Annotated in this window: 50 protein-coding genes and 5 tRNA genes (1 of these 55 running past the window's edge); 24 read left to right on the plus strand and 31 right to left on the minus strand. The window is 72.6% G+C overall.

What is annotated here, in order from left to right:
* The 9 genes from ACFVNO_RS24870 to ACFVNO_RS24910 form a co-directional block, all read right to left on the minus strand.
* Positions 1-2,107 (minus strand): heavy metal translocating P-type ATPase (locus tag ACFVNO_RS24870; protein ID WP_378896051.1); only part of this gene is annotated, 2,107 nt, incomplete at its 3' end.
* A 103-nt stretch (positions 2,108-2,210) separates the two neighbouring features.
* A complete protein-coding gene (locus ACFVNO_RS24875) occupies positions 2,211-2,414 on the minus strand; it encodes a heavy-metal-associated domain-containing protein (protein WP_378896053.1) in 204 nt (67 codons plus the stop codon).
* Positions 2,415-2,602: 188 nt separating this feature from the next.
* Entirely contained in the window at positions 2,603-3,202 is a 600-nt protein-coding gene (locus ACFVNO_RS24880) for a GNAT family N-acetyltransferase (RefSeq protein ID WP_378896055.1), read from the minus strand.
* Positions 3,203-3,366: 164 nt separating this feature from the next.
* Positions 3,367-3,648 (minus strand): GNAT family N-acetyltransferase, encoded by a 282-nt coding sequence (locus ACFVNO_RS24885; RefSeq protein WP_220563598.1) that lies wholly within the window; start codon positions 3,646-3,648, stop codon positions 3,367-3,369.
* Between the two features lie 123 nt (positions 3,649-3,771).
* Positions 3,772-4,719, minus strand: coding sequence for a DUF5996 family protein (locus ACFVNO_RS24890; RefSeq protein WP_355267371.1), 948 nt, complete (start codon positions 4,717-4,719; stop codon positions 3,772-3,774).
* A 49-nt stretch (positions 4,720-4,768) separates the two neighbouring features.
* A complete protein-coding gene (gene narI, locus ACFVNO_RS24895; protein WP_355267368.1) occupies positions 4,769-5,521 on the minus strand; it encodes a respiratory nitrate reductase subunit gamma in 753 nt (250 codons plus the stop codon).
* Positions 5,518-6,321 (minus strand): nitrate reductase molybdenum cofactor assembly chaperone, encoded by an 804-nt coding sequence (gene narJ / locus ACFVNO_RS24900; protein WP_378896058.1) that lies wholly within the window; start codon positions 6,319-6,321, stop codon positions 5,518-5,520. The genes narI and narJ overlap by 4 nt, the downstream gene beginning before the upstream one ends.
* 10 nt (positions 6,322-6,331) lie before the next feature.
* Positions 6,332-8,017 (minus strand): nitrate reductase subunit beta, encoded by a 1,686-nt coding sequence (narH, locus tag ACFVNO_RS24905; protein ID WP_355267388.1) that lies wholly within the window; start codon positions 8,015-8,017, stop codon positions 6,332-6,334.
* A 56-nt stretch (positions 8,018-8,073) separates the two neighbouring features.
* Positions 8,074-11,751 carry a nitrate reductase subunit alpha gene (locus ACFVNO_RS24910; RefSeq protein ID WP_378896060.1) on the minus strand — a complete coding sequence of 1,226 codons (3,678 nt, stop codon included), beginning with the start codon at positions 11,749-11,751 and terminating at the stop codon, positions 8,074-8,076.
* 165 nt (positions 11,752-11,916) lie between these two features.
* Here ACFVNO_RS24910 and ACFVNO_RS24915 point away from each other — a divergent pair, with 165 nt between their 5' ends.
* Positions 11,917-13,113, plus strand: coding sequence for an MFS transporter (locus ACFVNO_RS24915; RefSeq protein WP_355267359.1), 1,197 nt, complete (start codon positions 11,917-11,919; stop codon positions 13,111-13,113).
* Positions 13,114-13,120: 7 nt separating this feature from the next.
* Here the strand turns inward: ACFVNO_RS24915 and ACFVNO_RS24920 are convergent, their stop codons facing one another.
* Together ACFVNO_RS24920 and ACFVNO_RS24925 are read right to left on the minus strand one after the other, a co-directional pair.
* A complete protein-coding gene (locus ACFVNO_RS24920; protein WP_220563604.1) occupies positions 13,121-13,843 on the minus strand; it encodes an rRNA methyltransferase in 723 nt (240 codons plus the stop codon).
* Positions 13,844-13,903: 60 nt separating this feature from the next.
* A tRNA-Asp gene (locus ACFVNO_RS24925) sits at positions 13,904-13,978 on the minus strand.
* Between the two features lie 66 nt (positions 13,979-14,044).
* Here ACFVNO_RS24925 and ACFVNO_RS24930 point away from each other — a divergent pair.
* Complete coding sequence (locus ACFVNO_RS24930) at positions 14,045-14,497, plus strand: RNA-binding S4 domain-containing protein (protein WP_378896063.1); 453 nt, start codon at positions 14,045-14,047, stop codon at positions 14,495-14,497.
* Positions 14,498-14,602: 105 nt separating this feature from the next.
* Here ACFVNO_RS24930 and ACFVNO_RS24935 read toward each other — a convergent pair whose 3' ends face one another.
* The 4 genes from ACFVNO_RS24935 to ACFVNO_RS24950 form a co-directional block, all read right to left on the minus strand.
* Positions 14,603-15,400: an alpha/beta fold hydrolase gene (locus ACFVNO_RS24935; RefSeq protein WP_370634609.1), complete on the minus strand. Its 798-nt coding sequence runs from the start codon at positions 15,398-15,400 to the stop codon at positions 14,603-14,605.
* Positions 15,401-15,443: 43 nt separating this feature from the next.
* Positions 15,444-16,241 carry a nucleotidyltransferase domain-containing protein gene (locus tag ACFVNO_RS24940; protein WP_378896065.1) on the minus strand — a complete coding sequence of 266 codons (798 nt, stop codon included), beginning with the start codon at positions 16,239-16,241 and terminating at the stop codon, positions 15,444-15,446.
* Between the two features lie 65 nt (positions 16,242-16,306).
* Positions 16,307-16,933 (minus strand): DJ-1/PfpI family protein, encoded by a 627-nt coding sequence (locus ACFVNO_RS24945; RefSeq protein WP_355267348.1) that lies wholly within the window; start codon positions 16,931-16,933, stop codon positions 16,307-16,309.
* Positions 16,934-17,156: 223 nt separating this feature from the next.
* Positions 17,157-18,857 (minus strand): helix-turn-helix domain-containing protein, encoded by a 1,701-nt coding sequence (locus tag ACFVNO_RS24950; protein WP_355267345.1) that lies wholly within the window; start codon positions 18,855-18,857, stop codon positions 17,157-17,159.
* A 163-nt stretch (positions 18,858-19,020) separates the two neighbouring features.
* Here ACFVNO_RS24950 and ACFVNO_RS24955 point away from each other — a divergent pair, with 163 nt between their 5' ends.
* Positions 19,021-20,130, plus strand: coding sequence for an alcohol dehydrogenase catalytic domain-containing protein (locus ACFVNO_RS24955; RefSeq protein WP_355267342.1), 1,110 nt, complete (start codon positions 19,021-19,023; stop codon positions 20,128-20,130).
* Positions 20,131-20,203: 73 nt separating this feature from the next.
* A complete protein-coding gene (locus tag ACFVNO_RS24960) occupies positions 20,204-21,631 on the plus strand; it encodes a hypothetical protein (protein ID WP_378896068.1) in 1,428 nt (475 codons plus the stop codon).
* A gap of 83 nt (positions 21,632-21,714) precedes the next feature.
* Here the strand turns inward: ACFVNO_RS24960 and ACFVNO_RS24965 are convergent, their stop codons facing one another.
* Positions 21,715-22,722 (minus strand): DUF418 domain-containing protein, encoded by a 1,008-nt coding sequence (locus tag ACFVNO_RS24965; RefSeq protein ID WP_378896070.1) that lies wholly within the window; start codon positions 22,720-22,722, stop codon positions 21,715-21,717.
* A gap of 120 nt (positions 22,723-22,842) precedes the next feature.
* Here ACFVNO_RS24965 and ACFVNO_RS24970 point away from each other — a divergent pair, with 120 nt between their 5' ends.
* Both ACFVNO_RS24970 and ACFVNO_RS24975 read left to right on the plus strand, forming a co-directional pair.
* Entirely contained in the window at positions 22,843-24,003 is a 1,161-nt protein-coding gene (locus tag ACFVNO_RS24970; protein ID WP_378896072.1) for a sensor histidine kinase, read from the plus strand.
* Entirely contained in the window at positions 24,000-24,644 is a 645-nt protein-coding gene (locus tag ACFVNO_RS24975) for a response regulator transcription factor (protein ID WP_355267330.1), read from the plus strand. The genes ACFVNO_RS24970 and ACFVNO_RS24975 overlap by 4 nt, the downstream gene beginning before the upstream one ends.
* An 18-nt stretch (positions 24,645-24,662) precedes the next feature.
* Here the strand turns inward: ACFVNO_RS24975 and ACFVNO_RS24980 are convergent, their stop codons facing one another.
* The 3 genes from ACFVNO_RS24980 to ACFVNO_RS24990 all read right to left on the minus strand — a co-directional run bounded on the left by ACFVNO_RS24980 (position 24,663) and on the right by ACFVNO_RS24990 (position 26,568).
* On the minus strand, positions 24,663-25,418 hold the full coding sequence (locus tag ACFVNO_RS24980) for a glycosyltransferase family 2 protein (protein WP_378896075.1): 756 nt from the start codon (positions 25,416-25,418) through the stop codon (positions 24,663-24,665).
* 3 nt (positions 25,419-25,421) lie between these two features.
* Entirely contained in the window at positions 25,422-26,216 is a 795-nt protein-coding gene (locus ACFVNO_RS24985) for a GntR family transcriptional regulator (protein ID WP_378896077.1), read from the minus strand.
* Positions 26,217-26,499: 283 nt separating this feature from the next.
* A tRNA-OTHER gene (locus ACFVNO_RS24990) sits at positions 26,500-26,568 on the minus strand.
* 525 nt (positions 26,569-27,093) lie between these two features.
* Between ACFVNO_RS24990 and ACFVNO_RS24995 the strand changes: the two genes are divergently transcribed.
* The gene (locus ACFVNO_RS24995; protein ID WP_378896079.1) at positions 27,094-28,749 is read left to right on the plus strand and encodes a pentapeptide repeat-containing protein; all 1,656 of its coding nucleotides are present in this window, start codon (positions 27,094-27,096) and stop codon (positions 28,747-28,749) included.
* A 13-nt stretch (positions 28,750-28,762) separates the two neighbouring features.
* Here ACFVNO_RS24995 and ACFVNO_RS25000 read toward each other — a convergent pair whose 3' ends face one another.
* On the minus strand, positions 28,763-29,179 hold the full coding sequence (locus tag ACFVNO_RS25000; protein WP_378896081.1) for an ATP-binding protein: 417 nt from the start codon (positions 29,177-29,179) through the stop codon (positions 28,763-28,765).
* Between the two features lie 155 nt (positions 29,180-29,334).
* Between ACFVNO_RS25000 and ACFVNO_RS25005 the strand changes: the two genes are divergently transcribed.
* From ACFVNO_RS25005 to ACFVNO_RS25040, 8 genes are all read left to right on the plus strand, one after another.
* Positions 29,335-29,643, plus strand: coding sequence for a putative quinol monooxygenase (locus tag ACFVNO_RS25005; RefSeq protein ID WP_378896083.1), 309 nt, complete (start codon positions 29,335-29,337; stop codon positions 29,641-29,643).
* Positions 29,640-30,848 (plus strand): helix-turn-helix domain-containing protein, encoded by a 1,209-nt coding sequence (locus ACFVNO_RS25010; protein WP_378801193.1) that lies wholly within the window; start codon positions 29,640-29,642, stop codon positions 30,846-30,848. Before ACFVNO_RS25005 ends, ACFVNO_RS25010 begins: the two co-directional genes overlap by 4 nt.
* A gap of 141 nt (positions 30,849-30,989) precedes the next feature.
* Positions 30,990-31,397 carry a plasmid replication, integration and excision activator gene (locus ACFVNO_RS25015; protein ID WP_378801192.1) on the plus strand — a complete coding sequence of 136 codons (408 nt, stop codon included), beginning with the start codon at positions 30,990-30,992 and terminating at the stop codon, positions 31,395-31,397.
* 102 nt (positions 31,398-31,499) lie between these two features.
* Positions 31,500-31,751 carry a hypothetical protein gene (locus tag ACFVNO_RS25020; RefSeq protein ID WP_378801191.1) on the plus strand — a complete coding sequence of 84 codons (252 nt, stop codon included), beginning with the start codon at positions 31,500-31,502 and terminating at the stop codon, positions 31,749-31,751.
* Positions 31,751-33,184, plus strand: a complete 1,434-nt coding sequence (locus ACFVNO_RS25025) for an FtsK/SpoIIIE domain-containing protein (RefSeq protein WP_378896085.1) — start codon at positions 31,751-31,753, stop codon at positions 33,182-33,184. The genes ACFVNO_RS25020 and ACFVNO_RS25025 overlap by 1 nt, the downstream gene beginning before the upstream one ends.
* A gap of 214 nt (positions 33,185-33,398) precedes the next feature.
* Entirely contained in the window at positions 33,399-35,084 is a 1,686-nt protein-coding gene (locus tag ACFVNO_RS25030) for a replication initiator (RefSeq protein ID WP_378896087.1), read from the plus strand.
* A 2-nt stretch (positions 35,085-35,086) separates the two neighbouring features.
* A complete protein-coding gene (locus ACFVNO_RS25035) occupies positions 35,087-35,263 on the plus strand; it encodes a helix-turn-helix domain-containing protein (RefSeq protein ID WP_083926642.1) in 177 nt (58 codons plus the stop codon).
* Positions 35,260-36,507 carry a tyrosine-type recombinase/integrase gene (locus ACFVNO_RS25040; RefSeq protein ID WP_378896089.1) on the plus strand — a complete coding sequence of 416 codons (1,248 nt, stop codon included), beginning with the start codon at positions 35,260-35,262 and terminating at the stop codon, positions 36,505-36,507. Before ACFVNO_RS25035 ends, ACFVNO_RS25040 begins: the two co-directional genes overlap by 4 nt.
* Positions 36,508-36,583: 76 nt before the next feature.
* Here ACFVNO_RS25040 and ACFVNO_RS25045 read toward each other — a convergent pair.
* From ACFVNO_RS25045 to ACFVNO_RS25060, 4 genes are all read right to left on the minus strand, one after another.
* Positions 36,584-36,657 (minus strand) — tRNA-Phe (locus tag ACFVNO_RS25045).
* Positions 36,658-36,681: 24 nt separating this feature from the next.
* Positions 36,682-36,756 (minus strand) — tRNA-Asp (locus tag ACFVNO_RS25050).
* 84 nt (positions 36,757-36,840) lie between these two features.
* Positions 36,841-36,913 (minus strand) — tRNA-Glu (locus ACFVNO_RS25055).
* Positions 36,914-37,019: 106 nt separating this feature from the next.
* Positions 37,020-38,552: a metallophosphoesterase gene (locus tag ACFVNO_RS25060; protein ID WP_378896226.1), complete on the minus strand. Its 1,533-nt coding sequence runs from the start codon at positions 38,550-38,552 to the stop codon at positions 37,020-37,022.
* Positions 38,553-38,667: 115 nt separating this feature from the next.
* On the opposite strand from ACFVNO_RS25060, the gene ACFVNO_RS25065 reads away from it, so the two are divergent.
* Both ACFVNO_RS25065 and ACFVNO_RS25070 read left to right on the plus strand, forming a co-directional pair.
* Complete coding sequence (locus tag ACFVNO_RS25065; protein ID WP_220563625.1) at positions 38,668-39,018, plus strand: metallopeptidase family protein; 351 nt, start codon at positions 38,668-38,670, stop codon at positions 39,016-39,018.
* A 343-nt stretch (positions 39,019-39,361) separates the two neighbouring features.
* Entirely contained in the window at positions 39,362-40,672 is a 1,311-nt protein-coding gene (locus ACFVNO_RS25070) for an MFS transporter (protein ID WP_355267319.1), read from the plus strand.
* 205 nt (positions 40,673-40,877) lie between these two features.
* Here the strand turns inward: ACFVNO_RS25070 and ACFVNO_RS25075 are convergent, their stop codons facing one another.
* The 3 genes from ACFVNO_RS25075 to ACFVNO_RS25085 form a co-directional block, all read right to left on the minus strand.
* Positions 40,878-41,138 carry a PspC domain-containing protein gene (locus tag ACFVNO_RS25075; RefSeq protein WP_220563627.1) on the minus strand — a complete coding sequence of 87 codons (261 nt, stop codon included), beginning with the start codon at positions 41,136-41,138 and terminating at the stop codon, positions 40,878-40,880.
* Between the two features lie 216 nt (positions 41,139-41,354).
* Positions 41,355-41,957 carry a TetR/AcrR family transcriptional regulator gene (locus ACFVNO_RS25080; RefSeq protein WP_355267382.1) on the minus strand — a complete coding sequence of 201 codons (603 nt, stop codon included), beginning with the start codon at positions 41,955-41,957 and terminating at the stop codon, positions 41,355-41,357.
* A gap of 91 nt (positions 41,958-42,048) precedes the next feature.
* Positions 42,049-42,435: a PPOX class F420-dependent oxidoreductase gene (locus ACFVNO_RS25085; protein WP_355267316.1), complete on the minus strand. Its 387-nt coding sequence runs from the start codon at positions 42,433-42,435 to the stop codon at positions 42,049-42,051.
* 285 nt (positions 42,436-42,720) lie between these two features.
* Between ACFVNO_RS25085 and ACFVNO_RS25090 the strand changes: the two genes are divergently transcribed.
* Positions 42,721-44,124, plus strand: coding sequence for an alpha/beta hydrolase family protein (locus ACFVNO_RS25090; RefSeq protein WP_378896094.1), 1,404 nt, complete (start codon positions 42,721-42,723; stop codon positions 44,122-44,124).
* Here the strand turns inward: ACFVNO_RS25090 and ACFVNO_RS25095 are convergent.
* Positions 44,108-45,007, minus strand: coding sequence for a LysR family transcriptional regulator (locus tag ACFVNO_RS25095; protein WP_378896096.1), 900 nt, complete (start codon positions 45,005-45,007; stop codon positions 44,108-44,110). The genes ACFVNO_RS25090 and ACFVNO_RS25095 overlap by 17 nt on opposite strands.
* 68 nt (positions 45,008-45,075) lie before the next feature.
* On the opposite strand from ACFVNO_RS25095, the gene ACFVNO_RS25100 reads away from it, so the two are divergent.
* The 5 genes from ACFVNO_RS25100 (at position 45,076) to ACFVNO_RS25120 (ending at position 49,631) form a co-directional block, all read left to right on the plus strand.
* Positions 45,076-45,966, plus strand: coding sequence for an EamA family transporter (locus tag ACFVNO_RS25100; protein WP_355267307.1), 891 nt, complete (start codon positions 45,076-45,078; stop codon positions 45,964-45,966).
* A gap of 98 nt (positions 45,967-46,064) precedes the next feature.
* Positions 46,065-46,334 (plus strand): metal-sensitive transcriptional regulator, encoded by a 270-nt coding sequence (locus ACFVNO_RS25105; RefSeq protein ID WP_220563631.1) that lies wholly within the window; start codon positions 46,065-46,067, stop codon positions 46,332-46,334.
* Positions 46,335-46,594: 260 nt separating this feature from the next.
* The gene (locus ACFVNO_RS25110; protein ID WP_355267304.1) at positions 46,595-47,167 is read left to right on the plus strand and encodes a rhodanese-like domain-containing protein; all 573 of its coding nucleotides are present in this window, start codon (positions 46,595-46,597) and stop codon (positions 47,165-47,167) included.
* A gap of 111 nt (positions 47,168-47,278) precedes the next feature.
* Positions 47,279-48,694 (plus strand): MBL fold metallo-hydrolase, encoded by a 1,416-nt coding sequence (locus tag ACFVNO_RS25115; RefSeq protein ID WP_355267301.1) that lies wholly within the window; start codon positions 47,279-47,281, stop codon positions 48,692-48,694.
* A gap of 67 nt (positions 48,695-48,761) precedes the next feature.
* On the plus strand, positions 48,762-49,631 hold the full coding sequence (locus tag ACFVNO_RS25120; RefSeq protein WP_355267298.1) for a sulfite exporter TauE/SafE family protein: 870 nt from the start codon (positions 48,762-48,764) through the stop codon (positions 49,629-49,631).
* 76 nt (positions 49,632-49,707) lie between these two features.
* Here ACFVNO_RS25120 and ACFVNO_RS25125 read toward each other — a convergent pair whose 3' ends face one another.
* From ACFVNO_RS25125 to ACFVNO_RS25135, 3 genes are all read right to left on the minus strand, one after another.
* Complete coding sequence (locus ACFVNO_RS25125; protein ID WP_355267295.1) at positions 49,708-51,069, minus strand: GntP family permease; 1,362 nt, start codon at positions 51,067-51,069, stop codon at positions 49,708-49,710.
* Positions 51,066-52,277, minus strand: coding sequence for a glycerate kinase (locus ACFVNO_RS25130; RefSeq protein WP_378896100.1), 1,212 nt, complete (start codon positions 52,275-52,277; stop codon positions 51,066-51,068). Before ACFVNO_RS25130 ends, ACFVNO_RS25125 begins: the two co-directional genes overlap by 4 nt.
* A 70-nt stretch (positions 52,278-52,347) precedes the next feature.
* Positions 52,348-53,436, minus strand: coding sequence for a sugar diacid recognition domain-containing protein (locus ACFVNO_RS25135; RefSeq protein WP_355267290.1), 1,089 nt, complete (start codon positions 53,434-53,436; stop codon positions 52,348-52,350).
* A 67-nt stretch (positions 53,437-53,503) separates the two neighbouring features.
* On the opposite strand from ACFVNO_RS25135, the gene ACFVNO_RS25140 reads away from it, so the two are divergent.
* Positions 53,504-54,359: the 5' portion of a 1-aminocyclopropane-1-carboxylate deaminase/D-cysteine desulfhydrase gene (locus tag ACFVNO_RS25140; protein ID WP_378896102.1), read on the plus strand. It continues 74 nt past the right edge of the window; only the first 856 of its 930 coding nucleotides appear in the window; the start codon lies at positions 53,504-53,506; the stop codon falls past the right edge of the window.

The following is a 54,359-nucleotide window of genomic DNA, read 5'->3' on the forward strand; positions in this document are numbered from 1 at the left end:
CGTTGTAGGCGAAGGCCCAGAAGAGGTTGCCCTTGATGGTGTTGAGGGTGCGGCGGGAGAGGCGGATGGCGTCGGCGGCGGCTCGCAGGTCGCCGCGCACGAGGGTGAGGTCGGATGCCTCGATGGCGACGTCGGTGCCGGTGCCCATGGCCAGGCCCAGGTCGGCGCGGGCCAGGGCGGCGGCGTCGTTGACGCCGTCGCCGACCATGGCCACGGTGCGTCCCTCGGCCTGGAGGCGTTCGACCACCGCGACCTTGTCCCGGGGCATGACCTCGGCGATGACCTCCTCGATGCCCACCTCGTCGGCCACCGTCCGGGCCACGGCCTCGTTGTCACCGGTCAACAGGATCGGGGTCAGACCCAGGGCGCGGAACTGCTCGACGGCCTGGGCGCTGGTGGGCTTGACGGTGTCGGAGACCACGAGAACACCCCGGGCGGCGCCGTCCCAGCCGACGGCGACGGCGGTGCGGCCCTGGTTCCGGGCCTCCTTCACCGCCTGGACGAGGTCCTCGCCCAGCGGCTGTGACCGCTCCCCGAGCAGCGCGGGACGGCCCACCAGGACGGTGCGGCCGTCGACGACGCCCTGCACGCCCAGGCCCTCGACGTTGGCGAAGTCCTCGGGGACCGGCAGGGTACCGCGGGCGGCGGCCGCGGTGGCGACGGCTTTGGCGATGGGGTGCTCGGAGGCGTTCTCCAGCGCCCCGGCCAGCCGCAGCACCTCGTCTCCGTCCTCGCCCTCGGCGGCGACGACCTCCACCAGCGCCATGGTGCCGGTGGTGACGGTGCCGGTCTTGTCCAACACGACCGTGTCGATGCCGCGGGTGGTCTCCAGGACCTCCGGGCCCTTGATGAGGATGCCCATCCGGGCGCCGCGTCCGGTGCCGACCATGAGGGCCATCGGCGTGGCCAGGCCCAGGGCGCAGGGGCAGGCGATGATGAGCACCGCGACCGCCGCGGTGAAGGCGGCGGTGGCGGGTTCTCCGACACCGATCCAGAAGCCGAGGGTGGCGACGGCGATCATGATGGCGACGGGGACGAAGACCCCCGAGACCCGGTCGGCGAGGCGCTGGACCTCGGCCTTGCCGTTCTGCGCGTCCTCGACCAGGCGGGCCATCTGCGCGAGCCGTGTGTCGGATCCGACACGGGAGGCGCGCACGACCAGGCGTCCGCCGGCGTTGACGGTGGCACCCACCACGGCGTCGCCGGGGCCGACCTCGACCGGCACGGACTCGCCGGTGAGCATGCTCATGTCGACGGCGGAGGTGCCCTCCTCCACGGTCCCGTCGGTGGCGACCTTCTCACCGGGCCGCACCACGAACCGGTCGCCCACCACGAGCCGGTCCACGGGCACGGCGACCTCGCGGTCACCGCGCAGGACGGCCGCCTCCTTGGCTCCCAGCTCCATGAGGGCGCGCAGGGCGGCGCCGGCCCGGCGCTTGGACCGGGCCTCGAAGTACTTGCCCAGGAGGATGAAGGAGGTGACCCCGGCGGCGACCTCCAGGTAGATGTTGGCGGAGCCGTCGGTGCGGGCGATGGTGAGCTCGAACGGGTGCGTCATGCCCGGCTCGCCCGCGGAGCCGAGGAACAGCGCGTACAGGGACCACAGGAACGCGGCGGAGACACCCAGCGAGACCAGGGTGTCCATGGTGGCGGTGCCGAGCCTGAGGTTCTTCCAGGCGGCGACGTGGAAGGGCAGCGCGCCCCACACGACGACCGGGGCGGCCAGCGCGAGCGAGGCCCACTGCCAGTAGGTGAACTGGAGCGCGGGGACCATCGCCATCGCGATGACCGGCACCGACAGCAGGAGGGAGACGGCGGCCCGGTCGCGCAGCGGCCGGGCCGGGTCGTCCGGCTCGGAGCCGGGCTCCGGCCCGGTCCGGGGAGGGCGGGGCACCTCGGCGGTGTACCCGGCCTTCTCGACCTGGGCGATCAGCTCCTCCACCGCCAGGGGCTCGCCGTCGAAGGAGACCCTGGCCTTCTCGGTGGCGAAGTTGACGGTGGCGGTGACGCCGTCCAGCCTGTTGAGGCGCTTCTCGACACGGTTGGCGCAGGCGGCACAGGTCATGCCGCCGATCGCCAGCTCGACCGGTGCGACCGGTGCGCTCATCCGTCCTGTCCCCCTCCTTCGGCGGGATACGGGTCCGGCCCGCGGGCCGGCTCCGGCCACGAGGCCGCGGGCGCCGCGCCCCGGCTCCGTGGCCGTCCGCGTCTCAGTCGCGCACCTCGTCGATGGCGGCGCGCACGGCGGCGTCGTCCACGGCGCCCTCGCCGGTGACGGTCACCTTCTTGGAGCCCAGGTCCACCTGGACGTCGGTGACGCCGGCGACCGTGCCGACCTCCTGGGTGATGGAGTTGACACAGTGGCCGCAGCTCATGCCGTCGACGGTGTAAACAGCGGTGGTCGTGGTGGCCATTTCGCCTCCTGTAGTGACGTGCGACTGTCCCAGCACGACCGACTATACCCCTAGGGGGTATGAATTCGTCAAGCGGAACCGCCCGCGATGAACGTGTCCCTCCGCACATTACCCCAGGGGGGTACCGGGTGGGCAAAGGAAGGGGGCCTCGGGCACGGCCCGGGCCCCCGTGCGAGCACCCCCGGGGGCTACTCCTGCTTCAGCTCCAGCCGGGCGATGATCCGTTCACTGGTGTGGTGGTCCGCCAGCGTGAAACCGGCCCGCCGGAACATCTCCACCGTTCCGGCGTACACCTCGGCGCTGGGCGCCCGGCCGCCGGCCGTGTCCACCGGGTAGGCCTCCAGCACCCGCGCCCCCTGCGCCCGGGCGTACTCGATCGCCCCGTCCAGCAGGCGGCCGCCCATCCCGCGGCGGCGGCGCCGCGGCGGCAGCCAGAAGCACACCAGGGACCACACCCCGGGCTCGCCCGGGTCGGCGGGGCGCAGCGTCCGGGACCGGGACAGCCGGATGTAGTCGCCGCGGGGCGCCACCGACACCCAGCCGCAGGGGCCCTCCTCGTCGTAGGCCAGCAGGCCCGGGATCCGGCCGTCGAGCGTGAGCCTGCGCAGCTCCTCCTTGTTGTCCGCACCCCGCCTGGACCGCTCGCACGTGGTGCTCTCCGTGTAGTCCTTGGCCCGCCTGCGGAAGAAGGTGCACCAGCAGTGCCCGTAGGCTCCGGTCGGCCCGAACAGGTTCTCCAGGTCGTCCCACCGCTCGGCGGTGGCGGGCTCGATGGAGACGATGGACATGGGGGGCTCCCTCTCGAACACAATGACCGCCACTGTGACCCAGAACACTAGCGGTCATTCGCCGTGACCGAAAGAACACGGATGCAATCACATGGACGGAAAATCACGAAAGCGCCCGCGCGTCCCCCTCATCCCGGTATCCCCTGCCGGGTGGGCGTTCCCGTTCACTGCACGAGGTCGGCGTACTCCTCGTTCTTGGCGATGTACGCCTGCGCGTAGGGGCAGACCGGCATGACCTTCAGCCCCTTGGCCCGCACGTCGTCCAGCGACCGGCGCATGAGCTCGGCCGCCACCCCGCGCCCCTGGTGGACGGGGTCCACCTCCACGTGGGGAAGCGCCAGCACCCCGTCCTCCAGGCGGTGGTAGGCCGAGAAGCCGACCACCTTCCCATCGACGCTGACCTCGTACCGCGAACGGTCCGGCACGTCGACGACCGTCAGGTCCATGGCTCTCCCTCGTCCGTGCGCGCCCGGTGCGCACACCTCACGAATGCCACTTTCCCACTCGGACCCCCCGCCCACACCCCGCCCCTCCTGCGGGCACGCCCCGGCGCCGGGCCCCGGACCCGCTCAGTCCCCGGTGCGCCCGCCCGCGTAGGGGTCGGTGATCCCCTGCGGGCACGCCAGCCCCGCGACGTCCCACCCGGCCAGGGTGGCCCCCGCCAGGTACGCGCTCTCCAGGAACTCGAGCACCGACCCGACCGGGTCCGCCTCCTTGCGCGCGTCCGCGTACCGGTACAGCGCCAGGTGCCCCGACCCGCTCTCCACCCACTCGGCGGCGGCCGGCCGCAGGCGCTGCTCCGTCAGCCCCTCCGGCTCCGGCGCGGTGTAGGAGTAGAAGCACGGCTCGGGGGTCTTGTCGTCGCCGAACCAGAAACCGGAGCTCACCACCTCCCGCGAGTACGCCTCGCGCACCAGGCCCCCGGCCTCCCGGGGCTGGCGCACCGGCTCCGGCGAGAACCGGGTGACCGCGATGTCGAAGGTGTGCCAGAAGTGGTGCACCGGGCTGGTCTTGCCGGAGAACCCGGAGGCGAACTCCTCCAGCACCAGGTTCACCCGGCTCAGCACCTGCCAGTACTTCAGCGCCTTGTCCGGGTCGTAGGCGGCGTGTTCGGTGTCCTGCGAGAACGGCCGCCCGTGGTCCGGCAGGTCGAACGGCGTGGCGTGGGGGATGCTCCCGTCGACCCCCAGCGAGTCCAGCGCCGACTGCAGCGCCAGGTAGAACGTCGCCACGCTCTGCCCCTGGAGCGGGAACGACGCCTCCTTCCCGTCCACCGTCGCGGCGACCAGCCGGTGCCGCACGAAGTCGAAGTCCACCGTGAAGACCGGGTTGCCGTCGGACAGCCCCATCGGCCGCGTCGTGACCCCGCTCCCCGTCAGGTGGAACGGCACGTTCCACCAGTGGTTGCGCCGCGGGCTGTGGTGCAGCCGCACCTTGCCGACGATCTGCTCGAACCGGTGGATGGTCTGCTTGGTGTCGTCCCACTCCTGGAGCGGGAACGCCGGAAAGATCTCCATGCTCGGCCTCCTCCTCGAAAGCCCGCGGGGCCGTGCTCCGGCCCCGCGGTCACCAGCCGCGGCGGCCGGCGCGCTCGGCCTGCCCGGCCCCGCCCGCGTGCACGTCCCGGGTGCGGTACAGCACGTACGGCCGGAAGAGGTATCCCACCGGCGCGCTGAACATGTGCACCAGGCGCGTGAACGGCAGCAGCGCGAACAGCGCCAGCCCCATCAGCGCGTGCACCCGGTACGGGAGCTCCGCCGCGGCCATGGCCGCGATGTCCGGGCTGAGGATCCAGATGGACCGGAACCACGGCGACACCGTCTCCCGGTAGTCCTGCGAGTGCCCGCCCGCGACCTCCACCCCGGCGAAGTACACCGTCATGCCCAGCCCGGTGAGGATCGCCAGCACCAGCACCAGGTACATGACCTTGTCGTTGGCGGTGGTGGCGCTGAACACCGGCCCGGTGGTGCGGCGGCGCCACACCAGCAGCGCCACCCCGGCGAGCGTGCACACCCCGGCGACCAGCCCCAGGGACAGCGCGGTCACGTGGTACAGGGTGTCGGAGACCCCCAGCGCACGCGTCCAGGACTCCGGGACGAGCAGGCCGACCACGTGGCCGACGATCACCACCAGCAGGCCGAAGTGGAACAGCGGGCTGCCGATGCGCAGCAGCCGCGACTCGTACAGCTCCGAGGACCGCGTGGTCCACCCGAACCGGTCGTAGCGGAACCGCCAGACCAGGCCGCCCACCACGATGACGAGCACGACGTAGGGGAGGATCCCCCACAGGAAGAGGTCGGCCCCGCCGTACCCGCTCACCGGGCCTCCCCGTCCCGGGCCGCGCGCGGGTGCGGCACCGGGCCGCGGCCCCCGTCCCCGCAACCGCCCGGCCCGGCGCCCGTGTCCACCACCGGCAGCGGGTTGCGCACCCCGTAGGGCTCCAGCCCGACGTCCTCGGCGGGCGGCCCCTGCGCGACCAGCCGGTCCGCCGCCTCCCGGTCGGCCGCGCGCTGCGGCGGCAGGGTCTGGAGGACCGCGTCCACCACACGCGCGTACGGCGTCCCGTACTCCTCCAGGGCCCGGGCCAGCAGGTCCAGCCCCGGCCGGAACCGCAGCAGCAGCTCCTCCCCCCGGGAGTCGGAGCCGCGGGCGGCGAACTCCAGCAGCACGGCCAGGTGGTCGGGCAGCTCGCCGGGGAGGACCTCCCAGCCCGCCTCCCGGTAGACCGCCTTGATCTCGGCCAGGGAGTGGCCGCGCCGCCGGGTGTCCCCGTCGGTGTAGTAGGTCATGTACAGCGACCTGCGCCGGCGCAGGTCGAAGACGTCGACGTAGTGGGCGCACAGCTCCAGCTCGGGTGTGGCGCAGGCGTGCTCGCAGAACTCGTGCAGGGCCTCGCGCACGGTCCCGCGGGGCAGTTCCGCGACCGCCAGGGCCACCAGCGGCAGCCGCTCGAAGAACGCCTGGTCGGGGTAGCCGAGCAGGATGGACGCCGCCTGGTGGGTGACCGCCCTGCGGTGCACCCGCCGTGCGGACCGGCCGGCTCCGAGCCAGCCCGTCCTCTCCCGCCCGGACGCCGGCGCGGTCCCCTCTGACCCGGTCCTGTCGGTGGTGGTGCTCATTGCAACCCCCTCACGCGGGGCGGCCGGAGCCGCCTCCGCCGTCGGTGTCGTGGTCGCCTGCACGGGGCGGGAAGAGCCCGTCGGGCCGGCCGTTCCCGTCCCAGTTGAGGAGGTTCACCCTCCCCCTCTTGGTGGTGTGCTCGTCGCTGGACTGCCGGTCCGACAGCGCGTGGAAGGTCTCGACCGAGGCCGCGTCGGGGCGCCCGGACGCCTCGCCGAACGGCACCCCGCCCATCCCGCCCATGCCGGGGCCGCCCTCGAAGTCGAGGCTGCACCCGATCTCGTCGATGACCCCCCGGTCGGCGTCGTCCACCCCGTAGGCCGTGGGGATGACGTAGCGCTCGTCGTACTTGGCCAGTGCCATCAGGCGGTACATGTCCTCGATGTCGCGGCCGCTCATGCCCACCGCCTCGGCGATGGACGCGTCGCGCTCCCGGCCGAGGTTGATCCGGCGCATGTACGAGCGCATGGCGGCCAGCCGGCGCAGCACCAGCCGCACCGGTTCCGGGTCGCCCGCCGTGAACAGCTCGGCCAGGTACTCCACGGGGATCCGCAGCGCGTCGATGGCGCCGAACAGGTTGCCGGCGTCCTCGCCGTCGTGCCCGGTCGAGGTGAGCGTGTCCACCACCGGCGACAGCGGCGGCACGTACCAGACCATCGGCATGGTGCGGTACTCCGGGTGCAGCGGCAGCGCCACCCCGAACCGCTTGGCCAGCGCGTACACCGGCGACCGGGACGCCGACTCCACCCACCGGTCCGGGATGCCGTCGCGGGCGGCGGCGGCGCGCACCGCCGGGTCGTCGGGGTCGAGGAACACGTCCAGCTGGGCCCGGTAGAGCTCCTTCTCGTCCTCCACGGCGGCGGCCTCCCCCACCCGGTCCGCGTCGTAGAGGACGACCCCCAGGTAGCGCAGCCGCCCCACACAGGTCTCGGAGCACACCGTCGGCATGCCCACCTCGACCCGGGGGTAGCAGAACGTGCACTTCTCGGCCTTGCCGGTCTTGTGGTTGAAGTAGATCTTCTTGTACGGGCAGCCGGTGACGCACATCCGCCAGCCCCGGCAGCGGTCCTGGTCCACCAGCACGATGCCGTCCTCGGCCCGCTTGTACAGGGCGCCGCTGGGGCAGGTGGCCACGCACGACGGGTTGAGGCAGTGCTCGCAGATGCGCGGCAGGTAGAACATGAAGGTCTCCTCGTAGGAGAACCTCACCCTGTCCCCGAGCTTCTTCACGATCGGGTCGTGCCGGGCCAGTTCCGGCCCGCCCGCCAGGTCGTCGTCCCAGTTGGCGCTCCAGGTGACCGGCATGGGGTCGCCGGTGAGCGCCGAACGCGGCGAGGCGACCGGGAAGTCATCGCCCAGCGGCGCGCTGAGGAGCGTGTCGTAGTCGTAGGTCCAGGGCTCGTAGTAGTCGTGGATGGAGGGCATCACCGGGTTGGCGAAGATCGTCGCCAGCCGTTTGAGCCGCCCTCCCGCCCGCGGCACCAGGCGCCCCCGGGGGGTGCGCACCCAGCCGCCCCGCCACTTCTCCTGGTCCTGGTAGGTGCGCGGGTACCCCTGGCCGGGCCGGGTCTCGACGTTGTTGAACCAGGCGTACTCCACACCGCTGCGGTTGGTCCACGCCTGCTTGCAGGTGACCGAGCAGGTGTGGCAGCCGATGCACTTGTCGAGGTTCATGACCATGGCGACCTGCGCCATGACGCGCCCGACGGGCCGCCGTCCCGCCCGCTCCCCGGCGCTCCCCTGCGCGGTGCTCACCGGTAACGCACCTCCGTCGTCCTTTTGCGCACGACGGTGACCTCGTCGCGCTGGTTGCCGGTCGGTCCGAGGTAGTTGAAGGCGTACGTGAACTGCGCGTACCCGCCGATGAGGTGGGTGGGCTTGACCAGCAGCCGGGTGAGCGAGTTGTGGATGCCGCCGCGGCGGCCCGTCGTCTCGGTCAGGGGCACGTCGATGGTCCGCTCCTGGGCGTGGTACATGTACACCGTCCCGGTGGGCATGCGGTGCGAGACCACCAGGCGGGCGGCGACCACGCCGTTGCGGTTGACCGCCTCGACCCAGTCGTTGTCGGCGGCGCCGATGGCCTCGGCGTCGGCCGTGCTCATCCAGATCGTGGGGCCGCCCCGGGACAGGGTCTGCATGAGCAGGTTGTCCTGGTACTCGGAGTGGATGGACCACTTGGAGTGCGGGGTCAGGTAGCGCACGACCACCTCGCGCCGGCCGGTAGGCCCGATCCGGGGCTCCCCGAACAGCCGGGAGATGTCCAGCGGCGGCCGGTACACCGGCAGCGCCTCGCCGAACTCGTGCATCCAGTCGTGGTCGAGGTAGAAGTGCTGGCGCCCGGTGAGGGTGTGCCAGGGCTTGTCGTGCTCCAGGTTGATCGTGAACGGCGAGTACCGGCGGTCGCTCGACTCCTTGCCGGACCACTCGGGGCTGGTGCCCACGGGCGTCGGACCGGTGCGGGCGTCGGCGAACACCACGCGCCGCTCGGCGGAGTGGGCGATGAGCTCGTCCATGTCGGTGCCGGTGCGCTCCGCGAGCCGCTCGAACCCCTGGGCGGCCAGCCGGCCGTTGCTGGTCCCCGACAGGGCGAGGATCATCTCGCACACCTTGACGTCGGTGTCCAGGGCGGGGCGGCCGTCCGCGACCCCGCCGTGCACCGTGCCGTTGCGCTCCCGCAGCCACTCCACCTCCTCGTCGGGGGTGAAGGACACGCCCTTGACCGGCAGCCCCTTGGTCTCGGCGAGCGGGCCCAGCGCCGCCATCTTCTGGGCGATCGCCGAGTAGTTGCGGCGCACCGCGACGATGCCGGGCATGGTGCGCCCCGGGACGGGGCGCACGCCCTCGGCCTTCCAGTCCGTCGGGACCCCGTGCGGCTGGGCGAGCTCCCCGGGTGTGTCGTGCTGGTGCGGGACCGCGACCAGGTCGGTGACCTCCCCCAGGTGCTCGGCGGCCAGGGTGCTGAACGCCTTGGCCAGCTCCTGGAAGATCGCGAAGTCGGTCCGGGCCTCCCAGGGCGGGTCGATCGCCGGGTTGAACGCGTGCACGTAGGGGTGCATGTCCGTGGTGGACAGGTCGTGCTTCTCGTACCAGGTCGCGGCCGGGAGCACGATGTCGGACAGCAGCGTGGTACTGGTCATCCGGAAGTCCATGGACAGCAGCAGGTCGAGCTTGCCCTCGGGGATCTCGTCGCGCCAGGTCACCTCGGCCGGCCGGTCGCCGGGGCCCGCGGGCTCGGCCCGGAGGTTGGAGTGGGTGCCCAGCAGGTGCCTGAGGAAGTACTCGTTGCCCTTGGCCGAGGAGCCGAACAGGTTGGACCGCCAGACGGTGAGGGTCCTGGGCCAGTTCGCCGGGTCGTCGGGGTCCTCCGCCGCGAACCGCAGCGTCCCCTCGGCCAGCTGGTCGGCCACGTACTCGGCGGGGTCCCTGCCCAGCTCGGCCGCCTCCTTGCCCAGGTGGACGGGGTTGCGGTTGAACGTGGGGAAGGACGGCATCCACCCCATCCGCGCCGAGGCCGCCACCAGGTCCGCGGTATGGCGGCCCCGCAGCCTCCCCGGTCCCAGCGGCGTGGTGAGGGCGTCGGCCCGGTAGGTGTCGTAGCGCCACTGGTCGGTGTGCGTGTACCAGTAGGAGGTCCCGGCCATGAACCGGGGCGGGCGCGACCAGTCCGTGCCGGAGGCGTAGGCCGCCCAGCCCGTGGCGGTACGGCACTTCTCCTGGCCGACGTAGTGCGCCCAGCCGCCGCCGTTGACCCCCTGGCAGCCGGTGAGCAGCAGCAGCGCCAGGAAGGCCCGATAGGCGTTCTCACCGTGGAACCACTGGTTGGTGCCCGCGCCCAGGATGATCATGGCGCGGCCCCCGCTCGCCTCGGCGGTGTCGGCGAACTCGCGGGCGATCCGCTCGGCCCGCTCGGCCGGGACCCCGGTCAGCTCGGCCTGCCAGGCGGGGGTGCAGGGCTGGGAGGCGTCGTCGTAGCCGGTGGGCCAGGTGCCGGGCAGGCCCGACCGCCCCACCCCGTACTGGGCCAGGACCAGGTCGAACACGGTGGTGACCAGGCGTCCGCCCACCCGGCGGACCGGCACGCCCCGGGTGAGGACGCCGGCCTCTCCGGTGGGGGTGTCGAACCGGGTCAGGGCGATCTCGACGGCCTCGGCGCCCTCCTCGTAGAAGGTCAGCTCCGGGACCCGCCCCTCCAGGCGCAGGTTCCACTTGCCGACGCCGTCCTCGCCCCACCGGTGCCCGAGGGTCCCGTTGGGCGCGTAGGGGGCGTCCTCCCCGCGCGGCCACACGACGGGCTTGAAGTCGGCGTTGGCGACGCCCTCGGCGCCCGGCAGGTCGGCCGCGGTGAGGAACTTGCCCGGTACCCGGCGCCCGTCCCTCTCCTCGACCTCCACCAGGAACGGCAGGTCGGTGTAGGTGCGCGCGTAGGAGTCGAACCGGTCGACGGTCGCGTCGACGAACCGCTCCCTGAGGATGACGTGGCCCATCGCCATGGCCAGCGCCCCGTCGGTGCCCGGGTGCGGGGCCAGCCACTCGTCGGCGAACTTGGTGGCGTCGCTGTAGTCCGGGGAGACCACCACGACCTTCTGGCCCCGGTAGCGGGCCTCCGCCATCCAGTGCGCGTCCGGCGTGCGGGTGACCGGCACGTTGGAGCCCCACAGCACCAGGTAGGCGGCGTCCCACCAGTCCCCCGACTCGGGGACGTCGGTCTGGTCGCCGAACACCTGCGGTGACGCCACCGGCAGGTCGGCGTACCAGTCGTAGAACGACAGCATGGAGCCGCCGACCAGGTTGACGAACCGGGCGCCCGCCCCGTGGGAGACCATCGACATCGCCGGGATGGGCGAGAAGCCCGCGATCCGGTCCGGGCCGTAGCGCTTGATCGTCAGCACGTGCGAGGCGGCCGCGATCTCCAGCGCCTCCGCCCAGGTGGTGCGCACCAGGCCGCCCTTGCCGCGGGCCCGCTGGTAGCGGCGGCGCTTGGCGGGGTCGGTGGTGATCTCCTCCCAGGCCGCGACCGGGTCGCCCAGCCGGCCCTTCGCCTCCCGGTACATCTCGGCCAGCACCCCCCGCACGTAGGGGTAGCGGACGCGGGTCGGCGAATAGGTGTACCAGGAGAAGGCGGCACCGCGCGGACAGCCCCGGGGCTCGTATTCGGGGCGGTCGGGACCCACCGACGGATAATCGGTCGCCTGGGTTTCCCAAGTGATGATCCCGTCTTTTACATAGACATCCCAAGAACAGGAACCCGTGCAGTTGACACCGTGCGTGGAACGCACGACGCGGTCGTGGCTCCAGCGGTCCCGGTAGAAGACGTCACCTTCACGGCCACCCTTTCTGACCTGGGCGCGGTTCCCGTCCAGGGACTCCGATCCGGTCAGGTAGGTACCGAGGCGGAGCAGCGAGTCGCTCGCTTTGCCATTTGCCGCCATGAAGATGACACCCCGTTCAACAGCGCACTTCCCGCACCCGCCACATTCCGTTAATGAATATGCCTGTTCGGCTCGGAAAGTCACGCTTCCCACACCGGTTCGGGCGACAATCGCGGCAGATCCATTCGAATCGCCGAGATCGGTGCCGAAAGACGGGGAGCCGCCATGCGAGCGGAAGTCGGGCGACGGGCGACGCGTTCCGGTACGGCGGGCGGCAACCTCGCCCTGGCCACTGCCGCGTTCGCGCTGACGTTCTGGGCGTGGAACCTCATCGCACCGCTGTCCAAGACCTACTCGGAGAACCTGGGGCTGTCCCCGACGCAGACGTCCCTCCTGGTGGCGTTCCCCGTCCTGGTGGGCTCGCTGGGGCGCATCCCCGTCGGGGCGCTCACCGACCGCTACGGCGGTCGGGTGATGTTCACGGCGGTCTGCCTCGTCAGCATCGTCCCGACGTTCCTGGTCGGCCTGTCCGGCGGGTCGTTCGGGATGCTGCTGCTGTGGGGCTTCTTCCTGGGGGTCGCGGGCACGTCGTTCGCGGTCGGCATCCCGTTCGTCAACGCCTGGTACGACGCGAACCGACGCGGGTTCGCCACCGGCGTGTTCGGCGCGGGCATGGGCGGCACGGCGCTGTCGGCGTTCCTCACCCCGCGCCTGGTCGAGGCGGTGGGGCTGTTCACCACCCACCTGCTGATGTGCGCGGCGCTCGCCGTGATGGGCGCGGTCATGTGGTTCTTCTGCCGCAACGCGCCCGGGTGGACCCCGCGCACCGGGCCCTCGCTGCCGCGCATGCGCGAGGCCATGCGGCTCAGGGCCACCTGGCAGGCGTCGCTGCTGTACGCGGTGGCCTTCGGCGGCTTCGTGGCCTTCTCCACCTACCTGCCGACGCTGCTGACGCTGTCCTACGACTACCTGCAGTCGGACGCGGGCATGCGCACCGCCGGGTTCGCCGTCGCGGCGGTGGCGGCGCGGCCGGCGGGCGGCATCCTCTCGGACCGCATCGGCGCGGTGAAGGTGTGCCTGATCTCGTTCTTCGGCACCGCGGCGTGCGCCGTCATCCTGGCCCTGCACCCGCCGGCGGAGTTCCCGGCCGGGGTGTCGTTCGTGCTCATCGCGATCACCCTGGGCCTGGGCACCGGCGGTGTGTTCGCGCTGGTGGCCAAGCTGGTGGAGCCGTCCCGGGTGGGCACCGTGACCGGCCTGGTCGGCGCGGCCGGCGGGCTGGGCGGGTACTTCCCGCCGCTGGTGATGGGCGTGATCTACCAGGCGACGGGCGCCTACACCATCGGCTTCGTGCTGCTGGCCCTGGTGGCGCTGGCGGTGGGCCTGTACACCTCGCGGGCGTTCAAGGAGGCGTCGGGCTGACGCGGGCTCAGGCGACGTCCCGGGCGCGCACCAGCACCGCCGCCCGGACGCCGACCCTGACCCGCTCCAGGGCGCGCACACCCTCGGGCAGGGGGACCCGGCGCGTGCGGGCCGTCACGACGATGACGGCCCCGGGGGGCAGGGCCCGGCCCAGCGAGGCGAGCAGGGCGCCCACCGGGTCCTCCCCTGGCGCCTCGCCCGCCCAGGCGGTCATCTCGCCGTAGGGGACGTCGGTGACGACCAGGTCGGCGGCCACCGGTCCGGGGTCGGAGAACACGTCGGCGACGGCCGCCTCGTGCGGCAGGTCGCCCCCGGCCCGGGCCAGTCCCCGCGCCAGTCCGCGGGCGTCCTCCGCCCGCTCGACGAAGGAGGGGCGGCCGAAGTCGCGGGCCGACCTGCGCAGCTCCTCCTCGCGCTCGGCCAGTCCCTCGGCGGTCAGCAGCCGCAGGTTGCGCCCGGCCAGCTCCACCGCGTCGGGGTCGACGTCGGTGGCGCGCACCGAGGCGATCCGCTCCCGGTGCAGCAGGCCCAGGACGGTGGCGAGGTAGCCGCTCCCGCAGCAGGGGTCCCACAGCCGTACGGCCGGGAGCCCGGTGTGCACCGCGGCCCGCTGGAAGAGCTCGTCGGCCAGGCGTACGGGGAACCCCGGGAACCCGGGGGCCGAGCGGAGCACGTGGCCGCTCGCGAGCGCCGAGTGGTCGGTGCGCTCGACCGCGTACCGGTACGTCATCGTGTTCCTCCCCGGACAACGGTGAAGGCCCGGCGTCCTGGGACACCGGGCCTTCGCGTGCGGTCCTGACGGGATTTGAACCCGCGGCCTCCACCTTGACAGGGTGGCGAGCACTCCTAACTGCTCCACAGGACCTCGTTGCAGGTACAACTCTAGCGTGACTTCGGAGTGGTTCGTACCGCCGTCCCCATAAAGTGACTCATGACGCCCCGAAAGCCCGTCCGAACCGAAGGAGCCGCACACGTGAGCGACGCAGTCCCCCTCCCGTCCGGTCCCGACAGCACCCGGGTCGACCGCTGGCTGTGGGCCGTCCGCCTCACCAAGACCCGCTCCGACGCGGCCCAGGCCTGCCGGGGCGGCCACGTGCGGGTCAACGACCGCCCGGCCAAGCCCGCCTCCACGGTGAAGGTCGGCGACGAGGTGCGGGTGCGGCTGCACGGCACCACACGGATCGTGGAGGTCGGGCACGTGCTGGAGAAGCGGGTGGCCGCGCCGATCGCGGTCCGCTGCTACGTGGACAACACCCCCGAGCTCCCGCCGCAGGCGACGATCCCGGTGATCCGCCGCGACCGGGGCGCGGGACGGCCCACCAAGAAGGACCGGCGCCTGCTGGACCGGCTGCGCAGCGACCTGCCGCCGCCCCCGACCCCCTGAGGCCCCCGGGGCCGACGGCCGCGACGCCTTCGCCCCGGACGGGCGCCGACGCCGTCCGCGGACGGGCCGCCGCGTGGGGCGGGCCGCGGCCGCGGAGGCTGTCCGCTAGAGGGGGTGGGCGGCGAGGAAGTCGAGGACCTCGCGGGTGGCCTTGGGCCCGCCCTCGTGCAGGTAGCCGTGGCGCAGCCCGGGCAGCACCAGCAGGCGCGCGTCCGGGACGCGTTCGGCCAGCAGGACCGCGTTGCCGACCGGGGTGAGCTCGTCGTCCTCGCCGTGGACGACCAGCGTCGGCGCCTGGACGTCCGGCAGCAGGTCCCAGCCGTCGTGCTCGGAGCTCGCCCCGAAGTGCAGGCGCTGGGCGCGCAGCGGGCCGCGCGGCAGGATGCGGGCGACGGTGTCCGGGTGCGCGTCCGCCCACTGCGGGGTGTAGAACAGCGGGCCGATCTTCCGCGCGCCCGCGGCGGTGCTCGCCTGGCGCAGGGCCAGGGTGGACTCGCGGGGCCGCTCCACCTCGTTCGGGCCGCCCGGGGCGGTGGCGCCCAGGACCAGGGCCCCCACGCGCTCGGGGTGGGCGGCCGCCATCCGCTGAGCGACCTTGCCGCCCATCGAGAACCCGTAGACGTGGGCGCGCCCGATGTCGAGCGCGTCCAGCACCTCCAGCGCGTCCCGGACGAACAGGTCCAGGGAGTACGGGGAGTCGAGCGGGGCGTCGCTGCCGCCGGTGCCCCGGAAGTCCGTCCGGACCACCCGGTGCCGTTCGGCCAGGGCGGCGTGCGGCCCGTCCCACATCTCGTGGTCGAGGGCCTGGCCGTTGAAGAGCAGGAGGGGGTCGCCCTCGCCGAGGACGTCGTACCAGATGCGGGTTCCGTCGGAAACGGTCACGTGGCTCACGGAACCGGACACTACTCGAAGAAACGCCCACCGGCCGTGGCCCCGGTCACCTCCGTCACCTCGGCGTCTTCACGCCGTGGGCCCGGCGGTACTCCTCGGCGACGCTCGGTGCGAGGTCGTCGGTGATCATCCGCAGCAGCCCCCGGTCGGGGACGGGGTCCAGGGCCGCGGCGGCGGTGCGCCGCAGGTCGGCGGTCCAGCGCGGGTGGTACCGGGCGACGATCTCCGCCGAGCGTTCCAGGTCGCTGGTCCAGCCGCCCCAGTACGGCATGACCAGGGTGAACGCGCTGCGGATGGTCTTGCGGGCGGCCCGGCGCACCACGGCGCGCGGGTCCTCCCCGCCGTCGGCGGCCGCCCGCCAGCGTTCGGGGAACAGGTGCAGGTCGCCGTTGGTCTCCCGGGCCAGCAGGGAGGTGGGGCGGTAGGCGGGGAGCTCGTCGGCGAGGTCGGCCCCCAGCATCGGGGTGCACAGGCAGGCGACGAAGAATCCGTTGTCGTCGGGGTCGGCGCGGACCGCCGCCGCGTCCTCCAGCAGGATGCCCGCCCCGTCGATCTGCTCGAAGGCGGCGTCCAGTTCCGCCTCGATCCTCCGGGCCGCCTCCCGGTCGGCGCCGGTGGGCGGCTCGTGGAACACCAGCATCAGGTCCAGGTCGGAGCGGCCCGGCCGGGCCGTCCCGCGGGGGATGCTGCCGTACAGGTAGACGCCGTGCAGGGCGTCCCCGTAGGCCGCGGTGATCCGCTCCCGGGCGGCCTCGACCACCGGGGCGAACACCGGGGCCACACGGTCCATGGCGCCCTCGCGCGCGATCGTCCCGTCGGGGTTCAGCCCCTTGTCCGCACCGTTCTCGTCCATGGCGCCCAGCCTGCCGGAACGGCCGCCGCGCCCGCAACGCGATTCCCGGCCGGGCGGCGCGGGCGTCAGGAGGCGTCCGCCCCGGCGGGGAGCGGGGGCTCGTCGGCGAGGTAGGGAGGGGCCGGCTCGTACTGGATCAGCCGGCTCACGGTGCGCGCGTGGTCGCGCCCGTACAGCCGCCCCACCAGCCACAGGGACATGTCGATCCCGGCGGACACGCCCTGGCTGGTCACCAGGTCCCCGTCGACGACGTACCGGGCGTCGCGGACCACGGTCACGTCGCCGAGGGCCTCCAGCCCGTCCTCCCAGGCACGGTGCGTGGCCACGCGCCGCCCGCGCGCGGGGCCCGCCGCGTGCAGGAGGTAGGCGCCCGTGCACACCGAGGCGGTCCAGTCCGCCGCGGCCGAGGCCGCGGCCACCCAGCCGGTCACGGCGGGGTTCGCCGACGCCGTCGTGCGCGCCCCGGCGCCGCCCGGCACGACCAGCACGTCCAGCGGGGGGTGGTCGCCGAAGGCGTGGTCCGGCAGGACGCGCAGGCCCTTGGCGCACCGGACCGCGTCGCCGGTCTCCGCGATGAGCAGGACGCGGTCGCCGCGGTCCCGCACCAGGGCCGAGGTGGCCAGCACCTCCCAGGGGCCGGCGAAGTCGAGTTCCTCGACCCCGTCGAAGACCAGGATGCCGTAGGTGGTCATGCGCGCTCCCTCGTTGTCCGGAACCTGCCGCGGCGGTCGGCCGACCCCCGGCGGCGGGGGCGGCGCGTCCCGTGCTCCGAGCCTTCCGCCGCGCGCCCGGGGGCGTCAATGACGGGTACCCCACGATTCAGGCCACCGGCGGTGCCGACCTGCACGGAGGCCGGGCGGCGCCGAGGCCGGGCGGCACGGCCGCGGGAGGGCGCTGGAGGGCGCGGCTCCCGGGTCAGCCGGGCGGCGCGGTCCCCGGGTCCGTCCGCCGCGCCGTGCCCCCGGGGCGGCGCAGGCCGACCTGGGCGTCGCGCACCTGGAGCGCCAGGTGCGTCTCCAGGCGGCGCGGCGAGGCGTCCCAGCCCGGGCCGAGCAGGGCGCCGATCCGGGTGAGCCGCTGCCGCACGGTGTTGCGGTGCAGGTGCAGCAGCTCGGCCACCCGGGCGACGCTGCCGTCGGTCTCCAGGTAGTAGAAGGCGGTGCGGGCCAGCTCGGTGCCCCGCTCCCGGTCGTAGGCCAGCAGCGGGTCGACGCCGCGGGTGAGCGACTCCGGCAGTCCCCCGGTACGGGCCAGGTCGAGGATCGCGTGGACCATGCCCAGCCGGTCGCCGTCGAGCACCCCGTCCCGGTCCAGGGTGATGAGCGATCCGAGCGCGAGCGAGGCCCGCCGGTGCGCGTCGGGCAGGTCCCCCGGGGCCGTGACCGGGCCCGCCGCACCGGCCCGCAGCGGTCGGCCCTGGCCGGCGAACGCCGTACGCAGCCTGTTCTCCCAGTCGGGCGAGGCGGTCACCAGGCACAGGTGGTCGGAGTGCGCGGTCATCACGGTCCGGCCGAGGGCCGACCGCAGGACCTGCCGGTACCGCCGCGCCTGCGCGGCGGGCACGTCCAGGGCCACGCACCACAGGCGGTCGTCGGTGTGCAGGCCCCAGCGGCGCATCCGCCGCTCCAGCCGGTCGTGCGGGAGGCCGGTCCCGGAGAGGAGGTCGTCGATCAGCTCGTCCTGGCCGCGCAGGTCGGTGTCCTCCTCGGCCCGGCTGAAGAGCAGGGCCAGGGCGGCGTGGACGGCGACCCTCTCCAGCAGCGCCCTGCCGTCCGCGCCCAGGACCGGCCCCGTGTGCAGGCTGCCCAGGGTCTCGGCCGCCGCGGTGACCGCGACGGCGGTCCCGGACTCGGGGACCCCGCCGGCCGGGTCCGCGGTCGTGGCGATCAGCGCGCCCGAGGTGTCCCGCAGGTACAGGTCGTCGTCGAGCGCTCCCCGCCCCACGGTGAGGACCCGCCCGACGTCGGGGGACACCATGACCGCGTCCAGCAGCCTGCGGTCCAGTTCCAGGATCCGGGTGGCCAGTTGCAGCTCGGCGGCGCTGCGCTTGTGCTCGGCGTTGAACAGCTCCGCCTGGCGGGCCGTCTCCTCGAAGCGCAGCGAGTTGTCGATCGCCACCGCGGCCTGCTTGGCGATCGACTCGACGCAGCTGACCTCCTCCGGCCCGAAGCGGCGCGCACGGCGCTCGGCCACGATGAGCGCGCCGATCACGCGCCCCGCGACCGTCAGGGGCGCGCCCATGATCGTCTCCACCGCCTCCGCGCGCACGATCTCGTCCACCTCGGGGTCGTGTACGACCGAGGCGTCGTCCAGGTACGCGGTGGTCTGGAAGGGCGCCAGGCCGGTGGCCACCTGTCCCAGCACCCCGACCCCGAGCGGCATCCGCAGGGCGCGGTACGCGGGTGTGGTGACGCCGTCGGACTGGCGGATGTAGGTGTCGCCGCGCTCGGGGTCGTTGAGGCTGATGTAGGCCATGTCCGCGCCGACGACGGCGCGGGTACGGCGGACGATCGCCTGGAGGACGGCCTCCACGTCCCGCAGGGCCGCGAGGTCGGTGGCCGTGTCGAGCAGGACGCGCAGCAGGTCCTCGCGGGAACGCCGCATGGTGTGCTCCATGCACACATCGTAGGAGGATCAATGGCCTCCAGCACATCGTGTGCTACATCACCGGCCCGTTAACTTTCTGTAAGTTGCCTGGTCAAGCCGCATATGTCGGTTCCGACCGGGCTTCCGCTCGTCTTGAGGCGTACGCGGACCACACGAGAAAGGACGGACGACGATGCGGATCACCGGAGCGGTGCTGGAGCGGATCGGGATGCCGCGGCCGTACGCCGGCTCGGCTCCCGTCAGCGTGACGCGACTGGAGCTGGACGATCCGGGGCCGACCGAGGTGCGGGTGCGGATCGAGGCGGCCGGGGTGTGCCATTCGGACCTGTCGGTGCTCGACGGCAACCGCGTCCGCCCGGTCCCCATGCTCCTCGGCCACGAGGCCGCCGGCCGGGTCGAGGCCGTCGGCTCCGAGGTGACCGACCTCGCCGTGGGCCGCCGCGTCGTCATGGCCTTCCTCCCCCGCTGCGGTGACTGCGACGGCTGCCGCACCGACGGCCGCCTCCCCTGCGGGCCGGGCAGCGTCGCCAACAACGAGGGGCGCCTGCTGAACGGCGGCCGGCGCCTCACCCGCGACGGCGAGACCGTCCACCACCACCTGGGGGTCTCCGGCTTCGCGACCCACGCCGTGGTGGACCGCGCCTCGCTGGTCCCCGTGGACGACGACGTCCCCGCGGAGGTCGCGGCGGTCCTCGGCTGTGCCGTGCTCACCGGCGGCGGCGCGCTGCTCAACGCGGTGCGGGCCGGGGAGGGCGAGAGCGTCATGGTCGTGGGCCTGGGCGGTGTCGGCATGGCCGCGCTGCTGGCCGCCGCGGCGCAGGTGACCGGCGACGTCATCGCCGTCGACACGGTCCCCGAGAAGCTGGAGCTGGCCCGGGAGCTGGGCGCCACCCGCGCCTACACCCCGGAGGAGGTGTCCGCGCAGGGCATCAGGGCGTCCCACGTCATCGAGTGCGCCGGGCACCCGCGCGCGTTCGAGACCGCGTTCGCGGCCACGGCCCCGGGCGGCCGCACGGTGACCGTCGGCCTTCCCGGCCCCGACGCGACGGCACGGCTCTCCCCGCTCACCATGACCGCCGAGGCGCGCACCGTCATCGGCTCCTACCTGGGCTCGGCCGTCCCGGCCCGGGACATCCCGACCTTCGCCCAGTGGTGGCGCGAGGGCCGCCTGCCCGTGGAGCGGCTCATCAGCCGCCGGATCCGCCTGGACGAGATCAACGAGGCCATGGACGAGCTCGCCGACGGAAAGGCCGTGCGCCAGGTCATCGTCTTCGACGAGTGACCCGGCGATCCGCGTAGAAGTCATCCCGGGCGCCATCGTGCCCGGACCGCACGAAAGCACTGAGCACTGAACAATGAGTAAGAGATCCACCGGGCCGGACGCCGCCTCACCCCACTGGAAGGCCGGGCCGTTCGAGGTCCGCCTGCCGTTCGTCCACTACCGGTTCCAGTGGCAGGACTACACGCAGGGCCTGGTCATGTGCGCGGTCGACCTGTCCGCGATCCCCCTGCTGGTCGAGCTCCTCGGGATGCCCTTCGAGGCCGCGCTCGCCGTGGTCGTCCTCAACGGTGTGCTCTACCTGCTCCACCACCTGCTCGGCGACCCCGTGGTCCCGGGCTGGATCACACCGGCCATCCCCCTGCTCATGGTGTACTGCCAGCAGTTCCCCGAGGGCCCCGAACGGGTCCAGGCGCTCATCGCCTTCCAGCTCGTGCTCGCCGCGCTGTCGATCACGCTGGGGGTGACCGGACTGGCGGCGAAGGTGGTCCGGTTCATCCCGAACGCCCTGCGCGCGGGCATCGTCGTGGGCGCGGGCTTCGCCGCCGTCCAGAGCGTGTTCGCCGAGGGCGGCCGGTTCGAGTCGTTCCCCTGGACGATCTCGATCGCCGTGGGGCTGGCCTTCGTCCTGCTCTACTCCAAGGGCTTCGCCGCGGCGCAGAAGCGCAGCCGTGTGCTGCGGCTGATCGGGAGCCTGGGCATCCTGCCGTGCATCCTGCTCGCCGTCGTCGTCGCCCCGCTGTTCGGCGAGGCGCCCTGGCCGACCCTGGAGTGGGGCTTCGCGACCCCCGACTTCGTCACCCTGTGGACGCAGTACACCGTCTTCGGCGTGGGCCTGCCCCCGCTGACGATGCTGGTCACCGTGATCCCGACCGTGGCCGCGGCCTACATCGTGGTCTTCGGCGACGTGCTCCAGGCCCGCGCCGTCCTCGACGAGGCCGCCGAGGTGCGCACCGACGAGAAGGTCCGCTACAACCCGAATCGCGCCCACCTGATCTTCGGCGCCCGCAACGCCGTCATGGGCGTGATCGGCCCGGACGTCACCATGTGCGGCCCGCTGTGGGCCGCGATGCACGTGGCCATCTCCGAGCGGTACAAGAAGGGCCGCGACGCGATGCAGTCGATCTTCAGCGGCGCCGGATCGTTCCGCTGGGGCACCAACACCGGCCTGTGGCTGCTGCCGGTCGTGTCGCTCGTCGAACCCGTGCTCGGCGTGGCGCTCGCCCTCACCCTCATCATCCAGGGGTTCGTGAGCGTCAAGGTCGGGATCCTCGAAGCGCGCAGCAGGACCGACCTGGGCATCGCCGGTGTCACCGGCGCCGTCCTGGCCCTCAACGGCGCCGCCTGGGGCTTCGCCGTGGGCATCGTCCTGTGCCTGCTCATGTACGGCCGCCGGTTCTTCTCCGGCGAGGACGACGGTGTGATCAACCACGGGGAGAAGACCGCCCCGGACACCGCCGGGGACGCTGCCGGCGGCACCGCAGGCGACGCAGTCCGGGACTGACGGCCTCCGCTCCGCCCGACGGCCGGCGCCCCCGCCCCCGATCCCCCCGGGGGGCGGGGGCGCCGCCGTGTCCGCCGCGGCGGTCAGCCCGCCGGGACGGCCCCGGGAGCGGCGACGGTGCCTCGCCGGCCCCAGGTGGCCAGGCGCCAGAGCCACTCCACCGGCCCCTGGGGGAAGCGGCGCAGCCACAGGACGGCGAACACCCACTGCGCGGCCAGGAGCGTCCCGGCGACCGCCAGCGCCACCGGGAGGGAGTCGGCGATCGGCAGGCCCAGGAGGTGGGCGGCGCCCAGGACCAGGAGTGTGGCGCTCAGGTGCTGGGTCAGGGCGATCCGGCCCAGGGGCGCGAAGACGGCCGCCAGCACCGGCCGCAGCGGTGTCCTGAGCAGGACCAGCAGGACGCACACGTACGTCGCGGTGCGCAGCAGGTCCGCCGTGAGGATCTGCCACGCTACGGGCCCGGGCCCCGCCGCGGCCGGCGCCGCCCACCCGGCGAGCACCGCTCCCGCCGCACAGGCCAGGCCCACCAGGACCGGCCCTCGGGTGGAATGGTCGATCCGCGCGACCACCCCGTAGCGGACCAGCGCCGACCCCGTCAGGAACAGCCCGGCGACCAGCAGCGGACCCCCCATGCCGAGGAGCAGCCCCGTCGGGACGAGCGCGGCGGCCGCCCCGGCGACCGCCCACCGGGGCAGCCAGGACGAGGGCAGCAGGACCAGCAGGCCGACGACGGCGTAGACGCTGAGGATGTCCCCCGGCCACAGCAGCCGGTGCAGGAGGCCGATAACCAGGAGCGCCAGGAGGCGCCGCAGCAGCACGAGCCGCGGGCGGGGAGCACGGTCGCGGGCGGACTCCAGCAGGAGGGAGAAGCCGATGCCGAACAGCAGGGACAGGACCGGGAGGCCCAGCCACACGTGCGCGGCGCCCATGGGCGGTTCCACGGTGGCGGCGGCGGTGCCCGCGATCAGCCGGATGTTGGACACGAGGATCCCGCACATGGCGACTCCGCGCAGCACGTCTAGCGCGACGAGGCGGGTCCGGGCCGGCGGGTCCGGAGCGGTGCGCCCCGGGAGGGAGGGTTCGTTTGCCATGGGGCCGAGCCTGACGGGCCGCCTCGGCTCCGGGCACCGGCCGAAGGAAGGGTTCGCGGTCGCCGCGACAGTACTTTCGGCCGGTCCGCCGGCGGACCGGGCGTCCCTAGGCTGAACCCCGTGAACAGTGGAAACGGCTCCCCGGGGCGGTCCCGGTGGCGCGGCCGGGCGGCGGACGCGGCCCTGGCCGCGGTCCTCGCGGCGGCGATCGCCTTCCAGGCGTACGGCATCGCGTCGACCTGGGGCGGCGGCTACTGGTGGCCGGGTGCGGCCGCGGGCGCGGCGGTGGGCGTGATCGCCCTGCTGCGCCGCCGCGGCCGGGCGGTGGCGGCGGCCGCCGGGCTGACCGTGGCGGCGGCCTCGGTACCGGTCTCCTGGTGGTTCGGACTGCCCGCGGAACCCGGCCCGGCCGCGGCCCTCGCGCTGGCGGTGCTCACCGCCTCCGCCGTCGGCCGCCTGCCGGTCCGCCCGGCCTGCGCGGTGGCGGCCGGGGGGCTCGCGGTGGTCGGGATCGCCGCCCTCCCCGAGGTGGGCTCCTCCTCCGGCATGCCCGTGGTGTGGCTGAACCTGGTCCTGTGGCTGGGCGGCCTCACGGCCGGCCTGGGCCCCCGCCTGCTGGCCGCCCGCCGGCGGCGGGCCGCCGAGCGGGTGCGCCGCGACGAACGGCTGGCGGTGGCCAGGGAGCTGCACGACGTGGTCGCCCACCACATCACCGGCATCGTGATCGAGGCGCAGGCCGGGCGGATCGAGGCCCCTCAAGGTCCCGACGGCGGGAGGAGCCGGGACTCCTTCGCCGCCATCGAGGCCGAGGGGGCCGAGGCACTGGCCGCCATGCGCCGCGTCGTCGGCCTGCTGCGCGAGGAGGACGGCGCCTCCCTCGCCTCCCCCGCCGAGCGGCTCACCGACCTCGTCGAGCGGTTCGAGCGCCGGGGCGGTCCCCCGGTGCGCCTGCACCGGCCCGAGGACGAACCGGCGTGGCCGCCCGAGGTCGCCGCCGCCGTCCACCGCGTCGTCCAGGAGTCGCTGACCAACGTCGCGCGCCACGCCGCGCACGCCGGGGAGGTCACCGTCCGCGTCACCCGGGACGGGGAGGAGCTCACCGTGGAGGTCGCGGACGACGCCCCGGGCCCGCCCCCTCGGCCGCGGCCGGGCGGGTACGGGCTGGTCGGCATGCGCGAGCGGGTCCGGGCCCTGGGCGGCACACTGGAGGCCGGACCCCGCGGCGGGGGCGGCTGGTCCGTCGTCGCCGTCCTGCCCCTCGCCGACCGGAGGAGCCCATGACCGTCCGCGTACTGGTGGCCGACGACCAGGCGATGATCCGCAACGGCCTGCGCAGGATCATCGAGAGCCACCCCGGCCTCACCGTCGTGGCGGAGGCGGCGGACGGCGCCGAGGCGGTCGAGGCGGCCAGGCGCCTGCGCCCCGACGTGTGCCTGGTCGACATCCGCATGCCGCGCCTGGACGGCCTGGAGGTCACCCGGCTGTTGGCCGGCCCGGGTGTGGCCGACCCGCTGCGGGTCGTCGTGGTGACCACGTTCGACCTCGACGAGTACGTCTACGGAGCGCTGCGGGGCGGGGCCGTGGGCTTCGTCCTCAAGGACGCGGGGCCCGCCCTGCTCATCGAGGCCGTCCTGTCGGCGCACGCCGGGGACGCCCTCATCTCACCGGCGGTCACCCTGCGGCTGCTGCGGCACCTGACCGCCGCTGCGCCCGGCCGGGCCCTTGCGAACCCGCTGTCCGAGCGCGAGACCGAGGTGACCCGCGCCGTCGCCCGGGGGCGGACCAACCGGGAGGCCGCCGACGAGCTGTTCATCTCGGTCAGCACCGTCAAGGGCCACATGTCCGCCATCCAGGCCAAGCTCGGCCTGCGCAACCGCGTGGAGGTCGCCGCCTGGGCCTGGGAGCACGGCCTGATGGACTAGGGATCCCGCCGCACCGCTTCACCCGGCGGGGGCGCGGTACTCCCAGCCGGTCAGGGCGAGTGCCTCCGCGCGCTCCCGGACCACGCCCATGCGGGCGGAGCGCTCGGCCTCGTCCCGGTGGGCGGCCGCAGCCGTCACCTGGCCGGGCCACTTGCGGTAGAGCAGGCCGGGTTCGGCGGTGAACCAGCCGCGGGCGACCGCGTTGAGCGCGAGCAGGAGCCCGGTGTCCTCGGAGGCGGGCAGGGCCATCCACCCGCCCAGGGCCAGCAGCAGGTCCCGGCGCACGCACAGAGTGGCGGGGTGGACCTGCGCCCGGAAGCCGTGCGCCTTCCAGAAGTCCAGCACGGCGCCGCGTTCGATCGGCCCCTCCTCGGGGTCGCTGTCGAAGCCCTCGGTGGTGCCGTCCGGCAGCAGGTCCAGGGCACGCGAGGTGGCCCAGGCGGCCCCCTCGGTCAGGGCCCGGATGTCCCGGGCGAGGGCCCCCGGGGTGAGCCGGTCGTCGGCGTCGAGCACCTTGACGAACTCGCCCTCCGCCCGGCTGAGGCCCAGGGTCCGCGCCATGCCCGCCCGGCCGGCCCGCCCCTGACCGAAGCTCACCCGGCCGTCGTCCGGCAGGTACGGGCGGACCCCGTCGGTCTCGCCGTCCTCCTGGACGACCCACTGCCACTCCCAGCCGTCGGGCAGCACCTGCTCCGCCAGCGACCGGTGGGCCTCCGGCAGGAACCCCGCCCCGGGCGCGTGGACGGCCGTGATGACGGTGATCAGTCGGGGCATCGGCTACCAGCGCTCCAGCGGGGTCGTGAAGACCGCTTCGGTGCGGTCCCCGGGGAGGATGACCTCGGACCACTCGACGGCGCGGCCCCGGGTGTCGACCGAGGTCCTGTGCAGGACCATGACCGCGGTGCCCGCGCCCAGGCCGAGCCGTTCCGCCTCCTCCCCGGTCGGGAGGCGGGCCGTCACCCGCTCCTCGATCCGGTCGAGCTCGATGCCCACGGTGTGCAGCTGGCTCTGCGTGCCGCCGGGCCAGGGCTCCCTCGTCTCGTCGAGCAGGTCGCGGTTGCCCTCGATGTGGTCCACCACCAGGTAGGAGCGCACCAGGTTGAACGGGGCGGGCTCGTCCCGGTGGCGGGTCCGGTAGAGGCGCTCCAGCAGCGCCGTCCCGGCGGGGACGCCGAGGGCGCTGGAGAGCTCCGCGTCGGCCTCCACCCGGTGGTAGGCGGCGCTGAACACCAGGTCGTCGACCTCCAGGCCGGTGTCGCGCTCGGTGGCGCCGGTGGACAGCCGCTCGCCCAGGCCCGTCCGGGCCCGGTCCTTCTCCCACTGGTGCCGGTCGTTGGAGCGGCGGACCGCGCGGCGGGGCCTGCGCACCACGTCCCCGCGCCCGTCCCCGCCCTCGACCAGCCCCTCGGCCCGCAGCAGGCCGAGGGCCCGGCGCACGGCGGGCAGCGCCTCGCCGTAGCCGTCGGCCAGCTCCGCCTCTCCGGGCAGCGGCTCCCCCGGCTCCGTTTCCCCGGCCCGGATGCGCCGCCGCAGGTCCTCCGCGATGCGCTCGTGGGCCTCTCCCGCGGCCATACGCCGACCCCCGTCCTCCCCGTAGGCGTCCCGCCGACCCTAACCCCGCCGGCCCCCACCCGCCCCGCACCCCCGCGGCGCGCCCCACCACCGGGGGATTCGAGGAGACCCACGCCCAGTGCCTCGTGGGAGAGGAGCACTACCGCCGCCCCTGAGCCCGGGAGTTTCGGCACGCATTCAGCACAGCGGCCCACCGAGACCCGCCGCCGGCCGCCGAGGCATGAAAAAGGCCCCGCCGCCTGTTCGCACAGGTGGCGGGGCCTTTTCGCATGTCTTGAGGTTGTGGCTAGGGGCGGGGTCGAACCGCCGACCTTCCGCTTTTCAGGCGGGGTAGGCGGACCGCCCCTGCTCTGCGCTGCGGGGCGCATGTCCGGTGTGGTCCGGGCGAGTCTACTCCCGGCTGCTGTCGTTGCTGTCACCGCTGCTGTCACTGTGCGCCCTCCTCGGCCTCCCCCGACCAGGGCCACAGGCCGCGCGCCACCGCGACGCCGCACCCGTGCTCCTCCCCCACCGCCCCCGGCCCGCCCCAGGATGTCGGCCACCACATCTCCGGGCCGAGGCGTCCGATAGCGCCGGAGCCGGTCACCCCAGACAGTCGCACCCCGCTATCGGGTGCCTCGGGATCTGAGCACGTCATCAACCATTGGGACCAAATGCCCTGACGGAAAGCTATGCCCTGAGTCACCATGGTTGTATCGGGCAGCTCTGGCCCTGCTCTCCCTATGGGCCTGTCCGAGAGACGTGGAGTGCGTGCGGCCTACGGCCGTGCGCTCGGGACCGGGCGGCAGCCCGCAGCCCGAGCGGCGGCCGAGGGCCGCCGCGACGGCGCTCGCGCCGTCGCCTTGATCCCCTACAGCCCAACTCGGCAAAGAACCCAATGAAGAAAAAAACAGCGACTGCCCTTATAGCCACAGGCCTAATATTTCTACACCTAAGCAACTTTATCCCCTATGCGGAGATTTATAAATTCATTAAAATCATCGAAATGCGTTATATATTTTCAATCATTGGAGTCGTGTTAATAGTCACGCCTTTCCTGCTAGCCAATTCAACAAGAAATAAACCGGACAAGCCTAGGACCATATCTTTCTGGTGGCTATTGATCGGTTCTATAGTCGTCCTAATATCGACATGGGCATCCATATACTGGCTACTCTCCGAAGCAGAAGAGGGGCAGAGGATAGACGCCATCAGAACAGGCCTAACCGTGGGAGCAGGAACAGGCGGAGCGATGGCACTACTGATATCAGCGCGACGACAGTGGCTGGGAGAACAAACTTTTCTTCACGAAATTGAAGTATCTAAAGAAAACGCCAATGATGCACTAGAGAAGAGGATCACTGAGCTCCAAGCAAACGCCGCCAATCAAATTTCCTCAGAAAGCGCCCCAACTCGCCTATCTGGACTTTACACACTCGAACGACTAGCGCAGGACAACCCTCGCCATAGGCAAGTAATAATTAACATTATATGCGCTTATTTAAGAATGCCTTTTAACCCCAAACGGGAGGATCTGGAAGAGGGAGATGATCCTCAAAAGGAAATATTCAACCATCACGAGCAAGAACGAGAAGTCCGCCTTGCAGCGCAAGACATCTTGGCCCTCCATCTGCGCGAGACACCGAACGGCACGAGTCAGGAAGACCAGTACTGGCCAGGAATGAGGCTGAACCTTTCAAGAGCAACTCTAATCGATATTGATTTCAGCGGATGCACTACATTTAAAAGCCACTTCGAGAAAGCAGAGTTTCATGGAAGGACGAATTTTTCCAAAGCAAGTTTAGGTTCAGCCAGTTTCGAGCAAGCTAGGTTCACGAATCAAACAGACTTCTCTGATTGCCAGTTCACAGGCACTGCAACACTTCGTGGAGTCGAGTTTCTAGAACGCTGCGTGCTCAATAATGCAACCTTCTTGGGAGATGCAGACTTCAGAGAGTGCAAAATCCGAGGAGACCTGGATTTTGAGAACACCTCCTTCTTGGGAGGTGTCGATTTCAGCCAGTCCGAATTTGAAAACGGCGGCCATTTCTACAGGTGCAAATTTGATGGCAACGCCGCCTTCGCCCGTTGCGAATTTAAGAAGTCTTCCATATTCATCGAATGTGACTTTAAAAAGAAAGCGGAGTTCGTGATTTCCAACTTTGCCGATGCGGGAGTATTCGATAGATCGAGGTTTCACGGAACCACATCTTTCAAGGGGTCCAAATTCACAGGCGATGCCCATTTTGAAGAGGTGAGCTTCCAGAATTACGCCAGCATGAAAGCAATTAAGGTCCAATATACGGGCAGGTTTGAGGGGGCGTCTTTCAATAGAGCGTCTTTTAGTGGCGCAAGGTTCGGCAACACCGCCACCTTTGAAGGGGCCACCCTTTCTGGTGATATCAATCTCGCAGGAGCTCACTTTTCCTGGGGCCCTCTAGTAGAAAAAACAATTGTTATAAAATCCGAGAGGCAGATATGGCCGAAAAACTTTTCCGTCGAATGGCAGTCGAAAACAGAAGGTTTTCTGATAGGCCCCAATCAGGAAGGTTGAATATCTGAAGCCCTTAAGAGACGAAAGAAAACCAGGTCTTGCGGCCGGAGAGGGTGGCGTAGCTGCCCCATGAGTCGGCAAGAGCGTCAACAAGGAACAGGCCGCGACCGTGTTCGGCGTCGGGTTCGGGCTGCGCCACATACGGGGCGTCGAAATACGACCCGCCGTCGTGCACGGTGACGCGCACGCTGCGGCCGTGCTCGTGCTCGATGAGGACTCCGAATCCGGCCTCGGGCAAGCCGGACGGCGAGTGCTGCACGGCGTTGGTCGCCAACTCGCTCGTGAGTAGTACCGCGTCGTCCACCACCGGGCAGTCGCCCAGGCGGTCGGCGACGAACGCGCGTACAGCCGCGACCTGGTCAGGGCGGCCGTAGAACCACCCGTGGTGGACGGTCACCGTGCTGTTGGACTTGTCTGCATGGAGGGACATGGGGTTTCACCTCGTGCTCTGAGCGCAGGGGGCAGACACTGAGCTGCATGACTAGTACTATTAGTACGGCTACCGTACATGGAATGCGTGTGTAGTGCACCCGTTTGCGCGCACAATAAGTACGGGTCTTGTAGTCCAAGTGAGGAGAGTGCCCCATGTTCGGCCTGTCTGTGCGGTTCACGCTCAAGGACGATGCCGCTGCCGACGGCTTCGACGCCCTGGTGGCGGAGACGCTTCCGCTCATCCGTGAGAACGAGCCGGGCACGCTCGTGTACGCGGTCCACACGGTGGAGGGAAAGCCGCTGGAGCGGATCTTCTACGAGCTGTACGCCGACCGCGCCGCCTTCGACGCGCACGAGGAGCAGCCGCACGTGAAGCGGTTCCTGGACGCCCGCGGCGCGTTCCTGTCCTCCGTGGACGTGGACTTCCTCGCCCTGATGGACGCCAAGGGTGTTCAGGAGTGAGCACCGACTACCAGAAGGCGCTCGGCCGCAAGGTGGCCAAGCACCGCAGGCAACGCGGTCTGTCCCAGCGCGAGTTCGCCGGACTTGTCGGCCGCTCCGAGACCTGGGTGTCCCAGGTCGAACGCGGGGTGCGCAAGGTCGACCGCATGGTGGTCCTCGAAAAGCTGGCCGAGGTCCTGGAGATCCCCGTCTCTGAGCTGGCCGCCGAGGCCCCCATCGTCGCCGCCTCCAACGAGGAGCCTCCGGGTAGCAGCCGCCTGCGCCTGGTCCTGAGCGGGTCGCATGCCTTGGCCGCGCTGCTGCGCCGCAATCCCGCGACGGTCGATCTGGACGACCTGCGCCGGCGGGTCGATCACGCCTGGGAGCTGACGCACGCCAGCGCCTACACGGAACTGACCGAGGTCCTGGAATCGCTCATCCCCGACCTGGAATCGGCCGCGCGCTCGGTGCCCAACGGCGAACGCCTGGAGCTGTTCCGGCTCCTCAACGCCGCGTACCGGGCGTGCTCCTCCACGCTCTCCCGCCTGGGCGAGTACGAAGCGGCGTGGATCGCTGCCGACCGCGCCATCACTGCCGCCGAGCGGGCGGAAGACCCGCTCCTCATGGCGGCCGGTGAGTTCCGCCTGTGCCTGACCTTCCAGGGTGCGCGCCACTACGACCAGGTGGAGGCCACTGCACAAACCGCGTGCGAGGCGCTAGGCGATCTCGTTGCGGAGGGCAACCCCGAGGCCATGTCCGTCTACGGGGCTCTCACGCTGCAACGCGCGGTCGCCGCCGCCCGGGGCAACAAGGCGACGGTCGCCTACCGCCACGTGGCCGAGGCCAAGCGGATCGCGGACGCCATCGGCGGAGAGCGCAACGACTTCAATACCGAGTTCGGTCCGGCGAACGTGGGCCTGCACGAGGTGTCCGTGGCCGTGGACCTGGGCGACGCCGGGGTGGCGCTGCGAGCGGCGGAAGAGGTGGATGTGTCGGTCCTGTCGCCGGAACGCCGGGGCCGCTTCCTGATCGACGTCGCCCGTGCCCAGCTCCAGCGCCGCAACGTCGACGGTGCCGTGGCCACCCTGGAGGAGGCGGAGCGGGTCACGCCCGAACAGGTCCACTCGCATCCGATCGTGCGACAGGTTGTCGGCGACCTCATGGCGATTCAGGACCCTGCCGGGTCGGCACTCACCGGCCTTGCGAGGAGGGTGGGCGCACTCTGAGTGCTAGCTAGTACTTCACGTACTAGACAAAACAAAAAGTGCGGATTAGTGTGTGGTAGGTCGCACCGTCCTTCCTGCTGTGGAGGGGTGCGGCCGACCACACACTTTCGTTTGCGCCGACAGGCGCGGTGAGGAGTCCGCATGGCTATCCAGGGTGCGTTGGCCGTCGAGTTCGGGACAGTGTTCCCGCACGGTGCGTTCGCGCTGGGGGTGGAGCCGATCACCGACTTCGAGACCAAGCGGCCCCAACTCGACAAGGACACGGGGCTGCCGCTGTGGGCGGTGGACGTGATCGACGCCGACCCCGAGGCCCGGGGCAAGGCCAAGTCGGTCAAGGTCAAGATCGCCGCCGAGCACTGCCCGACCCTGCCCGACGAGGTCCCCGGGCTGCCGTTCCGGCCGGTGGAGTTCGAGCACATGGCCGTCATGCCCTACGTGGACGACAACGGTCGCCGCCCCCGGGTCGCCTACTCGCTGCGCGCCCGTGGGGTGAAGGCTCCCGGCACCGCTGCGGGCGCTCGTCGTGCCCCGGCCAAGGACGCCGCCTGACCCCCTGCGTGACATGAGACGGGGCGGCCTGGTGCTGCAACACCTAGCCGCCCCTACAACCCTCCCGGAAGCTTCCCAACTTTCAGAAGAGGTGTCTTCAGTATGTCCGAAAACCGACCCGACCTGTCCGAGCTGACCGGCCCCCAACTGGTCCGGGCCTTCCTGTCCGAGTTCGACAAGCCGCGCACGACCAAGGCCGAGCGGGCCGCGTTCTTCGACTTCAAGGCCCGGGTGTTCGCCGCCATCGCGAACCGGGACGGCAACCCCGACGCCGCCCGTGCCGCCGAACGCGCCCGGGTCGCCCGTGACCGACTCCTGTCAGAGGCCGAGGCCGCGAACGGCGGTGGGGCGTGATGCTGCGTCAGCCCAAGGTGGGTGCCGCCCAGACCTCCCCGACCCTCCCAACGCCCGCCCAGGGGGTGCGGTTCACGACCCCGATCGTGGAAACCCCTGGCATCGTCGTCCTGGCCTCCTGGATCTGGCGGTTGGTCCGGTTCCTGGTCGCGCTGCCGTTCCGGTTCCCCGTCATGGTCTCCGGGTTGTCCGTCTCCGTCGCCGCCTGGTGGTGGTTGGGGTGGCCTGGTCTCACCGGGCTCTGGGGCGCTTCCTCCGTGGTCTCGTTGGTGTGGTGGCGTGCCTGGCCGGACTCGCACCGGCGCTGGGTCATCCTGCGCGTTCTGGCGTGGTGGCGGCACGTCACCGTCTACCGGCGGCACTGGCAACCGGTTCTGGTCATCTCCGGGCTGGCCGAGTCCTACCAGGAACGCCGCTACCTCCCCCGCATCCGCCGCGTCACCTGTGACACCTGGGCGGACCGGGTGCGGGTCTCCCTGGTGGCCGGCACCGCTCCCGCCGACTTCGAGCACCGGGTGTCCGAGTTGGCGCACGGCTTCGCCGCCCCCTCCTGCCGGGTGACCGTCAACGGCCCCCGTGACATCACCTTGGAGTTCCCCCGGCACGACACCCTGGCCGAACCCCTCGACGCCTTCCCGATGCCCCACCACGTGGACCTCGACGCCCTTCCCGTCGGGCGGCGTGAGGACGGCTCGCCCTGGGTGCTCAAGCTCCACGGCACACACGTCCTGGTGGTCGGTGTGACCGGCTCGGGCAAGGGCTCGGTGATCTGGTCGGCCGTCAGGGCGATGCTGCCCGCCGTGGCGAACGGTACGGCGCAGGTGTGGGCGATCGACCCCAAGCGTATGGAGCTGTCCTACGGGCAGGACCTGTTCGCCCACTACGCCGACGACGGCGAGTCCGCGGTGGCGCTGCTCGAACGGGCCGTGGCCGACATGCAGGACAGGGCCGAACGCTACGCGGGAAAGCTGCGCTCCCACGTGCCCACGACCAATGACCCCTTCGTGGTCGTGGTCCTGGACGAGGTCGCGTTTCTGACCGCCTACCACCCCGACCGGGACGTGCGCCGCCGCGCGGAGAACGCGATAGCCACCCTCACCTCACAGGGCCGTTCGGTGGGCTTCGCCGTCCTGGCCGCACTCCAGGACCCGCGCAAGGAAGTCATGAACCTCCGCAACCTCTTCCCCGACAAGGTCGCCCTGCGCCTGGACGAGGCCTCACAGGTGGACATGGTCCTCGGAGAGGGTGCCCGGGAACGCGGCGCTGAGGCGCACCTGATCGACCCCACGCTTCCCGGTGTGGCCTACGTCCGCCTGGAGGGCTCACCGGCTCCGGTGCGGGTCCGGGCCGCGTACGTATCGGACGAGGACATCACCGCGATGGCGAGGAACTACGGACGTGACTCTTTCGCGGGCGAGGAGGTGACCGGGTGATGGTTCGAGCGGCGTTTCCACCAGCCCAGTCCGATCACAAGGGCGAGGAAAGCGGTCTGTCCCAGCGCCATGGGCAGGCTGGTGAAGAACCACATCATGAGGAACACATAGGTCAGAGCCACGGACCAACCGGCGATCACGTTCCAACGAGGTCTCGTCACGACACGAGTCTAGAGGCGGCCGAGCTTCCCTACACGGGTTGGCGGTGGGGCTGATGCCGACGCCTACCGGTAAGTCCACCCGGGCCGAACGCCTCGCGCAACCCCTGGCTCGTGAGGTGGCCGAACAGGTCGCCGCCGACCACGGAGTGTGCATCCGCCCCGTCTCCCTGCGACGCACGGACATCGCCACTGGTGAGACGACGGTGATCGACGTGCCGTGCGGCTCCACCCTGGAATCGCGCTGCCCGGCCTGTGCCAAACGGAAGCGGTCGCTGCGGCGGACCCAGTGCGAAGAGGGCTGGCACCTGGACACCGAACCCGTCGTGGAACCCGACCCGCCCACCGACGCCCAGCGGGCCTGGGTGGAACAGCGGGCCGTGGTGACGGCCGAACGGGACCGGGTCGCCGCCACGGGGGCGGCCTCGGTGGAGGACCTGGCCGCGCTGGACGCCGCGATAGCCGACCTGGACGAGGAAATCACCGCCTCCGGACTCCGTGGCTCGGTCACCCGCTCCTCGGACACCGCCACGGCCAAGCCGCGCCGGGTGCGCTCCACCAAACGCCGCCAGGACGCCCCCGACCTGCCCAAGCGGCCCATGACCCGCAAGACGGTCGGGCGGGCCTACACCGACCCCGAGTCCGGGAAGGTGTTCCGGCCCTCGCTCTTCATCACCCTGACCCTGGACTCCTACGGGCGGGTCCGCTCCGACGGCACACCGGTGGACTTCGCCACCTACGACTACCGGCGTGCCGCCCGGGACGCCCTGCACTTCTCCAAGCTCGTGGACCGGTTCGTTCAGAACCTCCGACGGGTCGCCGGGTTCGACGTCCAGTACTTCGCCGCTGTCGAACCCCAACGCCGTCTGGCCCCGCACCTGCACATGGCCACCCGGGGAACCCTCCCACGGGCTGAGCTGCGCCAGATCGCCGCCGCCACCTACCACCAGGTGTGGTGGCCCAACGCCGAGACGGTCCGCTTCGACGGCGACCGCCTTCCCGAATGGGACGCATCCGCAGGGACCTTCTTCGACCCGGCCACGGGCGAACTGCTCCCCACGTGGGACGAGGCGTTGGACGCCTTGGACGAGGACCCCGACGCCCAGCCCCATCACGTGGTGCGCTTCGGCCGACAAGTCGACGCCAAAGGGGTCGTGGCCGGGTCCGCCGACGCCGACCGGTGCGTCCGCTACCTCGCCAAGTACCTGACCAAGGACATCGCCGACTGCCACGCCGCCGAGACCACCCGCCAGGAACAGCACGTGGACCGGCTCCTCGACGCGCTCCGCTTCGAGCCGTGCTCGCCCCGCTGCTCCAACTGGCTCCGCTACGGAGTCCAACCCGACGAGGCCAAGCCCGGCATGCGCCCCGGATACTGCCGCTCCAAGGCCCATCGCCGCGAACACCTGGGCTACGCGGGCCGCCGCGTCCTGGTCTCCCGCAAGTGGTCCGGCAAAACCCTCGCCGACCACAAAGCCGACCGCCTCACTTGGATCCTGAACGCCCTGGGCGTCGACCCGGCCAACGAGGACCAGGGCGACGCGAACAACCCCCGCCCCGCACCGCTGACGATCGCCTCCGGCTCCTACGCCTGGGAACTCGCCCGACCCACAGACCCCGACGTCGCCCCCCGCGAACGCCGCCTCCTCCGAGCGGTCGGTGAATCGCTCAAGCGCCGCGCCCAGCTCGCCGCCGCCCTGGACCCCGAACATTCGGCAAATCCCGAACAGGAAGCAGCGTGACCATGACAGAACTCCTCCTGACCGTCGAAGAGGCCGCCGAGCGCCTGCGCGTGAGCCGCTGGATGGTCTACAACCTCATCCGCTCCCGCACGCTCCGCACGGTCAAGATCGGGCGCCGCCGCCTGGTGCCCGTCGCCGCGCTCCCCGAGTGCTTGGAAGCCCTGGAGGACGCCGCGTGAGCGCCGCAGAGGGCAAGGGCCGCCGCAGGGGCCGCCGACGTGCCGCCAACGGCGAGGGAAGCGTCTGGCAGCGCAAGGACGGCCGGTGGGCCTTCGCCGGGTACGCGCTGACCACCGACGGCACGTACAAGCGCGTGCAGGGCTACGGCCGCGACCAGGCCGACGCGCGGGCGAAGCTGAACCGGCTCCTGGCCGACTCCGACCGGGGCATCCCGGTCGCCTCCGAGAACTGGACGGTGGCCGAGTACCTGGCCTACTGGCTAGAACACGTGGTGCGGGCCGAGCGACGCCCCAAGACGGTGCAGGGGTACGAGGGCGTCATACGCCGCTACCTCGTCCCCGGCCTGGGGAAAAAGCGGCTGGCCAAGCTGACGGCCCGGGACGTGCGGACCTTCGTCACGAACATTCGGCAACTGTGCCAGTGCTGCCGCAACGGCACCGACGCCGCCCGGGAGCGCCCCCGGTGCTGCGCGCTCCCCCGGCCCGAGTGCTGCGGTCACCGGCTGTCGGCGCGCATGGTGCAGTCCGTTCACGCCGTGCTGCGCAACGCACTCCAGACGGCGGTGCGGGAGGAGGTCATCCCGCGCAACGTGGCGTCCCTCGTGAAGGTCGCTCCCCCGCGCTACGCGGTGAACCGGGGCCTGGACGTGACGCAGTCCCGGCGGCTGCTCAAGGCGGCCGAGGGCGACCGGTTCCACGCGCTGTACGTCCTGGCGCTGTGCCTGGGCCTGCGGCGCGGGGAGCTGCTCGGGCTGCGCTGGCGTGACATCAACCTGAAGGCCGGCCGCCTGGAGGTGGTCCACACCCTCCAACGGGTCGGCGGGAAGCTGTCGCTGGTGCCGCCCAAGACGGAGGACTCGGCGCGCACAGTGCCGCTGCCGGGGTTCTGCGTGGACGCTCTCAAAGCGCACCGGAAGCGCCAGTTCGCGGAGCGCTCGGACGCCTTCCCCGACTGGGAGGAACACGGACTCGTCTTCCCCTCGCGCCGGGGCACTCCCCTGGAGCCGGACAACCTGCGCCGGAGCTGGGAGCCACTGCGCCGAGCGGCGGGCCTGGAGGGGATGCGCTTCCACGACCTACGGCACACGTGCGTGACGCTGCTGCTGAACCTGAAGGTGCCGCCGCAGGTGGTCCGGGAGATCGTGGGGCACAGCGACATCGGGGTCACGATGACGATCTACGCGCACGCCTCGCTGGACGACAAGCGGCGGGCGCTGGGCAAGCTCGGGGATGCGCTCGGATGACCGGGTTGCTGTCACTTAGCTGTCAAAAACGCCCGGAGCCGTGTGGCTTCCGGGCGTTCGTGCTGCTCAGTGTGTGTGGCTAGGGGCGGGGTCGAACCGCCGACCTTCCGCTTTTCAGGCGGACGCTCGTACCAACTGAGCTACCTAGCCGTACCGCCGAGAGATCGGCGAGCGCGGTCCTGACGGGATTTGAACCCGCGGCCTCCACCTTGACAGGGTGGCGAGCACTCCTAACTGCTCCACAGGACCTGGTTTCGGTCGCTTCCCGGGGCTCCCCGGTCCGCGTCCGCGGTTCCATTCTGCCAGACATCCGACAGTGGTCGAACCGCCTCGTACCCCCAACGGGATTCGAACCCGCGCTACCGCCTTGAAAGGGCGGCGTCCTAGGCCGCTAGACGATGGGGGCCCGTGTGACAGGTCCAGCATAGGGGAGATTCCCACCAACACCAAAGCGATTTGCCCACTCCGGGGAAAGCGTCCCGACCTGCGGCGACGCCGTCCGTACGGGCTGTTCAGCGGTCCCGTCCGCCATCGTCGGACTCCTCGTCGGCGTCCGGCGAGGGCTCGCCCACCGGCCGGTCCGGGTCGGCCTCGATGTGGCGTTCGACCTGGGCCGACGTCAGCCCGAGCCCGCCCAGGTCGATGTCGTCGCGGGCCTGCAGCCGCCCGGTCTCGGCGTCGAAGTACAGCACCGAGGCCTGGTACGGGGTCGGCCGCCCCCGGCCGTGATCAAGGCCACGCAGCCCGGCGCCGCCGGTGGAGCCCTGGACGAGGAACCGGGTGCCCTCGTCGGAGACCCGGGTGGAGCGCAGGTGGTCGCCGCCGGTGAGCACCAGCGGGACGACCCCGTCGAACGCCGCCGCCTGCGTCTGCGTGTGCAGGAGGGCGAGGTCGACCTCCTCCCGGCTCCCGATGACCTCCGCCGCCTGCTCCTCGCCGAGCGCGGCCACGCCTTCGGCCGTCGGGTTGAGCCGGGTCGCGTCGGGCGTGTACCGCGGGTCCCCCGCCCCGTACAGGGTGAGCCCGCCGACCTCGCGGATCTCCCCGTCCAGCACCACGGCGTTGGGCTGGGCCGCCACCGCGCGCTGGGTGCCCATGGAGTCGTGCTGCCCGCGCACCCACACGTAGGGGACGTCGAGCTCGCCGATCTCGTCGGCGAACACGTCCTCGGCGGCGCTGCCCCGGTCGGTGAGGTCGCCGGAGTCCACGATGAAGTCGACGGCGTACTGCTCCCGCAGGGTGCGGATGATGCTCCACGACGCCGGGTTGAGCTGGATGTCGGACACGTGCAGCACCCGGATGACCGTCTCGTCCTCCTCGTACACCGGCAGGCCCGAGGTCGCCTCGTAGATCATCGCGACGTTGCCGACCAGCCCGGCGAGCTGCTCCTGGTACTCGTTGAACCGGCCCACGACCTCCTCGGCGCTGCCGACGACCTGGGGGGCGCCCGCGATCAGGCCGGTGTAGCGGGGCTCGGCGATGGCGCTCGGGTTGAAGGTGTACCCGGCGGCCGCCCCGGACCCGGCCAGGACCGCCAGGCAGACCCCGGCCCCGGCCAGCGCCCGCCACGCGTTGCGGAACAGCAGCAGGCCCATGACGGCCGCGCCCAGCGCCGCGGCGAGGATCGACCGGACCACCAGGGCGATGACCCCCTCGCGCAGGTCGGAGCCGATCCCGGCGGCCATCCGGTTGATGGCGTCGGGGTCGGCGAACATCTCCTGGGCCGCGGAGAGCCGGATGTCGGAGATGGTCGCCTCCAGCCGCAGCGGCGCGCTGTGGGTGTCGAAGGCGAGCTGCCCCAGGGGCGCCACGTTGACGACGGTCTCGCCCCGCCACTGGGGGCTGAGGCTCAGGGTGACGTCCGCGGGTCCGATCGGGGTGACGACCTGGCCGGCCAGCGCCAGACCGAGCCATCCGCCGACCAGGCCCGCGACGACGACGCAGCTCCAGCGCCAGGCCCGGCCGGCCCGTATCCGGGACAGGGCCTCGCGGAGGCGCCGGGCGGCGCCGCGGAAGTCGTACGCGCGGATCGCTTCCCAAGACAACACCCCCCCATCATGCCGCTGACGGGGACCGTTCCCAACGTTTCCTCCCGACCAGAGTGTTATGTCGATCCCGCCCCCGGACGCGGGGTCGGCGGGGCGGCGCCCGGGCGGCACAATGGCGGTTGTGGTGGAACTGACGCGCAGGGAGTTCGAGGAACTGGTCGCCGACGCGCTCGACCAGATCCCGCCGGAGCTGGCGGGCCTCATGGACAACGTGGTGATCACCGTCCAGGACGAGTCGCCCGACGGGCTGCTCGGCCTCTACGAGGGAATTCCGCTGACCGAGCGGGGGGATTCCTACTTCGGCGTGCTGCCGGACCAGATCTTCATCTACCGGCTCGGCATCTGCGCGATCTGCGAGACCCGGGAGGACGTCGTCGAAGAAGTCCTGATCACGGTCGTCCACGAGATCGCGCACCATTTCGGTATTGACGACGAACGCCTGCACGAGCTGGGCTGGGGCTGATCAGGGTCGCCCTGATGGGCGCTGCGCGACCGACCGAAACCCCCACCCCCGGAGGGGACCGGGTACCGCTCCGAGCGCTCTCCGTACACGGATCCGCGGCCGCGGACTACTGGCGCGCACCCCGGATCCCCTGTCTTTTCGGCGTTTCCACAGCGAGCGGTGGAAACGGCTCCGAGTACCGATAGGGATCAAGGCCCTGTGACCCGACGATCCATTACCCCCAGCAACGAATCAGACACGAATTCCTTGCAACGCCTTGCGAGGAAGCTCACGTTCCGGGACGGTTGGTCATTGGGACACGACACAGCGTGATTTCAACCCTGTAACAGTAAGGGAGTGCCGGATGGCCAATCCGCGCCTCGACAAGACACCTGACGACGAGGGCCACGAGCCCCCGTCTTCCCCCCAGAAGGACGCTTGGCGCAGCAGCTATCGCGAGGTCATGGCGCTCGGGGAGTTCCGTGCCATCTGGTCGGCCCACACCATCGCCACCATCGGCACCAACCTCCTCAACATCGCGGCGAGCATCCTCGTCTACCAGATCACCGGCTCGCCCCTGGCCGCGGGTTTCACCATCGCCCTCGGCTTCCTCCCCCCGCTCATCGCCGGGCCGTTCCTCTCCGGGCTGGCCGACCTCTTCCCCCGCCGCCGGGTGATGGTGGTCTGCGACCTCCTGCGCGCCGTGCTCATCGTCTCCATCGGCATCCCGGGACTGCCGCTGTGGGCGGTCTGGCTGCTGCTGTTCTGCTCGGTGCTGCCCGCGCTCCCCTTCGCCGCCGCCCGCGCCGCCATGCTGTCCGAGATCATCCAGGGCGAGCGCTACGTCGCCAGCACGGCGATCATCCAGCTCACCGCCCAGGTCGGGATCCTGGTGGGCTTCATGGCCGGGGGCTTCACCTCGGGCCTGTTCGGACCGCACACCACCGTGATGTGCAACGGGGCGCTGTTCGTCGTGACCGCGCTCATCGTGCGGTTCGGGGTCAAGGCGCGGCCCGCCCCCGAGCGCACGGAGAAGGAGGAGGGCGGCGGTTTCGCGACGGTGGTCGCCGGCGGGGCCAGGCTGGTCTTCGGCGACCCCCGGCTGCGCACGCTGGCCCTGATGGCCTGGCTGGCCGGGCTCTACATGGTCCCCTACGGGTTGGCGACCCCGCTGGCGGCCGAGGCGGGCGGCGGTGAGACCGCGGCCGGCGTCGTGATGGCGGGGACGTCGATCGGCGCCCTCGTGGGCGGCCTGGTGCTGACCCGCCTGGTGCCGCCGGTGACCCGGCTCCGGCTGCTGGGCCCGCTGGCCGTGCTGGCGTCGGTGCCCCTGCTGGTGTGGCTGTTCGACCCGCCGCTGTGGCTCATGGTGGTCGCGCTGGCGGCGTCCGGCGCCACCGCCTCCTACCAGTTCGTGGCCAACGCCGCGTTCGTGCTGTGCGTCCCGCCGGACGGCCGGGCGCGGGCCTTCGGCCTGGTCGCCGCGGGTCTACAGGTCTCCCAGGGACTGGGCATCCTGGCGGGCGGCTTCTTCGCGGAGTTCTTCGGCACCGGAACGGTCGTGGTCGGCGCGGGTGTGCTGGGCATCGTGTTCGCGCTGCTGCTGGCCCTGCCCTGGTCGCGGATGAGCGACGAGGTCACGCGCAGGATGCAGGAGAGCGAAGCCCCGGCCTGACCAGGGGTCCGGCCCCGCGCTCCGCGGCCGTCCGCCGCGGGGCGCCGGTCCCCGGCCCGGGAACGTCCCTAGGACCGGGGCCGACGGCCCGCGGCGTCGGCGCGGCACTCGCCGGGGTTCTCGCGCTCCTCCTCGGCCTCGTGGTCGGGCCGCTGGGCCCGGAGGTCGCGTCGTTCCCAACCCGGATGTGCTCGCAGGCTCCACATCAGTTCTGTCCCGGCTTTCCCTGGAAGTTTCGGATGATCTGTTCGAGCAGCGAGTGCTGCTCGCCCTCGGCCGGCATGATCAGCAGCGCGAGGATGTACACGAAGACGCCGCTGAAGCCGAGCACGGTGAGGACGACGAAAACGAGGCGGACGATGTTGGCGTCGATGCCGAGGTAGTCGGCGATACCGCCGCACACACCGGCCAGGAAGCGGTTGTCGTTGCTGCGCCGGAAGCGCTTGCCCTGGAGTTTCTCGTTCATATCCTCAGCCTGCCCGCCCGCGGCGCCGCTGCCCATCGGGGAGAGCCCTGGAGCGTCCCTGACATCCCCCCGACGCCCCTGACGGGGCCCGGGGACACCCCGGCGGGGTGCCCGGCGATGAGACGCGGCCGACGCGCCCGCCGTTCCCCCCGGACCGGTGAGTCATGGAGCACACTACGGGCCGGGTACGACGAACGGCGGCCGCCGCGGCCCGGCTCAGCGGCGGCCGTAGACCTCGCCCAGGACACTGAACGAGTCGCGGACCCGGGCGCGGATGCCCTCGGCGTCCTCCTCCTCGGAATAGTGCAGCCGGCGCATGGTGTGCCGCATGACGGCCATCGCGGTCACGGCGGCCAGCTGGGCCCGGTCCGACTCGGGAGGCTCGCCCAGGCGCCCGGCGATCGCCCGCGCCAGCACCTGCTCCATGTCGTGGAACCTGGCCAGCACGCCGGGGACGAGCTGGGGCTCGCGGTCCATCAGCCGCTTGCGCAGCCCCATCTCCTCCCGCTGGGCGGGGAGGTCGTCGACGTCGAGGAGGAACGCGATGAGCAGCCCGACGAGGTCGTCGGTGAAGTCCCCGGTGGGGCCGCCCGAGGCGAACTCCCGGGCGGCGCTCTCGTCCACCTCCCGGGGCAGCTCGCCCAGGAGGGCCTCCTCCTTCGTCCCGAAGTAGTTGAAGAAGGTCCGTGTGGAGACCCCGACGTCGGCGGCGATCTCCTCCACCGTGACGTTCTCGAGGCCGTGTTCGAGTGTGAGCCGCACGGCGGCCTCCCGGAGGGCGCGCCGTGTGGCCGCCTTCTTGCGCTCGCGCAGCCCCATCCGCTCCTCCTCCCTCCGTTCCCCGGTCACCTGTAACGCTCCTCTCCCGAGCCCGGCGCCCACCGTGCGGCCCGGCGGACCGCGTGTCCGGTCAGCGTCCGACGAACCGCTCGGGGCGGACGCGGACGACGACACGCCTCTCCTCGTCACTGTGCCAGGGATACGGGGTGCCGAGGTACTTGTGGGCCATCCGGTCGATGAAGGACTTGTCCGGGTCCTCGTCCACCCGGTCGACCACTCCGCGCACCTCCACGTACATGTAGGGGTTGTCGGGGTCGAGGACGGAGACCGCCACCCGGCCGTCCCGGGCGAGGTTCTTGAGCTTCTGCCGGGTGGTGGTCTGGCTGAAGCTCAGGTACTCCCCGTCCCAGTCGACCCACACCGGGCTGACCTGCGGTTCACCGTCCGGTCCCAGGGTGGCCACGTGCCCGAACGCGGGCTTGCGCAGGATCTCCTGCTGGTGCTCGGCGAACTCCATGGGGTGCTCCTCCTTCTCGTCCGCGGCCGCCGGCCGGCCGCTGCCTGCGAGTACACCAGTGCCCCGGGGAGGGATCGCGGAACGCCACGGGGCGGCCGGGGAACCGGCCGCCGTCCGGGCGGGGTCCCGGGGCCCGCCCGTGCGGCCGACCTTCGTCGGCGACGATCGTCGGGGCCCGCGCCTGCGACCACCTCCCCGGGGCCGATGCGCCGCTCCCGCACCCGCTCGTAGTGTCATCGCGGGACCGCCGCCGGGGCCGGTCCGGCGTGACCCGAGGGGACGTCCATGACCTGGCCGGAGGCCCTGCTCCTGGGGGCGATCGCCCTGCTGCTGCTCACCCTGTGCCTGCCGGAGCGGGTCCGCCGGCCGGCGGTCGTCTCGGGGATGGCCCTGGTGGCGGCCTGCACCGCGGCCGGGGTCCCGGCCGGACCCCGCTGGCAGTGGCTCCCGATCGCTGCGGGCGCGCTCGCCGCCCTCCTCCTGGGGGCCCTGCGCCTGCGGGGGCCGCGGCCGGTGCGCCGCCCGGCCCTGCGGGCCGCCGCGTCGGCACTGGTCCTGGCGTCCTGCCTGGGCGCGGCGGGGGCGGGCGGGCTGGCCGCCTGGTCGGTCCCGGTCCCGGCCTTCCCCGAGCCCTCCGGGCCGTACCCGGTCGGCGCGGTCACCGTGCAGTGGGAGGACCCCGACCGGGAGGAGACCTGGACCGACGACCCGCGGGACCACCGGGTGGTCGTGGCCCGGGTCTGGTACCCGGCCGCCCCGGACGGCGCCGGGGACCGTGCGCCATCGGCCTACCTGGGGCGCGACGCCGCCGAGGCGAAGACCGTGGCCGAGGGGCTGGCCGCGGGGTTCGGCCTGCCGGGGTTCGTGTTCTCCGACGCGGCCGCCGCCCGCGCCCGAGCGGTCACCGGTGCCGCGCCCGCCGCAGGCCCGCACCCGGTGGTGCTCTTCTCCCCGGGGCTGGGCGGCGTGCGCACCCAGAACACGGTGTGGGCGGAGGGCCTGGCCTCCCACGGCTACGTGGTGGCGGCCCTGGACCACCCCTACGACTCGGCGGTGGTGGTCCTCGACGACGGCACCGAGGTGCGCGGAGCGGTGGCGGCCACCGGCGACCCGGCACGGGACGACCGGCTGGCCCGGGAGTGGGCGGACATCCGCGCCGCCGACCTGGACCTGGCACTGGTCCGGCTGCTGGAGGCGGACGGCGGCCCGCCGGCCGGGCTGGCCGACCCCGGCCGCGTGGCCGTGGCGGGGCACTCCCTGGGCGGGGCGGCCGCCCTGCTGGCGGCCGAGGACGACCCGCGCTACCACGCGGTCGTGAACCTGGACGGCCTGCCGCGGCTGTCCGCCGACGCCTCCCTCCCGCAGCCGCTGCTGGCCCTGGTGGCCGCGTCCGGGACCGGCAGCGAGGAGGGCGACGCCCGCTACGCCCGGGAGCTGGACGCGGCCTTCGCGGCCTCCGCCGGACCCGGGTACGAGCTCACCGTGCCGGGAACGGCGCACCTGGGGTTCAGCGACTCCCCGTTCCTGCTGCCGCCTCTGCCCTCCCTGGTGGGGTCGCTGGGGCGGGAGGAGACGGCCCGGATCACCGAGGCGGCCTGCCTGGCCTTCCTGGACTCGGCCCTGAACGGCGGCGGCGCCGACGTCACCGGCGCGCTGTCCGGCCTGGGCCGGCTCACCCCGAAGCCGTAGCCCGTCCCGCCGTGGCGGGGAGCGGGGGCGGCGCCTGCCCGTACACCTCGGCGAGCAGGGCGACCGCGGCGAAGGCGGCGGGGTGCGGGTCGTGCGGCCGCCAGATCGCCCGGACCGGGATGGCCGGGGCGTCGCGCACCGGCCGGAACACGACCCCGTCGCGGCGGTACTGGGCGACCGTGCCCTCGGCGGTGATGCCGACGCAGCGGCCGGTGGCGATCTCGGCCAGCCAGTCGTCGATGTCCTGGGTGTGCTCCAGCGCGGGCCGCCGGTCGGCGGGCCACAGGTGGGCGGTGGTGGTGCCGGTGCGGCGGTCGACGAGGACGCGCCGGTCGGCGATCTCCGCGAGGCGCACGGAGCGCCGCCGGGCCCAGGGGTCGTCGGAGGCCATGGCGCAGACACGGCGTTCGTGCCCCACGACCGCGCCGTCGAACCGGCGCCCGTCCACGGCCGCGCGCACCACGGCCAGGTCGCAGGCGCCCTCGGCCAGCCCCGCGGTGGGGGTGTTGGTGCGGACCAGGTGCAGCTCCACGTCGGGGTGGCGTTCGGCCCACAGCCGCTGGAACCTGCGGGTGTGCCGCCCGACCGCCGACCAGGCGTGGCCCAGGCGCAGCCGGCGGTGGCCGCTGGTGGCCTCGGTGACCAGGTCGTCGACCTCGGCCAGGACGGTCCTGGCGCGGGCCAGCACCCGCCGCCCGGCGGCGGTGGGCGTGACCTCGCGGCTGGTGCGGTGCAGCAGCCGGGTGCCCAGCGCCCGTTCCAGGGCGGCCAGGCCCCGGGACACCGCGGCCTGGGAGACGCCCAGGTGGAGGGCGGCGTCGGTGAAGGTCCCGGTGTCGGCGATGGCGACCAGGCAGCGCAGGTGACGCAGCTCGACATCCATACGATCAGCGTATGCGAGGGGCGTCGCATGCATTTTGCGCATGCGCGGCCGGGCCGCATGATCCGGGCATGGAGACGTCGACGGAGGTGCGCCCGGCGGGCGCGGGACGGGACGGCCGCGGGCGCCTGGCCGGTGTGGCCGTGATGCTGGGCGGCGGGGTGTCCAACCAGGTGGGCGCCTCGCTGGGGGCGCTGGCCTTCCCGGTGATCGGCCCGGCCGGGGTGGTGGCGGTGCGCCAGTGGGTGGCGGCCGCGGTGCTGTTCGCGGTGGGGCGCCCCCGGCTCCGGACGCTGACCCGGGACCAGTGGCGGCCGGTCGTCGCGATGGGCCTGGTCTTCGGGTGCATGAACCTGTCGCTGTACTCGGCGGTCGACCGGATCGGGCTGGGGCTGGCGGTGACCCTGGAGTTCCTGGGCCCGCTCGCGGTGGCCCTGGCCTCCTCGCGCCGGTGGACGGACCTGGTGTGCGCGCTGGCCGCCGGGGGCGCGGTGGCCGTGCTGATGCGGCCGCAGCCCAGCGGCGACCACCTGGGGGTCGTGCTGGCGCTGGCGGCCGCGGCCTGCTGGGCGGCGTACATCCTGCTCAACCGCACGGTCGGGCGGAGGGTGCCGGGGATCGAGGGGTCGGCGGCCGCGGCGGGGGTCTCCGCGCTGGCCTTCCTCCCGGTCGGGGTGTGGGTGCTGTGGCACCAGCCGCCGACGTGGGCGGCGCTGGGGTGCGCGGTGGCGGCGGGCCTGCTGTCCTCCACGGTGCCGTTCCTGGGCGACCTGTACGCGCTGAGGCGGGTGCCCGCCCGGTTCTTCGGCCTGTTCATGAGCGTGCACCCGGTGATGGCGGCGCTGGCCGGACTCGTGGTCCTGGGCCAGCGACCGGCCTGGCCGGACTGGGCGGCCATCGCCGCGGTGGTGGCGGCCAACGCGGTGAGCGCGACCGTCGGCCGTCCCGGGGAGCACCGGTGACCGGCGTCCCCGGAGGCCGTGGAACGGGTCACCCGCCTCCCTCCGGACTGGACGCGACATACACCCGGGGGTATGTTGGGCGGCGAGAGGGGATGAGCATGGACCTCAAACCGGAGATGCTCGGAGACGCCCTGACCCGCCTGCGGCGGGCCCAGGGCCAGCTCAACGCCGTGATCACGATGATCGAGAACGGCGAGGACTGCACCGAGACGCTGCAACAGCTGGCCGCGGTCTCCCGTGCCCTGGACCGGGCCGGCTTCAAGATCGTGGCCACGGGCCTGCGGCACTGCAACGCGGCCCGCGAGCGCGGCGAGGAGCCGCCCATGAGCGAGGCCGAGCTGGAGAAGCTCTTCCTGGCCCTGGCCTGACGGACCCGCCCACGCGGGCGGGTCCGCCGGTCCGGCGTGCCCGCGTCCCCGAACCGGGGCACGGGCACGCCCTCCGCATACCCCCGGGGGTTCCCGGTCGGCGCACACGTGCGCCCTCCGCATACCCCCCGGGGTACTTTTCAGCCCGTGCGCCGCGGACCGGGGGACGGCCCCGTTCCAGCGCGCCCCGGGGAGACATCCGCCTCCCGGATACCCCCGGGAGTACCCGGCCTCCCCGGACACCGACCACGAGGAGACACATGACCGACCGCACCATCGCCGTGCACAGCGTCCGCAGCCTGGTCGAGACCGACCCCGACACCCTGCTCGTGGACGTGCGCACCCCCGCCGAGTACGAGGGCTCGCACATCCCCGGCGCGATCAATCTGCCGCTCCAGCGCGTGGACGCGCACCTGGAGCGCATCGTCACCGACGCCGGCGGCCGCCTGGTCCTCGTCTGCCAGTCCGGGCACCGGGCCCGGCAGTGCCAGGACAGGCTGGCCGCCGCCGGACTGGCGGACACCGTCGTCATGGAGGGCGGCATGAACGCGTGGGAGGCCCAGGGCGCGCCGGTCGTGCGCGGACGGGCCCGCTGGTCCCTGGAGCGCCAGGTCCGCCTGGTCGCCGGGGGTGCCGTGCTGGCCTCCGTGCTCGCCTCCCTGCTGTGGCCGCCCGCGGTGGCGGTCGCCGGGTTCGTCGGGGCCGGCCTGGCCTTCGCCGCCGTCACCGACACCTGCGCCATGGGCATGGCCCTGGCCCGGCTGCCCTACAACCGGCCCCGCAACCGGATCGACATCGAGGACTCGCTCGCGCGGCTCGGCGCCCGCGGCTGACGGCCCGCCCCTTCCACCCGGAGCGCTTCCGGACCACCGGGGCCGCACCGGCTCCACCGCATACCCCCCGGAGTACCCGGGGAGCGAACCGCACCACACCCAGGAGGAACCATGCTGCTGGAACGCATCTACGACGAAGACCTGGCCCAGGCGGGCTACCTCATCGGCTGCCAGGCGACGGGGGAGGCGGTCGTGGTCGACGCCCGCCGCGACATCGGCGTGTACCTCGACCTCGCCCGGTCCCACGGTATGAGGATCGTCGCCGTCACCGAGACCCACATCCACGCCGACTACCTCTCCGGCACCCGCGAACTCGCGGCGGCGACCGGCGCCACCGTCCACGTCTCCGGGGAGGGCGGCCCGGACTGGCAGTACGGCTTCGAGGCCGAGCGCCTCCGCGACGGGGACGCCGTCACCGTCGGTAACATCACGGTCAGGGCCCGCCACACGCCCGGACACACGCCGGAGCACCTGTCGTTCCTGGTCACCGACGGGGCGTTCAGCGACGACCCCGGCTACCTGCTCTCCGGCGACTTCGTCTTCGCCGGGGACCTGGGCCGACCCGACCTGCTGGACGAGGCCGCGGGCGGGGAGGACACCCGGTTCGAGGGCGCGCGGCTGCTGTACGCGAGCCTGCGCGACGTCTTCCTGGCACTGCCCGACCACGTCCAGGTCCACCCCGGGCACGGCTCCGGCAGCGCCTGTGGCAAGGCCCTGGGCGCCCTGCCGTCCACCACCGTCGGGTACGAGCGCCTCAACGCCTGGTGGGCGCCCTACCTCCGCGACGGTGACGAGGAGGGGTTCGTCGCGGAGCTCCTCGACGGGCAGCCCGACGCGCACGCCTACTTCGCCCGGATGAAGCGGCAGAACAGGCGGGGCCCGAGGGTCCTCGGCCCGCTCGACCCGCCGCGGGAGCTGGACAACGGGGAGATCGCCGCGGCCCTGAGCGCGGGCGGAGCGGTCCTCGTGGACACCCGGCCCCACACCGAGGTGCACCGGGGCACCGTCGCCGGGGCGCTCAACATCCCCGGTCCGGCCAAGGCCGCCACCTACGGCGCCTGGGCGTACGACCCCGAGGCCGAGGACCTGCCGCTGGTCCTCCTGGTGCCCGACGCGGACACCGCCCGGGACGTGCGCGACCACCTGCTGCGGGTCGGCATCGACCGCGTCGGCGGCTACACCACCACCCTGGAGGGACTGCCAGCGGCGGTGCCCGCGGTCGTCGCCCCGGCGGACCTGGAGGACGCGGGGGCGGCGCTCCTCCTGGACGTGCGCGACCGGGCCGAGCACGCCGCCGGGCACATCCCGGGCTCGCGGCGGCTCAGCGCCGGACGGGTCCTGTGGCACCTGGACGAACTGCCGGACGAGGGCACCATCGTGACCTACTGCCAGGCGGGCGTGCGCAACTCCGTGGCGGCCTCGGCCCTGCGCCGCGCCGGATACGACGTGGTCGAACTCGACGGGAGCTACGCGGGCTGGGCGGACTGGGCGCGCGGAGGCGCCGCGGCGGCCGGAACGGCGGCCTGACCATCGCGGCCCCGTCCGGGCGGGGCCGCCCCGGCGGCCCCGGTCCCGGCCACGGAAGGAGTGAAGTGTGGAGTTCCCGATGATCCTCGTCGTCGGCCTCACCGCGGTGGTGGGCCTCACGCTCGGGCTGCTCGGCGGCGGGGGGTCCATCCTGATGGTCCCGCTGCTGGCCTACGTCGCGGGCCTGCCGCCCAAGGAGGCCATCGCGGTCTCGCTGGTCGTGGTCGGCGCCACCTCGCTGGTCGGCGCGTTCGCCCACGCCCGCCGCGGCAACGTCCGCTGGCGTACGGGGCTGCTCTTCGGCGCCGCGGGCATGGGGGGCGCCTTCCTCGGCGGCCTGGCGGGCGGGCACGTACCCGGCACCGTCCTGATGGTGGCCTTCGCGCTCATGATGGTCGCCACCGCCGCCGCCATGCTGCGGGGCAGAGGGTCCCCCGCCGGGGGCGGGGAGCGGCGCGGAGAGCCTCCGCTGTGGCGCATCCTCGCCGACGGCCTGGCCGTCGGCGCCGTGACCGGGCTGGTGGGCGCCGGGGGCGGCTTCCTCGTGGTGCCCGCCCTGGCACTGCTCGGCGGCCTGCCCATGCCGGTCGCGGTGGGGACCTCCCTGCTCGTGATCGCCATGAAGTCCTTCGCGGGGCTCACCGGCTACCTGGCCTCGGTGAGCCCGGACTGGGCGCTGGTCGCCGCCGTCACCGCCGCGGCCGTGGCGGGGTCGCTGGTCGGCACGCGCCTGGCCTCCCGGGTGCCCGAAGCCGCGCTGCGCCGGGGCTTCGGGGTCTTCGTCCTGGTGATGGGCGTCCTCGTGCTGGCCATGGAGCTGCCCGCGCCGTTCGGCGGCGTCCTCGCCGTCACGGCGGCCGCCGTGGCCGCACTGGGCGCGGTCTGCCGCCTGCTCGGGGAGTACTGCCCCCTCGCGCCCCTGCGGGCGGGCGTGTGAGGGAGCCCCGGACGGCTCCGGAGAACGCTTCGGGCCCCCGCCGTACGGCGGGGGCCCGAAGCTCACGGACGCGGGGTCAGAGCAGGAAGAGCCCGATCACCCAGATGGTCGCGAAGGCCGCGGTGCCCTCGATGGCGGTCGCCACGCTGAGGGTCCGGTAGGCGGTCGCCACCGGGATCCGGCTCAACTGGGAGACGACCCAGAAGTAGGAGTCGTTGGCGTGCGAGACGACCATCGCTCCGGCACCGGTCGCCAGCACGCTCAGGACCATCCCCTCCGGGGAGTCGAGGCCGAGGGAGCCCAGCATCGGCGCGATCAGGGCCGAGGTGCTGACGATCGACACCGTGGACGAGCCCTGCGCGGTCTTGAGCGCGGCGGCGATGATGAACGGCACCGCCAGCCCCAGGCCCAGCCCGCTGAGGTTGTCCGACAGGAAGCCGGTCAGCGGCGAGGCGGCCAGCACGCCGCCGAATGCGGCGCCGGCGCCGGTGATGAGCAGGATCGGGGCCGAGACCCGGATCGACTCCTGGACGTGGTCGTTGAAGCGCTCCAGCTTGCCGTGCCCGCGCAGCAGCAGCACGGCGACGGCCAGGCCGATGATGAGGGCGATGACCGGGGTGCCCAGGAACCCGAGGACGTCGAAGGCGACCCCCTCGCCGAGCGGGCGGCTCGGCAGCTTGACGATCGAGGAGGTGCAGATCAGAGCCAGCGGCACCACGATCGGCAGGAACGAGACGAAGGCGCCGGGCAGCCGGCCGTAGCTCTCGCGCAGCTCCTCGTAGGACTGCCGGGTGAGGTCGTCGTCGTTCTCCGCGGGCAGCGGCGTGAACTCCTTGCGGGAGAACGTGCTCGCGAAGACCAGGCCGGCGACGGCGGCGACGGCGGCCACCGGCAGGCCCAGGGCGATGATCATGCCCAGGTTGTCGGAGACGCCGAGGTTCTCGGCGGCGGCCAGCGGGCCCGGGGTCGGCGGGACCATGGTGTGCGTGGCGTACAGGCCGGTCATCAGCGCGATCGAGGTGGCCAGGGTGGACACGCCGGTGCGCAGGGTCACGGCCTTGCGCAGCGAGTTGAGGATGACGTAGCCGGAGTCGCAGAACACCGGGATGGAGACGATGTAGCCGATCAGGGACATCGTCAGGTTCGGGAAGCGGGTGCCGAGCACCTTGATCAGCGCCTCGGCCATCGCGATCGCGGCGCCGGAGCGCTCCAGGATCACGCCGATCATGGTGCCGAACAGGATCACCAGGCCGATGTTGCCCAGGGTGTTGCCGAAGGCGGTCGTCACGGTGGTGACGACCTCGCCCATCGGGATGCGGTAGGCGAAGGCCCCGATGAGGGCGGCGCCGATGAGCGCGAGGAAGGGGCTGACCTTCCAGCGCGCGGTGACGAGCACGATGGCCGCCACCAGGACGAGCAGGATGAGCAACGAGGTCACGGTCGGTGTTCCTTAGGCGTGCGGGATGCGAAGTGGTGGGCGAGGAGCCGGCAGCAGTTGGAGGTCGTCCACTCGATGTCGGCGAGGACCTCCTCGCTCATCCGTTCCAGGGTGCGGGGGCCCCGGGCGGTGGAGAAGGCGGCGGTGACGCCCGACCGCCGGAGTTCCTCGGGGGTGACCGAGACGTCTCCGGCGATGACCACGACGGGGCGTCCCGCCGGGGCGAGTCGGCGGACCGCGTCGACGACCTTGCCGCCCAGGGACTGGCCGTCGAACCGGCCCTCCCCCGTCAGGACGAGGTCGGCGGCGGCCATGAGGCGTTCGGCGTCCAGGACGTCGGCGACCATGCGGGACCCGGGGACGACCTCGGCGCCCAGCAGGGCCGTGAGCGGGGCGGGCAGGCCGCCCGCCGCCCCCAGGCCCGGGCGGTCGCGGACGTCCTCGCCGGTGGCCTGCGCGAGGACCTCGGCCAGGCGGTCCAGCCCGGCGTCCAGAACGCGCACGTCGTCGGGGCCGGCGCCCTTCTGCGGCCCGAAGACCGCGGCGGCCCCCCGGTCGCCGACGAGGGGGTTGGTGACGTCGCAGGCGATGCGCCAGCGTACGGCCCGGGCGCGCGGATCGAGCCCGGAGGTGTCCAACCGGTCCAGTTCGGTGAGGCTCCCGCCCCCGTCGGGGAGTTCCCGCCCGTCCCGGTCCAGCATGCGCGCGCCGAGCGCGCGGAGCAGGCCGGTGCCGCCGTCGGTGGTGGCCGATCCCCCGATGCACAGGAGGATCTCCTCGACCCCGGCGTCCAGCAGAGCCGTGACCAGGGGGCCGATACCCCGGGTGGTGGCGGTCAGCGGGCGCAGGGGCACGTCGGAGACCAGCGGCAGGCCGTTGGCCTCGGCCGCCTCGATGACCCCGGTCCGGCCGTCCGGGGACAGGCCGTAGCGGGCCCGCACCGGTCGGCCGAGGGCGTCGGTGGTGTCCACCGTGAGCGCCTCGGCGCCCCAGGCGCCCAGGAGCGCGTCGAGGGTCCCCTCTCCCCCGTCCGCGAACGGGAGGGTGTGGACGGTCGCCTCGATGCCCGCCGCGCCGAAGGCGTCGCGGACGCCCCTCTCCATGGCCGCCGCCACGTCCACGGCCCGGGCGCTGCCCTTGAAGGAGTCCGGGACGATGGCGACACGGACGGGAAAGTCCTGGTCATGTACGTGCAACGCGTTGGACATGTCGGAGAGCCTAAGAAGAAACCCCGTGCGATTCGACGTCGTCTCGCCCAGACTTCCTGTGACTTCTTGTTCAGTCTGTGTGCGAAACGCACAAGGCTTCACGCGCGTAGAGAGCCATCTGCAACGCGGCCAGGTGGTCGGCGCGGCGGATGTCCGCCCCCGTGGTCGCGCGGATCCGCTCCACCCGCTGGAGCAGCGTGTTGCGGTGGACGTACACCGAGTCCGCCGCCGCCTGCATGGAGGTGGTCGTCGCCACCGCCAGCAGGGTGCGCCGCTGCGCCTCGCTCAGCACCGACGCGCGCCCGGCCAGGTGCTCCAGGCTGCGCCGGGGCAGGTGGGCCACGGCCACGGCGATGTCGCGCGACCACGGCTCGGTGTCCCCCAGGACCGGGATGAGCCCGGCGTAGCGGCACAGCGCCCGCGACTCCTCGGCGTGGGCCAGCAGCGCCTCGACGTCGTCGGTGGGCTCGGTGGCGGTGTGCCGGACGCCGGCGGGCAGGGGGAGGTCGGGCGCCGCCCCCGAGCCCACCAGCCACAGGGCGCCGTGCAGCACGGCCGACCGGTGGCCGAGATCGGTGTTGAGCCGGGCCACCGCGGTGTCGGCCAGCGGCGGCGGGGCCGCGGCCGCGTCCGGCCGGGGCGCCCCGGCCGTCCACAGCGCCAGCGACCAGGGCGGGGCCAGCCCCGCGGCGGCCAACCGGGCCCGCGCCGACTCCGCGGAGGCGGTGCCCGAGGCCAGGGCGGCGATGAGGTCGCGGGCCTCGGTGTGGCGGCGGGTGGCGGCGTCCTGCTCGTCCTCCTGCGCGATGAGCAGCTGCACGGTCAGCGCCACCACACGGGCGAGCGGGGCGACCTCCCGGGGATCGCCGGTGATGCCCACGGCGCCGCGCAGCTCGCCGTCGATGACCAGCGGCTCGTTGGCGCCGGGCCGGTCGGAGGTGCCGGGTTCGGGCGAGGTGATGAGGACGGGCCGGCCCTCGGCGATGACCCGCTGGGCGCCACGGTGCAGGGTGCCGAGGCGTTCGGGGTCCAGGCAGGCGATGATCGTGCCGTGCTCGTCCATCACGTTGATGTTGTGGCTGATCGTCGGTGCGATGAGATCGACCACCCGCTGGGCGAGTTCCCCGCTCAACGGCGTCCGGCCGGCGTTTTCTGCCATGGCCACCAGGATAGGGAGCCCCGGGACCGGGTCCCGCCGCCCGCGCCGGGGTCCCTACGCTGGCGGGATGGAGTCCACCGGGTGCGGCCACCTGACGGCCCGACTGCCCTCCCCGCTGGAGGAGGTCCGCGACCCCCGGCTGCGCGGGGTGCGGCTGCTGATCAAACGGGAGGACCTCATCCACCCCGAGGTGCCCGGCAACAAGTGGCGCAAGCTCCACCGCAACCTGGTGCGGGCGCACGAGGCCGGGGCCACGACCCTGCTGACCTTCGGCGGCGCCTACTCCAACCACATCCGGGCGGTGGCCGCCGCCGGCCGGGCCTGCGGGTTCGCGACCGTCGGAGTGATCCGCGGGGAGGAGCACCGGCCGCTCAACCCCGTGCTGGAGTACGCGGCGGCCCAGGGGATGCGGCTGGTCCACCTGGACCGGGCGACCTACCGGAACAAGCACACGCCCGGGGTGATCGCGGGGCTGCGCGAGCGGTTCGGTGACTTCCACCTGCTGCCCGAGGGCGGCAGCAACGCCGAGGCGGTGCTGGGGTGCGTGCCCGTCGCCGCGGAGATCGACACCGACTTCGACGTGCTGTGCTGCGCCTGCGGCACCGGGGGCACCCTCGCCGGGGTCGCCGCCGGGCTGGGCCCGGGGCGGCGGGCTCTGGGGTTCGCGGTGCTGAAGGGCGGGGGCTTCCTCGCCGACGAGGTGCGGCGGCTCCAGCGGGAGGCGGGGGTGTCCGGCGGGAACTGGGAGGTCGAGACCGGCTACCACTTCGGCGGGTACGCCCGGTGCCCGGACGGGCTGCGGGCGTTCATCGACGACTTCCGGGACCGGCACGGGCTGGAGCCGGAGCGGGTCTACGTGGCCAAGATGCTCGCCGGGATCTACGACCTGGCCGCCCGCGGCCGCCTGCGCCCGGGGACCACGG

The organism is Nocardiopsis sp. NPDC057823, assembly GCF_042797335.1.
GTDB lineage: Bacteria > Actinomycetota > Actinomycetes > Streptosporangiales > Streptosporangiaceae > Nocardiopsis > Nocardiopsis changdeensis.

Bases quoted from the DNA above. Each gene is read 5' to 3' on its own strand.
- ACFVNO_RS24875 (WP_378896053.1), bottom strand. From the start codon at position 2,414: ATGGCCACCACGACCACCGCTGTTTACACCGTCGACGGCATGAGCTGC.
- ACFVNO_RS24880 (WP_378896055.1), bottom strand. From the start codon at position 3,202: ATGTCCATCGTCTCCATCGAGCCCGCCACCGCCGAGCGGTGGGACGAC.
- ACFVNO_RS24885 (WP_220563598.1), bottom strand. From the start codon at position 3,648: ATGGACCTGACGGTCGTCGACGTGCCGGACCGTTCGCGGTACGAGGTC.
- ACFVNO_RS24890 (WP_355267371.1), bottom strand. From the start codon at position 4,719: ATGGAGATCTTTCCGGCGTTCCCGCTCCAGGAGTGGGACGACACCAAG.
- narJ (WP_378896058.1), bottom strand. From the start codon at position 6,321: ATGAGCACCACCACCGACAGGACCGGGTCAGAGGGGACCGCGCCGGCG.
- narH (WP_355267388.1), bottom strand. From the start codon at position 8,017: ATGGCGCAGGTCGCCATGGTCATGAACCTCGACAAGTGCATCGGCTGC.
- ACFVNO_RS24910 (WP_378896060.1), bottom strand. From the start codon at position 11,751: ATGGCGGCAAATGGCAAAGCGAGCGACTCGCTGCTCCGCCTCGGTACC.
- ACFVNO_RS24915 (WP_355267359.1), top strand. From the start codon at position 11,917: ATGCGAGCGGAAGTCGGGCGACGGGCGACGCGTTCCGGTACGGCGGGC.
- ACFVNO_RS24920 (WP_220563604.1), bottom strand. From the start codon at position 13,843: ATGACGTACCGGTACGCGGTCGAGCGCACCGACCACTCGGCGCTCGCG.
- ACFVNO_RS24930 (WP_378896063.1), top strand. From the start codon at position 14,045: ATGACGCCCCGAAAGCCCGTCCGAACCGAAGGAGCCGCACACGTGAGC.
- ACFVNO_RS24940 (WP_378896065.1), bottom strand. From the start codon at position 16,241: ATGGACGAGAACGGTGCGGACAAGGGGCTGAACCCCGACGGGACGATC.
- ACFVNO_RS24945 (WP_355267348.1), bottom strand. From the start codon at position 16,933: ATGACCACCTACGGCATCCTGGTCTTCGACGGGGTCGAGGAACTCGAC.
- ACFVNO_RS24950 (WP_355267345.1), bottom strand. From the start codon at position 18,857: ATGGAGCACACCATGCGGCGTTCCCGCGAGGACCTGCTGCGCGTCCTG.
- ACFVNO_RS24955 (WP_355267342.1), top strand. From the start codon at position 19,021: ATGCGGATCACCGGAGCGGTGCTGGAGCGGATCGGGATGCCGCGGCCG.
- ACFVNO_RS24960 (WP_378896068.1), top strand. From the start codon at position 20,204: ATGAGTAAGAGATCCACCGGGCCGGACGCCGCCTCACCCCACTGGAAG.
- ACFVNO_RS24965 (WP_378896070.1), bottom strand. From the start codon at position 22,722: ATGGCAAACGAACCCTCCCTCCCGGGGCGCACCGCTCCGGACCCGCCG.
- ACFVNO_RS24975 (WP_355267330.1), top strand. From the start codon at position 24,000: ATGACCGTCCGCGTACTGGTGGCCGACGACCAGGCGATGATCCGCAAC.
- ACFVNO_RS24980 (WP_378896075.1), bottom strand. From the start codon at position 25,418: ATGCCCCGACTGATCACCGTCATCACGGCCGTCCACGCGCCCGGGGCG.
- ACFVNO_RS24985 (WP_378896077.1), bottom strand. From the start codon at position 26,216: ATGGCCGCGGGAGAGGCCCACGAGCGCATCGCGGAGGACCTGCGGCGG.
- ACFVNO_RS24995 (WP_378896079.1), top strand. From the start codon at position 27,094: ATGAAGAAAAAAACAGCGACTGCCCTTATAGCCACAGGCCTAATATTT.
- ACFVNO_RS25000 (WP_378896081.1), bottom strand. From the start codon at position 29,179: ATGTCCCTCCATGCAGACAAGTCCAACAGCACGGTGACCGTCCACCAC.
- ACFVNO_RS25005 (WP_378896083.1), top strand. From the start codon at position 29,335: ATGTTCGGCCTGTCTGTGCGGTTCACGCTCAAGGACGATGCCGCTGCC.
- ACFVNO_RS25015 (WP_378801192.1), top strand. From the start codon at position 30,990: ATGGCTATCCAGGGTGCGTTGGCCGTCGAGTTCGGGACAGTGTTCCCG.
- ACFVNO_RS25020 (WP_378801191.1), top strand. From the start codon at position 31,500: ATGTCCGAAAACCGACCCGACCTGTCCGAGCTGACCGGCCCCCAACTG.
- ACFVNO_RS25025 (WP_378896085.1), top strand. From the start codon at position 31,751: ATGCTGCGTCAGCCCAAGGTGGGTGCCGCCCAGACCTCCCCGACCCTC.
- ACFVNO_RS25030 (WP_378896087.1), top strand. From the start codon at position 33,399: ATGCCGACGCCTACCGGTAAGTCCACCCGGGCCGAACGCCTCGCGCAA.
- ACFVNO_RS25035 (WP_083926642.1), top strand. From the start codon at position 35,087: ATGACAGAACTCCTCCTGACCGTCGAAGAGGCCGCCGAGCGCCTGCGC.
- ACFVNO_RS25065 (WP_220563625.1), top strand. From the start codon at position 38,668: ATGGCGGTTGTGGTGGAACTGACGCGCAGGGAGTTCGAGGAACTGGTC.
- ACFVNO_RS25070 (WP_355267319.1), top strand. From the start codon at position 39,362: ATGGCCAATCCGCGCCTCGACAAGACACCTGACGACGAGGGCCACGAG.
- ACFVNO_RS25075 (WP_220563627.1), bottom strand. From the start codon at position 41,138: ATGAACGAGAAACTCCAGGGCAAGCGCTTCCGGCGCAGCAACGACAAC.
- ACFVNO_RS25080 (WP_355267382.1), bottom strand. From the start codon at position 41,957: ATGGGGCTGCGCGAGCGCAAGAAGGCGGCCACACGGCGCGCCCTCCGG.
- ACFVNO_RS25085 (WP_355267316.1), bottom strand. From the start codon at position 42,435: ATGGAGTTCGCCGAGCACCAGCAGGAGATCCTGCGCAAGCCCGCGTTC.
- ACFVNO_RS25090 (WP_378896094.1), top strand. From the start codon at position 42,721: ATGACCTGGCCGGAGGCCCTGCTCCTGGGGGCGATCGCCCTGCTGCTG.
- ACFVNO_RS25095 (WP_378896096.1), bottom strand. From the start codon at position 45,007: ATGGATGTCGAGCTGCGTCACCTGCGCTGCCTGGTCGCCATCGCCGAC.
- ACFVNO_RS25100 (WP_355267307.1), top strand. From the start codon at position 45,076: ATGGAGACGTCGACGGAGGTGCGCCCGGCGGGCGCGGGACGGGACGGC.
- ACFVNO_RS25105 (WP_220563631.1), top strand. From the start codon at position 46,065: ATGGACCTCAAACCGGAGATGCTCGGAGACGCCCTGACCCGCCTGCGG.
- ACFVNO_RS25110 (WP_355267304.1), top strand. From the start codon at position 46,595: ATGACCGACCGCACCATCGCCGTGCACAGCGTCCGCAGCCTGGTCGAG.
- ACFVNO_RS25115 (WP_355267301.1), top strand. From the start codon at position 47,279: ATGCTGCTGGAACGCATCTACGACGAAGACCTGGCCCAGGCGGGCTAC.
- ACFVNO_RS25130 (WP_378896100.1), bottom strand. From the start codon at position 52,277: ATGTCCAACGCGTTGCACGTACATGACCAGGACTTTCCCGTCCGTGTC.
- ACFVNO_RS25135 (WP_355267290.1), bottom strand. From the start codon at position 53,436: ATGGCAGAAAACGCCGGCCGGACGCCGTTGAGCGGGGAACTCGCCCAG.